This window comes from Acidobacteriota bacterium, assembly GCA_040752915.1.
GTDB lineage: Bacteria > Acidobacteriota > UBA4820 > UBA4820 > DSQY01 > JBFLVU01.
On sequence record JBFMHB010000017.1, the window covers coordinates 1 to 47,025 of the forward strand.

Genomic DNA, 47,025 nt, shown 5'->3' on the forward strand with positions numbered 1-47,025 from the left:
TCGGAGCGCCTCCCTCTTTCTTCCGCCGCCGTCCGGGACATGGGTCGCCCTTTTCGCGGGCGCCTTCGTTCTTCTCGCGCGGAAGGGCCGGTGGCGCCGGGCGGGATGGATCCTGCTGGTCTTCTCCGCCGTCGGAGCCCTGGTCCACCCTCAACTTCACCCGAAGGACCTCCCTCCGTCCATGGCCGTCCTCGACGTGGGCCAGGCCTCCTGCCAGGTCCTCCTGGACGGGGAGGACGCCCTGCTCATCGATGCGGGGACCTCTTCCTCCCGGGGCCCCACGAGCGCCCGCTCGGTGATCGAGCCGTTCCTCGCCGCCTCGGGGTTGCGGCGGGTCCGCGGGATGCTCTTGACCCATTGGGATGCGGACCACGCCGGAGCCGCGCCGGAACTGCTTCTGGATCTTCCCGTCGGCTTTCTTGGGTATCCGGCAACGGATCCGCCCCGCGAAAACCTCCCGCGTCGGATCGCGGATCGGGCCCAATCGGCGGGCGTCCCCCTTGTGCCTCTGGCTTCCCCGGACGAGTTAGGGATCGGACGCTGGAGGATCCGCGTGGCCAATCCAGGCCGGACCTCCGCGGAGGAAAAGGAGGAGAACGATCGGTCTCTCGTGCTGATCGTCCAGGGGCCCCTGCGCTCCATCCTCTTCACGGGTGACATCGGCCGCCGGACCGAAGCACGCCTCCTGAGGACCGGGGCGCTCCCGCGCGCGGAGGTGCTCGTGGCCCCCCACCACGGAGCTTCCTCCGCCAATTCCCCCGAATGGGTCGAGGCCCTCCGTCCCCGGGCCGCCGTCTTCAGCGTGGGGCGCTCCAACCGGTTTGGACATCCCGCTGACTCGGTGCTTCAGGCCTACGGAAGGGCGGGTTCCAGGATCTTGAGGACGGACCGGGACGGGGCGATCCTTCTGACGGCCCCCCAGGGCCGCACCCTCTTCCACCGGCACAGGGACGGAGACTGGCTGACCCACCTGACCCGCGCCGGCCAGGGGGCGGGACCGGAACCTCCCTGAGGCGGGAGGGCCCCCTACCCCTTCGGCAGGTAGGTCTGGAGCAGGGTCCGGAGGGATTCGTCCAGGTAATGCTGACGATAGCGGATCACCCCTTCGGGGTCCACGAGAATCACGGTGGGAATTCCCGCCACGCCGTACACCTCGGATACCCGGTTCTCCTCGTCCCAGAGAACCGGATACGGAAGCTCATAGTCCTTCTTGAAGCGGACCACGTCCTCCTTGCTCTCCCGGAAGGCGACGGCCACGGCGAGGAGGTTCAGACCCTTGGGTCCGAATTCCCGGTGGAGGGCCTTGAGGTCGGGGATTTCCTTTCGGCACGGGGGACACCACGTGGCCCAGAAGACTACGAGGGTGGGCTTCCCCTTGAGGTCGGCCAGACGCACGGATTGGCCTCCCTCGACGGAGGTGAGCGTGAACCCCTCGGCGGGCTGGCCCACCTGGGTGCCGGCCCCAGCCGGCGAGGCCAGGACGAGGCCGAGGGCCGCCGCGAGCAACCATCGCCCCAGAATTCGGGAAGGATGCGCCATGGAGCCATCTCCTGTGCAAGGGTTCAGTTTACTGGACCGCGTCCGGCTTCACAAGCCTCAGCTTGAAGCGCAGGCGAGGGCAGACCAGACGGCCCGGGTGGTCCATGCACTCCATGCACACCCGGATGCTGCCTCGGAGTTCTTCCGGGGCGGACCGGTTTTCGAGGACCCCGGTGGAAACCGACTCCCGGAGGGAACGCCGACCCTTGAGGGTATTGTGGCAAAGGAGACAGGAAGCCTCGTGGGACTGGAACTCCTGCCTCGGACCCTCGTCCAAGTGCCCGGCCAGGTACCGGGGAATCAGCGATCGGAAAGTTCGGCAGTCCAAGTGGCCCTCCCCCGGTCCGGAGAGCCCTGGAGGGCGCCCCGGAACATCAGAGGAGTAACTCCCGGCACGCCGAAATATTTCTGCCGGTCAGGCTCCCGCCTGAGCCATTCGCTCGGAGACGGAGGGCGCGGCCCAACTGTGGTCCGCGGCGTGGACCGCGAGCTGTTTCTGCATGAGCTTCCGGGCCCGGTGGATCCTGGACATGATGGTGCCGATGGGGCAGCCCATCATCTCGGCGATCTCCTTGTAGGACAAATCCCCGATGAGCGAGAGGGCCAACGCTTCCCGGTATCCCTTGGGCAGACTCAGGAAGGCCTGCCGCACGTCGTCCCGCAAGACGGAGTTGAGGAGCGTTTCCTCGGGGTCCGGAATCTTCATCCCCTGGGGCTCCAGCTCCCGCTCGTGGATCTCCTCGATGGCGTCAAAGTCCACCTCGTTGGGACGGCGATGGACTTTCCGGTAGTGGTTGATGAAGGTGTTCTTCAGGATGCGGTAGAGCCACGCCTTGCAGTTGGTTCCCGGCTCGTACTTGTCGAAGAAGCGGTACGCCCGGAGGAAGGTTTCCTGGACGAGGTCCTGGGCGTCGTCCTCGTTCCTCGTGATCTTCAGAGCCAGGTTGTAGAGGAAATCCAGGTGAACGAGGGCGGTCTGCTCAAAATAGGTGCGAGAAACCATGGAGTATCCCCTTATGTGTGAGGTCAATGGCTAGGAGGTGGATTCGGATTCGACTTGGGAAACGGCCGCCGCCGCGTTGCCGACGGGGAGAGGAGTGTGGTATAGCCAGGTGGACCTGGAATGGATGGGCCATGGACATTCGGTATCTCTACAGCGCGCTCAACCGCGTCCACTCGGTATCCACATCGTCCAAGGCCAGTCTTCTCGACCATCCCGATCTCCTCCTCCGGATGCGGTCCGGCGGTTCCGTTCCGGAGGTCCACCCAAGTCTTAGCAAAGCAGTTGCCAATCTAAATTGGGAGGCCGCCCTTGAGGAGGATAAAGACCTCGAATCAAAGGGGATTCGCATCTTGTCCTGGGCCGATGAAGAGTACCCGGAGCGCCTTCGGAGCCTCCCCGATCCACCACCGGCCCTGTACGTGAGGGGGCGTCTTGAAACCCTGAAACCTCCGGCCATCGCCGTGGTGGGTTCGCGGCTCTCGACGGTGTACGGTCTCGGGGTGGCCCGCTCGCTGGCGGGAGACCTGGTCCGCGCCGGCCTCTGCGTGGTGAGCGGCCTGGCCCGTGGCATCGACACGGCCGCCCACGAGGGGTCCCTCTCCGTCCCAGGACGGGCCCTGGCCGTCCTGGGAACGGGACCCGACAGGGTCTATCCACGGGAGAACGAGGGGCTTCACCGGCGGATTCTGGAATCGGGTGGCGCGGTGCTGACGGAATTCCCTCCCGGCACACCTCCCCACCCCCGGAATTTCCCCCAGCGCAACCGGGTTATTGCGGGCCTGGCCTGGGGTGTCTTGGTGGTGGAAGCCACCGAGCGTTCGGGATCTCTCATCACGGCACGTTTCGCGGCTGAAACGGGTCGAGAAGTGTTCGCGATCCCCCACAACCTGACCTCGCGAACCGGAATCGGACCCAACTCGCTCATCCAACGGGGCGCCAAACTCGTGCTCCAGGTCTCGGATGTCGTGGAGGAGTTGCCCGAAGGGATCCGGGCGGCCCTGAAACCTGAAACATCGGAGTCGGATCGCGCCTCCACGCCTGCGGACCTCTCCGAGGAGGGCCGCAAGGTCCTGGCCCACCTGTCCCCGGACTCCGCCCGCTCGGTGGACACCCTTTGCGCCGCCACCGGCCTGCCGGCCGCCGAGGTCCTGGCGCGGCTCTTCGAGTTGCAAATGGGGGGGTACTGTGTAGAATTGCCGGGAATGCGCTACGCCCTCAAGCGCGCGCTCCGGGAGCCCACCTGATGCCGGAAACCCTGCTCATCGTCGAATCCCCCGCCAAGGCCCGCGCCATCCAGAAGTACCTCGGACGCGGATTCACCGTGAAGGCCTCCATGGGCCATGTTCGGGACCTGCCCTCGAACAAGATCTCCGTGGACGTGGAGAAGGACTTCCGACCGACCTTCGTCGTCCTTCCCAAGAAGAAGGCCGTGGTCAAGGAGATCCGCGACGCCGCCCGGAAGGTCAAGGAGATCCTCCTGGCGGCGGACCCCGACCGGGAAGGGGAGGCCATCTGCTACCACCTCGCCGAGATTCTCAAAGAGGACGGAAAGCCGATCCGACGGGTCCTTTTCCACGAAATCACTCGCGACGCCGTCCAGCAGGCCGTGGGCGCGCCCACCGAGGTGGATCCCCGCAAGGTGAACGCCCAGATCGCCCGCCGGGTCCTCGACCGCCTTGTGGGCTACCGCATTTCTCCCCTTCTCTGGGACAAGGTCAAGAAGGGCCTGTCCGCCGGGCGGGTCCAGACGGTGGCCCTCCGCATGGTCTGCGAGCGCGAGGAGGCCATCGAAGCCTTCCGCCCCGAGGAGTACTGGACCTTGACGGCCCGGCTCGAGGGGACGGCCCGAAAGCCCTTCGAAGCGCGGCTTACCCAGTGGAAGGGCCGAAAGGCCGACATCCGAAACGCCGAGCAGAGTGAGGAGGTGCTGCGGTCCTTAGAGGGAAGGCCCTGGTCCGTCGCGCAGGTGGAGAAGAAGGTCCAGAAGCGCTCGCCGCCGCCTCCGTTCATCACCAGCAAGCTGCAGCAGGAAGCCGCCCGCCTCCTGAAGTTCACCGTGAAGAAAACCATGAGCGTCGCCCAGCGCCTTTACGAAGGCGTGGACCTTCAGGGCGGCGAGACGGTGGGCCTCATCACCTACATGAGGACCGACTCGACGCGCGTCGCCCCGGCGGCCGTGGAGGCGGCCAGGCAGCATGTCCTGGAGGTGTACGGCGCCGAGTACCTTCCGCCCAAGCCCCGCTTCTACTCCCCCGCCAAGGCGGCTCAGGACGCCCACGAGGCCATCCGGCCGACGGACCCGGCCCGCACCCCCGAGTCGGTCAAGGCCTCCCTGGGAAAGGACGAGTACTCCCTCTACCGCCTCATCTGGAGGCGCTTCGTGGCCAGCCAGATGGCCGAAGCCCTCTTCGACGCCACCAAGGTCCAGGTCGTCTGCGGCGACGGGACCTTCTCGGCCTCCGGGTCCGTCTGCCGCTTCCAGGGATTCCTGGCCGCCTACGAGGTGGAGGAGGACGAGGAGAAGGGGAGCCTTCCCCCCTTGAGCCAGGGCGAGGCCCTGACCCTGCTCGGCCTGAAGCCGGAACAGAAATTCACCGAGCCCCCGGCCCGGTATTCCGAGGCCTCCCTGGTGAAGGCCCTGGAGGAGAACGGGATCGGCCGGCCGTCCACCTACGCCGCCATCATCTCCACGATCCAGGACCGGGAGTACGTCCAGAAGGAGAAGGGGCTCCTTCACCCGACGGACCTGGGACGCCTCGTGAGCCGAATCCTCGTCCAGCACTTCCCCGCTCTTTTCGACGTGGGCTACACCGCCCGTCTCGAGGAGGACCTGGACGGGGTGGAACAGGGTTCCGAGGACCGGCTCACCCTGCTCTCCCGCTTCTGGGCGTCCTTTCACAAGGAGCTCGCGAAGGCCGAAGCGGAAATGGTGGACCTGCGGCGGGAAGGACAGCCCACCGAGGAAGTCTGCGACAAGTGCGGAAAGCCCATGGTCCTGAAAATGGGCCGATTCGGCCGGTTCCTGGCCTGCACCGGGTATCCCGACTGCAAGGGCACCCGGCCCCTTCCCGACGAGACGCCGGTGGAGGTCCCCGCGGAGGCCTCCACCTGCCCTACCTGCGGGAGCCCCATGACCGTCCGCACGGGCCGGTTCGGACCGTTCCTGGCCTGCGCCGAGTACCCCAAGTGCAAGACCACGATCAAACTCCGGCGGGACCGTTCGGGCGCCGTCGTGGTGGCCAAGGACGAGCTCCTCGAGGAAAAGTGCCCCCAATGCGCCTCGCCGCTGGTGAAAAAGCAGGGGCGGTACGGTCCCTTTGTGGCCTGCTCCAACTACCCCACCTGCAAGTACATCCAGCGCGAATCGTCGGAGGTCCCGTGCCCCAAGTGCGGAAAGCCCCTGGCCAAGCGATTCACGAGGGGCCGCAAAGCTTTCTTCGGGTGCACGGGCTACCCGGAGTGCGACTTCGTCTCCTGGGACCGCCCCCTGCCCGGCCCCTGTCCCGCGTGCGGCAACCCGTATCTCGTGGAGCGCCGCAAGGCGGACTCCTCTTTCAAGGCCTGCCCGAAAAAGGAGTGCGGCTGGACCGAGTGACACCTCCTTCCGGCAGCGCCGCTTCCCGCCCCGGAACCTTCCCCGGGGACGCGGGACCTGTCCAGAGTCCCCTTTCCGCCCGTCGGCGCCGAATCCCTCGTTCCGGGCGAAGGGGGCCGGCCTGAACCGCAAGCCGCCCGGCGCGCCGTTTCAGGGGACGATTTGGGGTGGGGAAAAAAAGGAGGGCCGAACGGCCCTCGATGGTTGGAGGAAGGAAGTTGAGTAAGGAGGCTAGGCGAGTGGGGGCGAGAGCCCCAGGACGGCGGCGTCCTCCGGTCCGGACTCGATGGCGTGCATGCCCCGAGAGATGTGGAGCAGTTTGGCCATTTCCGCGTGCAACCGGTGTCCGCCCTTGTGAACCATGACGTGGCCCTTGACGTGGAATCCGCAGAGGGAGAGGTCCCCCAGGACGTCGAGGACCTTGTGCCGGACGAATTCGTTGAGGAAGCGGAGGTCGGGGTTGAGCGCCCGGCTCTCTCCCAAGACGACCGCGTTGTCCACCGACCCCCCAAGAGCCAATCCCTTGACCCGAAGGGCCTCCACGTCTTTCATGAAGCCGAAGGTGCGGGCCGGGGCGATCTGGTCTTCGAAGGTGGACGGGTGGATGGGAAGGGTAAGGGTCTGCTGGTGAATCAGCGGGTGTCGGAAATCGATGGTGTACGAGACCCTTAGATCTTCGGACGGTACGATCCGGATCCAGCGGTCCGCCTCCTGCACCTCCATGGGGCGGGACACCTTGTAGTACCGCCGCGCCCGCGCCTGGTTGACGGCTCCCGCTTCGCGGATCAGATAGATGAAGGGGGCCGCCGACCCGTCCATGATGGGGATCTCCGAGGCGTTGATCTCCACCAGGGCGTTGTCGATTCCCATTCCGTAAAAGGCCCCGAGAAGGTGCTCCACGGTCTTGATCTGGACGCCGCCGGCGCCCAGGGTGGTGGCGAAGTCCACTTTCTGCAGGTACGAGATGTGCGCGGGAATTTCGAATCCGTCCTGATCCACGCGGCGGAACACGATTCCCGTATCTTCGGGAGCCGGTAGCAGGCGCAGGGTGACCTTCTTGCCGGAATGCAGGCCGATTCCGCTGCATCCGAGCGCCTGTTTCAGCGTCCGCTGGTAGTACACGCACACCTCCCGGGCGCTTTTAGCAAGAGAGGTGCCAGCGGGACGGCACGGCATTGCAACGACTTGGTCGTTCCATTGTGTCCTCTGTGACACACCCCTGTGGCCTTCTCTTCCATTAAACGCTTCCGGCCCTAGAATGGTCTCCATGTCGGAGCGACGGATGGCGGAGGACCGCGAGCCATGGCTGGAATCTCTCAAGAACGGCGACGAAGGGGCCTTTCGGGAACTCGTGAAGGGCTTCGCCGGGCCGCTAAAGCGGTACCTATCGGGACTTCTGAGGGATCCGGCGGAAGCGGAGGACCTCACCCAAGAGACGTTTCTCCGATTTGCCCAGAGCCTTTCCGACTTCCGGGGGGACTGCTCCGTCCGGAGCTATCTGTACCGGATCGCCCACAATTTGGCCCTCAACCATCTTGCCTCCGCCTCCGCCCGACGGGAGGAGGTGGGGGATCCGCCGGACGGGGCTTCGCCCTCCTTGTCGCCCCAGGCCCAAGCCCTTCAAAAACAACGGGCCGAATCCCTCCGGCGCGCCCTGCTTTCCCTCCCTCCCCAGCAGAGGGCCGTCGTGATCCTGAAGACCTGGGAGGACCTCACCTTTCGGGAAATCGCGGGGGTTCTTTCCGTGGCCGAGGGAACGGCCAAGGCCCACTATTTCTTCGCCCTGAGGAACCTGCGAGGGCGCTTGGAGGCCTCCCATGAGCCATGAGGAATTTCTGACGAAGGCCTTGGCCGGGGAGACCGGTCCCTGGACCGAGCACCTCTCCTCCTGCGAAACCTGCCGAGAAGAGCTCGAGGGCCTCCGGCGCCTGGAGGAGGACCTGGTCGAGGCGGCCCCCGCCGCCCCGCAGAACGAGATCTGGGAGGCCCGGATCGCGGCCCTGGCCCGGCCGATTCCTGGACGGTCGGGCCGGCACCCCAAGGCCTCCGCGCGCTGGAGTTCCCTGGCGGCATCCTTCCTTCTCTGCGCCGCGCTCGCCGCCGGCCTGCGCCTTCTTCCGGCCCGGGAAGGGGAATCACTTCCGCAATCGGTGCCCCCGATCTCCTCCATGGCGGCCCTCGGATGGGACCTTTCGATGGAGAACGCCACCCTTGCCCTGTTGCAGGAAGCCGAGGCCGTTGCGGAAGAGGCCCTGGAAGACGAAGATGGGAGCGGAGATGGGCTCGAGGCTTCGCTCTTCGGAGGGGAGAATGGCTAGACGTTGGTTTCTCGCGGGTTCGATCCTTCTGGCGGGGAGCCTTTCCCTGGCGGCCCAGACCCTGCCCCCGCCTCCCGACCCGCCGGACGCCTCCGTGGGCCGGCAGCGCCGGGAAGTGGGTCGTCTCTACGTCGTCCAGCGCATGCGCGAAACCCTGGGCCTCTCGGATGCCCAGACCCTCAAGGTGATGGATTCCCTGAAGGCGATGGAGGACCTCCGCTCCGCCCATCAGACGGCCCTTCGAACCATGGGGAGGACCTTTGAGGCGCATGTCCAGGACCCCGGCACGCCCGAAAAGGACCTTCGCGAAGACGTGGCCCAATTCCGCTCCGAGCAGGAGCGCTTCGAAGCGGCCCTGAAGGCCGAGGAGGGGAGGCTGATGGAGGCCCTTACCCCCCGGCAGCAGGTTCAGTTCCTCCTCCTCCGCCGCCAGCTCCTCGAACGACTGGCGGACCGCGGCCCCGCCGCCCCGAGAAGGGGGCGCGGGGGCGGCCCGGAGCCGCTTCCGTAAGCGTGGGAGGATAATCCGTGTGGTCCTGGCTGCTTCGGGTCCTGGGGCTCCCGTGGGCCCGGTCTCGCGACCGCACGGCCCGGGAGGGAGAGCGTCTGGCCGGCCGCTACCTCGAATCCCACGGGTACCGGATCTTGGCGAGGAACTTCCGGATCCGGGGCGGAGAGGCCGATCTCCTCGTGGAGAAGGAGGGCTGGCTGGTCGTCGTGGAGGTCAAGACGCGGCGCTCGAGCCGTTTCGGTTCCGCCCTCGAGGCCGTCACCTCCGAAAAGGCCCGTCGAGTCCTGCGCGCCGGACGCGCCTTCGCCCGACGCAAGGGGTTCTCTCTGGCCCGGCTGCGTGCCGATGTGGTGGCGCTGGACTACCCCGAAGGCGGAGGAGCGCCCCGCCTGACCCACATCCAGGACGCCCTCCCCTTCGACCGGGGGAGATGACCCGGACCGAGGGAGCCCCCGGACCCTCCCCAAGCCGTATCGCGGACAGAACAACTCGTTCTGACGACGATCCATCCCGTCTACCGGACGCGGATTGCTCTTCTCGCTCCTTCAATGACTTGGCCCGCGCCTCCCCGGGCACGCCTCTTGCTATGATGGGGGCCGAGGGGGGAGACCGTGGCGCCCGAGAGATATCTGGCCACCCGGAAGCGCGTGCAGGCCATAGACGGAATGCTCCGGGCCGGCGGAAAGAACACCCTCGAGTCCATGGCCCATCGACTTTCGGTCACCGTTCGAACCCTCTGCCGCGACCTCCGGTACATGAAGGATGACCTCAAACTCCCCGTCGCGCACGACCGGCTCCACGGATACCACTACGCCCACCCCGTGCCGCTCCTGGACCTCTTCGAAGAGGCCCGAGAACCCCTCCGCATGGCCGCAGGCCTCCTGCCTCCGCGGGAGGGTTTGAAGCAGGACATGGAGGTGCTCCATGAGGCGCTCTATGGCGGGAAGGCGGTGACCCTCAGCCTTGGCGAAGAAGGCGAGTCCTTTCCGTTTCACCCCTACTTTCTCTCCCGGTTTGGGGGCGAATGGGTCCTGTTCGGGTTCCGACCCGATACCGACAGCCTCGCGAACTTGCCCCTGGCGTCCCTCGCCCAGATCCGCTCCAGGGAGGAGACCTTTCCTCCCCCCGCCCCGGGCGAGCGTCTTATCCGTCAGGCTGGAGGCTGGATCCGAAAGGGGCAGGGCTTTCGCGTAAGTCTGCGGTTCAGCGCCGGAAAGCCCTGGGCCAGGGGGTTGTTGCTCACCGAAGACCAGGAGGTTCGAGAATCCGGCGGGGAAACCCGCATCCGCTTCACCACGGACAGCATGGAAGACGTCCGCCGCTTCCTCCACCTGGCGGGTGACGGGGTTTCCGCGGAGGAGCCCTCCCTCCTGCGCTCCCTCCTGAGGGACCATCTCCTGCACCGGGTCTGGGGTCAGAGGCCGCTTCCCCAGGAGTTCAGGGATCCCTCGGGCCTGGAAAGGCCCAGGAGGTAGCCGACGAGGTAGAGGCTCCCCGCCGCCACGACAACGCCCTCCCGCCCCGACCATTCCGCGGCGGCCTTCAAGGCCGCCGCGGGGTCGGGCATCTCCTCCAGTTCCCCCGGCCAGGCGGCCCGCACGCCGGCCGGGTCCAGGCACCGACCCATGGGAACCGACGTGGCCCACACCTTTCCGAAAAGGGGGAAGAGCCGGCTCGCCATGTCGGCCACGGGCTTGTCGCGCATGACGGCGAAGACGAGGGCCTTTCTCGGATGGGGGAGTTCGGCCACGAACCGCGCCAACACCTCGCATCCGTCGAGGTTGTGGGCCCCGTCCAGGTACACGTCCGGCTCCCGCCCCACGAGTTCCAGGCGCCCGGGCCACCTTGCCTCCAGAATCCCCCGGCGGATGGCCTGGTCCGGGATGGCGAATCCGCACTCGTCCAGTTCCCACGCGCACCGGACGGCCAGGGCCGCGTTCCCCAACTGGTGCTCCCCCGGCAGAGCCGGATAGGGCAGGTCCAGGTGCCGGGTCCCGGCAGCCATGTGCCACCCGTCCCCGTGCTTTTCCACGCTCCAGTCCGGGAGGCCGAGCCGGGTCCCCCGCCGCCGCGCTTCCTGACGCAGGATCCTCAGGGCCCACGTGCCCCTTGCCCCGGTGAGGGCCGGCACGCCCGGCCGGAAGATCCCCGCCTTTTCCCGCGCGATGCTCAGGAGTCCCGGCCCCAGGTGCTCCTCGTGGTCCATGCCCACGTTCGTTACAGCGCAAAGGATCGCGGGCGCCACGTTCGTGCAGTCCAGGCGCCCTCCAAGCCCCACCTCCAGCACCGCGGCATCCACCCCCTGGCCTCGAAAATGAAGGAACGCGGTGAGGGTCAGGGCCTCGAAGTACGTGGGATCCGTTTCCACTTCGCGGTCCTTCAGGGCATTCTCGGCCGCTTCCCGGACCTCCGACAGGACCCGTGCGAATCCGTCCGGGGAGATCGCGGCCCCGTCCACCCGGATCCTCTCCCGGACGTCCACGAGGTGGGGCGATGTGTAGAGGCCGGTCCGCCGCCCGGAGGCCCGGAGGATGGCTTCCAGGAAGGCCGCCGTGGAACCCTTCCCGTTGGTTCCCGCCACGAGCACGCTGGGGAAGGCCCGTTCGGGGTGACCGAGGCGGCGGCAGAGGGTTCTTGTATGGTCCAATCCCGCCTTGATCCCGAACCACGTCAGCCGTTCGAGGTAGGCGAGGCTTTCGGCGTGGTTCATGGGGCCGGTGAGGTCCCCGTCAGGAGCGCGATGAGACGAACGAGGGTCTCCCGAAGCTGGTTGCGGTGGATCACCAGGTCGAGAAAGCCCTTTTCAAGGAGGAATTCGGAGCGTTGGAACCCTTCGGGCAGCTTCTGGCGGATGGTCTGCTCGATCACCCGTGGGCCCGCAAAGCCGATGAGGGCCTTGGGTTCCGCCACGTTCACGTCTCCAAGCATGGCGAAGGAAGCCGTGACCCCGCCCGTCGTCGGATCGGTCATGACGGAGAGGTAAGGCAGCCCCTCCTCGTGAAGGCGGGCGAGGGCCGCCGACACCTTGGCCATCTGCATGAGAGAGAGGACCGACTCCTGCATCCGGGCCCCGCCCGAGCAGGAGACGACCACGAGGGCGGCCCGCTCGGCGGCGGCCCGCTCGGCGGCGCGCGTGATCTTCTCGCCCACGACGCTGCCCATGGATCCGCCCATGAAGGCGTACTCCATGCAGGAGAAGATGACGGGGAGCCCACCCATCTTTCCCCGGGCGTTGAGGACGGCGTCCTTCATGCCCACGGACTTCTGGTACTGGGCGAGGCGGTCCGAGTACTTCTTCAGGTCCTTGAATCCGAGGACGTCCTTGGGGCCGACCTCCGAATCCAGCTCCTCGAATTCGCCCCCGTCGCAGAGCATCTGGAGGCGCTGCCGGGCGGAGATGCGGAAGTGGTAGTCGCACTTCGGGCAGACGTTGTTGTTTTCCTCGACGGTCTGGGAGAAGAGGACCTGCCCGCAGTTCTCACACTTGCTCCACAGACCGGCCGGTACCTTGACGGAGCGCTCCTCCCCATCCTGCACTTCCGGCTTTTTCTTCTGCCGAAACCACATCCCCTTGACTCCCCGGGGAGTATATCCAACGGGGTATGGCCGCGTAAACCCCTCGTGGGTCGGCAGCGAAGGGAGGCCCGAGGGCAGTGCCCGGCGTGAACCCCGGCGCGGTCCCCTGCCTCCCCGTACCCCCCGACTCTTCTCCGGGTCCCTGTGGTACACTGCCCGGGCCTGGAGGCGGCCTTGCGTCTGGTGAAGTTCTTCGTTTACGCCGGCCTGTTCGGACTGGGCGTCCTGGCGGGGGTGGCTCTGCTGATCCGCGTGTCCCTTTTCGGGAGCGGAACCAGCGTCCCGCACGTCTCGGGCCTGACACGCGAGCAGGCGGAGTGGGAGACCCAGCGGGCCAAACTCGCCTTCCGGGTTCAGGAGGAGCGGTACGACCTCCGGATGGAGAAGGGCCGCGTCATCTCTCAGTCCCCCGCCCCGGGCATGTCCGTGCGGAAGGGGATGACACTTTCGGTGGTCGTAAGCCGGGGCATCGACCGCCTGGAGGTCCCGGACCTGAGAGGCCTTCGGCTGGAAGCCGCCCAGATTCAGGCCCAGCAGACGGGATTGACTCCCGCCTCCGCCAGCTACGTCCACTCCGCCGCGCCCGCTTCGACCGTCGTGGCCCAGACCCTTGCGCCGGGCGCGGCCGTTCCGCGTGACCAGGAAATCGGACTGCTCGTGAGCCTCGGCCCGTCGTCCCCCACCTTCGTCATGCCCGACTTGCGGGGCATGGACCTGGACCAGGCAACCGCCGGGCTCCAGGAGTACGGGATCCTGGTGGCCAGCGCCCGCACGGTGGCCCTTCCGGGAGTGGGAAGGAACACCATCGTGGACCAGGAGCCCCGCCCGGGGTTCCCGCTGGACCGCCGCAACGTCGTCCACCTCTCGGTGAGCCGGCCATGAGGACCCCACCCAGCCGATGCCTCGCTCCGAGCATCTTGTCGGCCGATTTCGCCGCCTTGGGGGAAGCCGTCCGCCGGATCGAACCCCACGCGGGCCTCCTCCACGTGGACGTGATGGACGGCCATTTCGTTCCGAACATCACCCTGGGCCCTCCGGTGGTGGAGCGCCTCCGGTCCGCAACCGAACTGCCCATCGACTGCCACCTCATGATCGACGAGCCGGACCGGTACCTCGGGGCCTTCGCCTCGGCGGGGACGGACCTCCTCTCCGTCCATCAAGAGGCTTGCCCCCACCTGCACCGGACGGTCCAGGCGATCCGCGAGCTGGGGATGAGTCCCGGGGTCGCCCTCAACCCCTCCACTCCCGTCGAGACCCTCTCGGTGGTCCTGCCCGACCTGGACTTCGTCCTCATCATGAGCGTCAATCCCGGATTCGGCGGACAGAAGTTCATCCACTCGGCGCTGGAGAAGGTCCGGCGACTGGCCTCCCTCCGCCGGGAGCGGGCCCTCACCTTCGCCATCGAAGTGGACGGCGGCGTGGGACCCACCACCCTCCCGCCCCTGCTGGAGGCGGGCGCCGACTGGCTCGTGGCGGGTTCGGCCGTTTTCGGGGTCGCGGACCCCGCCGAATCGGCGCGCGCGCTGACGGAGACGATCCTTGGGGCGCCATAGGACCACGCTCCGCGTGAGGTACGCGGAGACCGACCAGATGGGCGTGGTCCATCACGCCGCCTACTTCGCCTGGCTGGAAGTAGGCCGCACGGAGTATTTGCGGGCCCGGGGAATCCCCTACGCGGCCCTCGAGGAGGCGGGCATCCGGATGCCCGTCCTTCGCGCCTCGGCCGAGTACCTCCTTCCGGCGAGGTACGACGACGAGGTGGAGATCGAGGCGGAACTGGCCGGCGCCACTCCGGTCCGCTTCGCGTTCGACTACTCGCTTCGAAGGGTCGCCGACGGCGCCCTCCTCTGCCGTGGCCGCACCGAACACGTGGCCACGGACCTTTCGGGGAGGCCCCGGCGCGTGCCGAAAGACCTGTTCGCCCTCATAGGAGAAGGCCTTGAGAACCCTTAGCGCTTTGGCCGCCGTGGCCCTCACCGCAGCGTTTCTTTCGACGTCCTGTGGCCACCGCCGGCCCAAGGACGTCCCGGACCAGGAGGTGGTGCCGGTCTCGGTCCTGTACGAGAAGGGCCAGGCCGCCATCAAGAAGAAGAAGCCCGGCACGGCCCGGAGGTACTTCGATCAGATCACGCTGCGGGAGGACGCGGGGGAGTACAAGGACAAGGCCGCCATCGCGACGGCCGACGCCTACATGATCGACCACACGATGGAATCTTACGCCGAGGCCATCAGCCGCTATCAGTCCTTCCTGGCCTTTCACCCGACCCACCCCGACGCGCCCTACTGCCAGTTCCGCATCGGGGAGGCCTATCTGGAGTCCGTGGAAACTCCCGACCGGGACATGACCCCCGCCCGCAGCGCCCGGGACTCCTTCCAGGCCGTGGTGGACAACTACCCCAAGAGCGCCCAGGCCGAACCGGCCCGACAGAAGCTCGCGGCCATCAACGATCTTCTCGCCGCCCACGAGATCAAGGTGGGCGACTTCTACCTCAAGAACGAACACCCCAAGGGGGCCATCGCACGCTACCGAGGGGTCATCGAGAAGTACCCCAAGTACTGGAACCTCCCAGTCGTTTACTACCGCCTGGGGGACGCCCTGGCCATGGACGGACAGACGCAAGAGGCCACCCTCTACTACCAGAGGATCATCGAGACCGTGCCGGGCACGGTCCTCGCCAAGGACGCCCAGAAGCGCCTGAGCCAAGTGCAGAGGAAGGAGGAGCGGTCCCTCCGGAAGCAGAGGAAGGACGTCTTCGAGGAGCCCCTCCTGCCCAAGAAGAAGACGCGCCATTGGTGGCAGTTCTGGAAGTGATCGCCCGGAGCGTTCCCGTGGTCCGCCTCTGAAGGCCGAACCCGCTCCCTTGCCCCCAAGCCGGAACTCCCCCTTGGGATAGGAGGTCCCCGTGAAGGAGCCGAACGAGGTCCAGCCTTCGCGCCAGCCGGTCGTCGCCGCGGACCAGCATCTGCCCGAAATCACCTTCAAGGCCATCGTTTTGGGGGTGATCCTCGCCGTCGTCCTGGCGGCCGCCAATGCCTACCTGGGCCTCTTCGCGGGAATGACCGTGTCGGCCTCCATCCCCGCGGCGGTCATCTCCATGACCCTCTTCTCCTTTTTCCGGCGGAGCAACATCCTCGAGAACAACATCGTCCAGACGGCCGCCTCGGCGGGAGAAGCGGTGGCGGCCGCCGCCGTCTTCACGATCCCCGGCCTGGTCATACTCGGGTTTTGGAAGGATTACGACTACGTCCAGACGCTCCTCATCTGCGCCCTGGGCGGAACCATCGGCGTCCTCTTCTCCGTCCCCCTCCGCCGGGCGTTGGTCGTGCAGAGCGAAAAGGAAATCAAGTTCCCCGAGGGAATCGCCACCGGTGAGGTGCTCAAGGCCGGCCAGCGCGGCGAAAAGGGAAACCTCTCCGTCATCGTGGCCGCGGGTCTAACGGGAGGAATCCTCAAGCTCTGTCAGGAAGCCGGCCTCAAGCTGTGGAGTTCGGCCCTTGAACTGGGCGGGCGCGTGGGCGGCTCCGTGGCCTACCTGGGCATGGACCTCTCCCCCGCCCTGCTCGGCGTGGGATTCATCGTGGGACTGAGGATCGCCGTCCTCGTGTTCCTCGGAGGGGCCCTCTCCTGGTGGATCGCCATTCCGCTGTATGCGGCCCTGCACGGTCTACCCGATGGGGGCACGGCGGTGGCCTCGGCCACGTCCCTCTGGCGTGACCAGATCCGCTTCCTCGGCGTGGGGGCCATGTGCGTCGGCGGGTTCTGGGCCCTGATCCAGATGCGGCACCAGCTTCTGACGGGGGTGCGGAGCGGTCTCCAGGCGTTCCGCGACGAGAAGGCCGGCTCCGCCGTGGATCGGACCGATCGGGACATCCCCATGGTCTGGGTCCTGGTCTTCTCGGCCCTCTCGGTGATTCCGCTCTTCTTTGTCTACCGGCTTGTGGTGGAGAGCACCGCCGTCAGCCTCGTAATGGCCGTCATCATGCTCGTGGCGGGGTTCCTTTTCTCCGCGGTGGCGGGCTACATGGCGGGTCTCGTGGGCTCCTCGAACAACCCCATTTCGGGGGTGACGATTTCCACCATCCTCTTCGCCTCCCTCGTCCTCCTGCTGTTCATGGGGCACGGAAACCCCTCGGGGCCGGCGGCGGCCATTCTCATCGGCGCCGTGGTCTGCTGCGCCGCCTCCATCTCGGGCGACAACCTCCAAGACCTGAAGGCCGGCTACATCGTGGGCGCGACGCCGTGGAAGCAGGAGTTCATGCTGATCGTGGGGGTCCTCTCCTCCGCCTTCGTGATCGCCCCTATCCTCCAACTCCTGAACCTCAAGTACGGGGTCGGGGTCCCCATGGACGCGGACGCCGCCTGGATGGCGGCGCACCCCACACCGCTCCCGGCGCCCCAGGCCACCCTCATGGCCTCCGTTTCGAAGGGCGTGTTCATGGGCGGCCTGCCCTGGACCATGGTGGCCATCGGCGCCTGCATCGCCGTGGCCATCATCTCCCTGGATCTGTACCTGAAGGCTCGCGGAAGCGCCTTCCGAACCCCCGTTCTGGCCGTGGCGGTGGGAATCTACCTGCCGTTCCGGCTCTCCACGACGATTCTCGTGGGGGGCCTGGTGGCCTACGCCGTTTCGAGGGCCGCGGAGGCCCTGGGAAAGAGCGGCCTGGAGGACGCGACCCGCAAGACGGCCGAAGCGGCGGGCGAGAAAAGGGGGCTCCTCTTCGCCTCGGGCCTCATCACGGGCGAAGCGCTCATGGGGATCCTGCTGGCCGTTCCGATCACCCTGGCGAGCTTCTATCCCTCCCTGGGGGGCGACTTCCTGGCCCTCTTTCGGGAGCCGCCCTTGGGGGCGTGGCCCGGCGTGATCGCCCAGGCCTGCGTCATCGCGGCCCTGTACTCGGTGGTGGCCCTCGCCCTCCGCAGGGCGTCCCGCGAGCGCTGAGGCGGAGGGTCAGCTCAGCTTCTTGAGCAGCGCCTCGGCCTGGGACCGGATGGCGGGATGCTCGGCTTTCCACCTGGGGTCCGGCGTCATGGCCAGGATGGTGCGAAGTTGCTCGCGGGCCTTCTCGTCCATGTCCTCGGCGCGGTACGTCTCGGCCAGGTACAGGCGGCTCAGGGCGTTCAGAGGCTCCCCCTGGACGGCCCTCTCCAAGTGCTCGATGGACTTCCGGTTGTCTCCGCCCTTGAAGCCGGGGAGCTTGTAGTAGAGTCGCCCCAGGAGCCGGTCGGGGCCGTATCCTTCCACCGCCCGGTCGATCTTCAGGCACTCGGCCATTTCGCTCTGGATGCCCGGAACCATGGCCAGCGATTTGAAGATGCCCTTGGTCTCTCCGTAAACGCCGTAGAGCACGCCGAGCCAGAAATGGCCCTCTGCCCCTTTCGGATTCAAGGCCACGGCCGCCTTGGCCCGCTCGATCCCGTCTTGAAAGAGGGCGAGCTTCTCTTCATCTTCCATCTCCGGCCTCGCCCACGTACCCAGGAAATAGCAGGCTCTCGCGCCCTCCCACCGCGCCTCGTAGGAGGCCGGATCGGCGGCGGCGGCCCGGCCGAACAGGTCCACGGCTTTCTGGGCCTGAGCCGCGGCGCCCCTCTGCTGGTAGGCCGCGCGGGCCTGTTCCAGAAGCGGTGCGTCTGTGGGGGATTGGGCGATCGTTGCCGTTCCCAGGGCAACCCCCAGGAAGATGGCCAGCCACGGGCGGGGCATGGTGTGCATGGGCGCCTCCTTCGAGACGAGTGTACCACCGGGCCGGCCGTGTTTCGCTCCCGAAAAACGTGCGAGAAGGGCCAGCAACGCCGCGCCGCCAGACTCGGCCTCTGACCAGCGGTTCGGCTCTCGAGAGATTCGTTCGGGACGGAAGGAGAAAGGAGGAACCATGAGGAAAGCTTGGTTGGCAGCCGCATGCGCCCTTGGGCTCGCGGCGGGGTGGACGGTCCGGGCCCAGGAGATGGACCCGCTTCTGAAAATCCTGGTGGAAAACAAGGTCATCACCGAATCCCAGGCACGGGCCGTGCAGGAGGAATACGTCAAGCGCCAGGCGGCCACGGAAACCACGATGAAGGAGTCCATCGAAGGGGGTCTCGACGCCAAGATCAAGAAGAGCGCCCCCCAGATTCCCTCGGCCCTCAAGGACCTGAAGATCGGCGGCCTCTGGTATCTGTCCTACCAGAACGGGAACAAGTACGACGGCACGCCGGACGAGACCAGCGTCTACAGCAAGTTCACCGTCAAGCGCGGCTACCTCAACGTGGAGAAGAAGATCACGCCCTGGTTCTCCGTGCGGTTCACGCCCGACGTGACCCAGGACTCCACCGGCGATCTCAAGGTCCGCATGAAGTACGTGTACGCCAAGTTCAGCGGCAAGGGGAACAACTTCTTCGGCAAGCCCTACACAGAGATCGGTATGGTCCACATGCCCTGGCTCGACTTCGAGGAGCACATCAACCGGTACCGCATGCAGGACACCATGTTCATGGAGCGCAACGGCCTCTTCAATTCCGCCGACTTCGGCATCATGGCCGGGTCCAACTTCGGGCCCGAGCTCGACGAGGCCTTCAAGAAGGACGTGAACGACCACTACGCCGGAAAATACGGCTCCTGGCAGCTGGGCGTCTTCAACGGCGGCGGGTACCACGCTTCGGAGAAGAACCACAACAAGGTCATCGAGGGCCGCGTGACCCTGCGCCCCCTGCCCGAGGTGATCCCCGGCCTCCAGGCCAGCTACTTCTTCATCAACGGCAAAGGCAACGTGGCCGAGCCCCAGCCCCCCAAGGAACTGCCCGACTACAAGGTCAACGCCTTCATGCTGAGCTACGAGCACAAGTACGTCGCGCTCACGGGCCAGTACTACACGGGCAAGGGCAACGCCAAGGGCGACGCGGTCTACGCCTCGGACGGCCCGGGCTGGAAGGCCGGCGACGCGCGCAAGATGAAGGGCTACTCCTACTTCGCCGAGGTCCGCTTCCCCGAGTCCGCCAAGTGGAGCGTCATCGGCCGTTACGACAACTTCGACAAGGACAAGGAAGACCCCGACAGCGACCGCCAGAAGAGGACTCTCTTCGGAGTGGCCTACCAGTTCCACAAGGGCAATTACGTCCTGCTGGACTACGAAAGCCTGGACCACAGAGACAAGAACATCCCCAACGAGAACCGCTTCCAGGTGACCATGCAGGTGAAATTCTAGGTTGCGCCCACCAATCCTCTCTTAAACGGGCGCCCTTCGGGGCGCCCTTCTTCTTTCTAGAAGAGGACCTGGTATTGGACGCGGAATTCGTGGCCCCGGGAGTCCTTTCGTTCGTCGCGGATGCGTCTCCAATCGGCCTGGAGCTTGCTGCTGAATCCGGCAAAGTAGAAGTTGGTCCCGAGGCCCCACTCCACCTTACGATCCCCCAGGGCGTTCCCCGCCGGATCGAGGACCCACCGCCCGGCGAAGATCTCCCAACGACTCGGCACGACCAGGAATCCGATCTGCGCGTTCAGGCCGTCCGACTTCACGACCTCGCCCGTCGCGTGCCGGGAGTGGCGGTCGAAGTACTCTCCGTAGGCCGTCCAGCGGCCGTACTTGAACAGGAGGTCGTAGCCTCGGGTTTCGTGTTTCGCTCCGGATGCGTAAAGGCCCTGGCTGTCCTTCAGGCGGCGGTCGTTTTCCTCGTAAGCGGCGCCGAGGGAGAGGCGGGCGGAGGGGACGGGCTCGGGGCTAGCCTCGTCGTAGCCCGCCGAACCCCAGGGGCTCACCACGAGCCGGAGGTTTTTCTGGTAGTTCCCGTCCAGGTTCTCGTACTGGCTCCTTCCCTCTCCGTTGAAAAGCCCCACCGCGTATTCCACCAGGTCCGGCACGGCCTTCGGCCCCGTCTTGCCGTGGACCATGAGGCCCACATCCCGGATGGAACAGAACGCGTAGGTGACGAAGGAGCGGTCGGCGAACATGTCGGTCCGGGTGGAGGCGAGGCTCTGGCGGCCGAAGGGCGTCTTGAATTGGCCCGCCTTGATCTGGAAGCGCCCCCGCCCTTGGGTGAAGTCGTAGTTGACCGCGGCGTCGTCGAGGATGCCCAGGCTCGTGTTGGAGTTGGCCCAATCGACCTGGAGGAGGAACGTCAGGTCGGGGGTGTAGGCCCAGCCTTGTATCTGGGTCTTGAACCGGCGGACCTTGAAGGCCCCGGTGTCTTCCTCGGCGGGGTCCGAGGAGTCTGTCCAGGTCCCTCGGAACTGGAGCCGGTTGGTCAGGCGCAGCTCCGCGAGAGGAAAGCTAAGTCGAGTCGTCCCGGCCTTCCACTCGGCCCGCGGGGGGACATCCTTGGAGGGCTTTGCGGCCGGTCCGCCCGCGGGGGGAGCAGGGGGATCCGCCGCCCGCGCTTCCAGGTCGGCCACACGACGTTGAAGTCCCTCCACGATGGCCTGCTGGGCCTTCAAGGATTCCTGGGCGGCGCGCAATTCGGCCTGGAGGGATTCCAGTTCACCCACAGGCGTCTGCGCCCTCAGAGAAAGGCAAGAGACAGTCGCGGTCATCAGCACCCACGCGGTCCAACGCTTCATGGCCCCCCTCCTGAAACCGGCGGTCCACCCCGGCTGACCCCAGGATAGGCCCGCCCCTCGACTGCGCCAGATAGAAACAGAGAAGAAGCCGGCCAGGGGGTGAAATGCCCCCCCCGCATCCGGTCATCCAGGCCCCCGTCCTCGGGCGTGGGGAGGACTTGCCCCACCGGAGCATTGTCCTAGAATGATGGAAAAGGCCCGTTCGAGACGAGTCGGATCCGGGACATGGGGAGAGGAGGCGGAGGACATGGGCAAGGAGTTCGAGAAACTCTGGAAGACCGAAGATTGGTGGTCCGTCTGGATGGGCCTGGGGATTGTCCTGATGGCCTTGGCGGCCTTCTGGGGGGGAGGATCCATCAAGGGTTGGGCGGTCATTCCGTCCAAGTGGTCCTCCTTCGCCGGCCTTCTCGCGGACACGGCCAAGAACGGCTGGGGGTACCTGGTCATCTTCGTCCTGTTCGCCGCGGCTTTCACCCTTTCCATGGCCATCATGGGGCGGTCCGTCCGGACCTTCCTTCCGGGCTTTCTCCTGCTCTTCCTGGGCGCCCTCCTCATTTTCGTGGCCGCCGGGTGGAAGGTCATGGAGGAATTCAACGTGGAGGCGCCCCTTCTGGCCCTCATCGTGGGTCTCCTCGTCTCCAATGCCGTCCCCCTTCCCGCCTGGTTCCGAGAGTGTCTTCTGACGGAGTACTACATCAAGACGGGCATCGTGCTCCTCGGCGCCACCCTGCCTCTCACCCTCATCTTCTCGGCGGGTCCCGTGGCCTTTCTGCAGGCCACCCTCGTCAGCGTGACCACCTGGCTGACCATCTACCTGGCCGGCACGCGGCTCTTCCAGCTCGAGCCCAAGTTCGGCGCCGTACTCGGCGCCGCCGGGGCGGTCTGCGGCGTGTCCGCCTCCATCGCCGTGGGGGGCGCCGTTCGGGCCAAGAAGGACCACATCTCCATCTCCATCGCGGTGGTCACGGTGTGGGCCATCGTGATGATCTTCGCCTTGACGATACTCCTCAAGTTCCTTGTTCCGGGCACCATTTCTCCCGGAGAGGCGGGGGCGTGGGTGGGGAACTCGGAGTTCGCCGACGCGGCGGGGTTCGCCGTGGTGGCCGAGCTGGCCACCCGCTTCGGGGACGCGCCCATCAACGCCTTCACCTTGATGAAGGTCATCGGCCGGGACATCTGGATCGGCATCTGGTGCCTGATCCTCTCGGTGGTCTCGGTGCTGTTTTGGGAAAAGGGCGAAAGCGGGCGCCTCGGTCCGGGAATCGTCTGGGAGCGGTTCCCCAAGTTCGTTCTGGGATTCTTCGCCGCCTGCGTCCTGTTGAGCTTTGTCTCGGCCAGACCCCCTGAAGGCCACGTGGGCACCGCCTCCTGGTCCGGCAAGTACAAGGACGTCGGGTACGCGGCGGACTTTTCCACCTACGCCGTGCCCGAGGCCTACCGGGAACGGCTCACGGTGGATGTCGAGACGAAGTCCCTCTCCTACCGGGGAACCCTGTCCCGAGAGGATCTCAAGGTCCTCGGGGCGGGCGCGACGCCCGACCAGGTCTGGGCTTTGAACCAGCTCCAGGTCTCTTCCAACTGGTTCGAGGGCGTCCTCACCCCCAAGGTCATCTCCCCCATCAAGAAGCTCCGCTCCTGGGCCTTCGTCCTGTGCTTCCTGTGCATCGGCCTCTCGACGCGGTTCAAGGAACTCTCCACCTTCGGGCTCAAGCCCTTCTGGGCCTTCAGCCTGGGGGTGGTGGTCAACGTGCCCCTGGGCTACTTCCTCTCGACCGTCGTGTTCGCCCGTTTCTGGGAGAGGTTCTAGGCGGGGCCGGCCAGGAGCGCGGACGAAAAAGGGCGGGCCGACGGCCCGCCCTTTTTCGTCGAACCGGGATCGGGGTTTTATTTCAGTTCGCGCCACCAGTTGGGTTCGGGGTTGGATGTTCCCTGGCTCGGGTTGACGCCCGGCACCGTGCTGATGGTGGCCTTCTTGCCCTTGCCCACGCCCGATCGCGCCACGATGACGCGGTTGCCCGCGATGGCGAATCCCGAGCTGGCCCCCGAGCCCGCCTCATAGGTCGTGCTGGAGTCCAGGCTCGGAGCGCCCTCGGTGATGTCGAAGGTGATCCGCACGATGTAGGAGGTGCCCGCGCAGTCCGCCGTGTCGGGGTCGTACACCGAAAAGAGGGCCAGGGGCTTCACGTCGCTGTTGACGGGAACGAAGAGCATGGCCGTGGCGGTGAGCTGGGTCCTCCGGCCGAGGGTCTCCGTGTCGCTCCCGGGCTTGAGGAGGCTCTTGATGGGAATGCGGAGGATCTGATCGGACGTCGCGGCGGCGGCCGTCTGCTCCTTGGCCACGACATAAAGGGACGGTTCGAAGTACCCCGTGGTGCCCACGTTGGGCCCGGTCACCGCGGCGGACTTCTCGTAGAAGGTCCCGCTTCCGAAGGCGTAGAGGTCGTAGCCCGTGGAGCCCTTGTAGTAGCCGCTGGCGGCGGGCGAATAGTAGAGGGGCTGGCTCTGGCCGGCCACGGCGGAGGCGTCGATGCCCACCACGGGGGTGAAGGTGCTGTACGGCAGGAACCAGATGCGCCCGTTGAGGTCCGCCTGGAGGGCCAGGTCCACGAGGCTGTCGGGGTAGTAGGCTTCGGCCGTCATGGCGTACATGACTCCCGGAGCGAAGGCCTGGTTCCCCACGAGGGCGGGCGTCGTCACGCCCAGGACCTTGGTGGAAAAGGTCCCCGTCGCCGGATCGAAGATGAAGGCGCTCGGGGTCACCTGGGAGGCCGCGGTGGAGCTGGGATCGCGCCCCGATCCCACGATTCCCTTGGCCGTCCCCAGGCCGGTGTATCCGAACGCGGGGATGCTCCAGGTCTCCTTGAGGCCGGTCATGGCGAGGCTCGATGGGTACTGACCGGTCCGGGTCCAGAGAACCTTCAGGGGGATGTGGTTGTCGTCCGTGGATACGGGGGAGGTCACGTCCAGAGCGGCCAGGAGGTCGCCACCGGGACCCTCGGTGAGGAGCATGACGGTCCTCCACTCATCCAGATTGCTGAAGTACACGTCCCCGTACCGGGGAGATCGGGCCACCGTGTAGACGTGGTCCGAGGGCATCTTGGGCTGGCCCACCGGGTTGGCCGTGGGATCCGCCTGGAAGGTGTTGTACAGGAGAACCTGTTTGGCCAGGAGGTTGGGCGGCAGGAGGGCCACCACCTCGGACCCGTCGGCCACCTTGAACGCGTGGAGCATTCCGTCGTTGGATCCGATCCAGACGAGGGCCGTCCGGTCTTTCTGCCCTGCTTCGAAGGTCGTGTGGTCGGCCACCTTCCCTTGTTTGTAGGCGTCCGGTGCCTGCACGATGGCCGGAGCCGAATTGATGATGGGGCCGAGTTTCCAGGGCCGGGCCGTGCCGGAGCCGTTGTTCCCCCTCACGAAATCCACGACCTCCGCCGTCAGCTGGCTGGTGTCGAAGGCGGGGGTGAATTCCGCCGCGATGGTCCGGAGCGACGCGAGGTTGGTGGCCTTGACCTCCACGAGCTGGTTGCTCGAATTCCAGGTGTAGATGGACCTCCCGCTGGCGCTCGTCGCGGCGAGCACTTCTCCGGCGTCCCACTTGATGGTGGAGAGGTTGTTGATGTCGTAGCAGTAGAGGTGGCCCTTCCACGTGGGGAATTCGGCCGAGGCGAGCATGGCCACGTTGCCGTCGGAAATGGTGGAGCTGGCCACCGGCGCCGAGGTCGTGTAGTCCCCCGTCGCCACCGCGGCCACGATGGAGGCGAAGGCGTTCTTGAGGGCCCCCGAGGTGCTGGCGAAGTAGGCGTAGTTCGTGTGGGTGGAGTCGATCACGTAGTTGCTCTCGTCTCCCGTGGACGCGGGGAGGTAGGGATCGTTCTCGAAGTCGAAGCCGGCGTCGCCGTTGGGGCTGTCCGCGTCCGTGTGGCCCATGTAGGCGGTGAAATTGAGCTCGCACCGGCTCACGGCGTTGGAGACCCCGATGACCCAGGTGCGGACCTTGATGGGCTCGCTGCCGTTCTCGCTCAGATCGAGGTTCCAGATCTCCTCCGAGATCCCCGGCGGGAAGGCGTCGTAGTTCCGGTCCTTCCCGTTTCTCTCGTCGCAGTCGTAGCCCGAGGAACCGGCATCGCACGCGTAGGGGGGGGACCCGCAGGGGTCGATCCAGTTCTTGCCCGAGGGGTTGCAGTTGTTCGAGAGGCCGTCCGTCACGAGAATCGCCGCGTAGGTCCGGCCGCAGTTGTACTTCGGGTCGGCGTCATAGGTGGCCTGGAGTTCGGTCTTGGCGAAGGTCAGGGCGCCGCGGGTGGGCGTCGAGCCCCCAGCCCCGAGGCCGCCGGCGCTGTTGAGCCGCATGCGTTCCTCGATGCCGGTCACCACTCCGGTGTCGTTGGAGTCGATGGCCACCTGCCGGGTGTGGGTGGAGCAGTTGCTCCCCGAGTAAGTGATCAGTCCCCAGTTCACCACATCGGCGCTGTCGCCGATGAGGTCCAGGGGGGCCTGGGAGACGCCGCCCGTGCCCACCGTCGGCTTGCCCGCCGAATCGTAGGCGACGAACGGAACGCCTGGATCCGACTTGCGGGCGGAATAAGACACTTTCCACGTATACGTGTGGGAGCTGCCTGAATGGCTGATGGTCGGCCCGGTGATGGTCCCGGTCTGCCAGTCCGGGTCGGTGATGTACGCGTAGGATTCGTCCGCCTCCCACTCGGGAGGCTCGATCCATGGCGTGACGATGGTGACGCTGTTCCCCAGCGCGTTCTTCACCGTGGTCATGCGGCTGGGGAAGGTCTGGGTCACCGTCAATCTGTAGGTGAAGGATTTGCACTTTCCCCTCGAACAATCACTCGAGGAGGTGAGGCTCCAGGAGGCCGTGGGAAGGGTGCCCCGCTCGTCCACCCCCACGTCGCTTCCGTAGAGGTCCCAGGCCATGGACCCGCTCACGTCCATGACGATGTAGATGTTGGGGCGGGCGAACTGGTGGGTGATCTGGAGCATGGGGTCGTACCCTTCGTCCGCCCGGGCCGTCGTCCCGGCGGCAAAGGCGGCCAGAAGGGCCACGCCCAGCAGGGTCAGAAAGGGGTTCTTCTCAGCGCGCATGGCCGATCTCCTCGCTCAAGGCTTCTTCAGGCCGGCGGAGGACGTGCCGCCGGTGTTTCCAAGGTCCTGAGGGCCGCCCATTCCGCCGGCCCCGCCGCAGAACATCTGCTCTTCCAGAATTTTCTCCGCGAGGACCCGGCCCGAACGGTCCACCACCTGGCCCACGGAAATGATGTTCACCTTCAGGTCGCCGTCCACCGTCTCCTGTCGCGAGACGTCCTCCCGGTTGTTGCGGACGTACAGGGAGTACACCACGCGGTCCGTCACGCCGGAGGCCACGGGGACGGCCACCTGGTGATACTCGACACCGGTCACCGGGTCGGCCAGGATGACCGCGTCCCAGCCGCCGCCCGGCGGCGTGAGGTCGGGGACGGTGGAGCTCGTGTAGGTGAAGAACTGGTTCAGCGTGGACGGATCGTTCAGGACCGCGTCGAAGACCACGTTCTCGCCCACCCTCAGGCCCGCGTCGGCGCCGTAGAGGCCCGATTGCTGCATCTTGTCGTTGGTGGAGATCTTGTCCTCCACGGTCATGAAGAGGACTCCCGCGATCCCCACCATGGTGAGGACGAAGACCACGAGGATGATGGTGATGAGGGCGCTCCCTCTCTCTCTCGATCGCATGGCTAGCTCCCCAGGATGCGGTTGCGCAGCATGACGGTGGTGGTCAGCCGGTAATGGAAGCGGCGGTCCGCCGCCCCGGCGGCCCGGTCCTCGGCGGCGGGGCGGTTGTAGCGGGCCTGCTTGAGCAGGGTGGCGGGGAGTTCGTCGGACCGGGCCGTCACGGTCACGCGCAGACCGGAGACGTTGACCGCGTCCCGAACGTCCACGGCCGGGTTGTCCTGAGGCGGGATCGCGTTGGGGGTCGTCAGAACTTGGGTGGCCGTATTCCAAATGGTCCCGTCGTTGTACACGTAAGCAATCTGAAGGTCCTCCACGTCGTCGAGGAGCGGGACGTACCCCGCGTCGGGGTTGTTCAGATCGAAGAGTCCCTGTCGCTGTTGCAGCTGGCCGTTCTTCACCCGGAAGCTGATGTAGGAGATGGAGGCCAGTTTGGGATTGACCAAGTTGGGCTGACCCGCCGGCGGGTTGATCCCATCGGACTGGCCCGGGTTATTGGTCACGTGGATCTCGGGGCCCGTGGAGCCCTCCCACCCCGAGCCCGTGTGGGGCTCGCAGTTGTCGATGTTTCCCGATTCCAGGTAGTTCGTGATCTGGTAGTAGGCCCACTGGCCGGTGTCGTCCACCAGGGTGAGGAGGCCGCTCGCCGACGGGTTGGACCCTGGGATGTAGCCCGTCATCTCCTTGAAGAGCTCCATGTTCAGGTCGCTGTCCGGACAGCCCAGGTCGAAGGAGAAGCGCACGTTGGCGGCGTGCTGAAAGCCCGGCCAGTCGATGATGGGGATCAGGAGGGTGCCCGTGGGCTTGGCCATGTTGATGAGGTCCGTGCCCACGTCGGCGTAGGCCGCGTTCGTGACGTTGTTGAAGGTCGTCTGTTGGGGGATAAAGTTGGAGCCCGACTTGACCGAATAGTACATGCTCAGGGCGTTGGGGTTGCCCGCCCGGACGTTCATGTCCGTGGCGCCCCGCACGTAGTAGGAGACGTAGTCCATCGCGCGCCGGGCCGTCTGGCGCGGGGAGGCGAAGAGCTCCTGGCGCTGGGCGAAGGCCCGCATGGAGAAGAGAAAAGTGAGGGACAGGACGAGCACCACCACGAGGAGCGTCATGGAGATGGTGGCCTCGATGAGCGTAAAACCGCGTTCGGACTCACGCCTCCATCCCCCGTTGAAAGAAGGGCTGTGCCCCCCCATGCGGCTGGTTTCGTCGTTTCGCCCCGAAGGCATTTCGTCGAACGAGGGATGGAGGGCCATCGAGCCGAAGGCGAAGAGGGCGTCCAAGGGTGGGGGTCCCTCCGTCTGGCTACGCCAGCGGAGGGGGAGGGAATGGCCCTCCCTCTTCAGGAGAAAGCGTGTCTCAGCCCGTCCTGGCACAACCACAGCCGGAGGCACGTGAGGTTCCGCCGCGCCGCTTGGGTTACTTGGGAATCTGCGCCACATAGTCCACCCTCTTCCTGCGAATCCCAATTCCCTGGTACCGCTGGACTCCCGCATCCAGCGAGGGGGTTGCGGTGACGGTGACGATCCAGTGCTCGGCGACGCCGGCCGTGTCCCCGTCGTCCACCTGGATGGCCAGGCGGTAGGGCGCCTTGCCCCGGTCCACCACGTTGGCCTGGGCCGGCCCCCAATAGGAACCCGACAGCTCCGTGTCCTCGTAGGGCAGGTTGTAGGTGCCCGCCGCGAAGGTGAATCCCGTGCCCGAGGGCAGGGGGGTCCCTTCCGCCTGGAGGTAGCGGAAGAAGCGGATGTTTTCCATGACCTGCTCGCACTTGAAGGTCATCTCGGTTCGCGCCGCCGAACCGAGGTTCACGAGGTAGGCCATGGCGAACATCTGCAGGACACCGATCATGAGGAAGAAGAGGATCATGAGGGCGATGAGCACCTCGATGAGGCTGCTTCCCCTCTCCCTCGCCGGGGCCACGCCGGGCGGAAGCCGTTTCTCCTTTTCCATCTCAGTACCTCGTCTTCGTGGTGGTGGGCCTCCACAGAGGCGTCACCCCGAGGGTGAAGTTGAACCTCGGCTTGAGCGTTCCCGATCCGGTCATTTCCACGTGGGTGAGCGTCACCTGGGCTTCGGATTGGATCTGCCGGTTGGTCGTCGGGTCCACGGCCCGTCCCATGGTGTCGCACAGGAGGGTGAGGGCGCCGCCCACCGTGGGCCACTGGTTCGCCGCCACCGCCGAATTGGAGAGAACGATGTCGGCCGTGATGGTTTCGGTGCCGAGGACCGTATCCGTGCTCTCGGGCGTTCCGTTGGAGTTCGTGTCCTCGACCAGGCTTACGGTTCGGGTGCCGTTGGCCTGGACGGCGCCGATCTGCACGAACACTCCCAGCCCGGTCTGGGAGGTTTCCACGTAGGCTCGGTCCACGAAGCTCTTGAGCTGTTGGGCGGCGGTCTCCAGCCGCTGGCGCTTCAAGGTCTTGCTGACGGCCACCGTGAGGATGACGGCGATGAGGCCCAAGATCGCCATCACGATGAGCATTTCGATGAGCGAGAAGCCTCTCTGCCCGCTCCCGAACCCCCGGGATCCCCGCATCTTCACCTCCGGAAGAGAGTTGGCAAGCACCGTGCCAGAGATCCTATCTCGGCGCGGAGGCCATTTCAACATGGGTCACCCATCAATTGTCGCATATTCGTTACTCTTGGTAACATACCCGGCTCCCTTTGGCCGGCGTTGACACCGTCGATTCCTCCCTCATAATGTACTGGATCGCGAGGAGAGGGGAATGATCCCGCTGGAAGCCTTGGGCATGATCGAAACGCGCGGGTTCGTGGCGGCCGTGGAGGCCGCCGACGCCATGGTGAAGGCCGCCCGGGTTCTCCTCGTGGGCAAGGAGTACGTGGGCAGCGGCTTCGTCACGGTGATGATCCGGGGCGACGTGGGAGCCGTCAAGGCCGCCGTGGACGCCGGCTCCGCCGCGGCGAGGCGGGTGGGGGAGATCGTCTCCGTCCACGTCATTCCCATGCCCTACGGACAGGTGGAATCCATCCTCCCCCAGCCCTCGTCGGCGAAGGGCCCGACGCCCGCGGCGAAGGCGGGGGGCCGCCGGAAATCCTGATTCCATAGGGGTCCTCGATGGCCCGACAAGACGTGGATCGGGTTGTGGGCTCCGTCCGAAGGGCCCAGGCCCTCTTCTCGGAGTTCTCCCAGGACCAGGTGGACAAGGTCCTGGACGCCATGCACGCATCCAGCCTCCCCCTCCTCGAGAAGTGGGCCCGGCTGGCCCACGAGGAGACGGGCTACGGAACGGTGGCCGACAAGACGGTGAAAAACCGCTTCGCCGCCGAGGACGTCTATCGCTACATCCGCCCCATGCGCACCGTTGGGTTTCTGTCCGCGGACCCGGCCCAGGGCCTGTACGAGGTGGCCTCTCCGGTGGGCGTCGTGGCGGCGGTGGTCCCTTCCACCAACCCCACTTCCACGGCCCTGTACAAGATCCTCATCTCCCTCAAGGCCCGCAACGGCATCGTGCTCTCCCCCCACCCGACGGCCAAGGCCTGCATCCAGGCCGTGGCCGACGCCCTCCACGACGCCGCCGTGTCGGCGGGGGCTCCCCGGGGCATCGTCGGGGTGCTCCCGAACCCTTCCATCGAGGACACCCAGGCCCTCATGCGCCACCCCGGAGTGAACGTCATCCTGGCCACCGGCGGGATGGGCCTCGTGATGGCCGCCTACTCCTCCGGGAAGCCCGCCTACGGGGTCGGACCGGGCAACGTGCCGGCCTTCATCGAGAGGACCGCCGTCTTGAAGAAGGCCGTGCGGGACGTGGTGGCCGGCAAGGCCTTCGACTGGGGGACCATCTGCGCCAGCGAGCAGTCGGTCATCGTGGACGCCCCCCTCGCCGAAAAGGCCCGGGAGGAGTTCGCCGCCGCGGGCGGGTATTTCGTGGACGACCGCGAGAAGGCCCTTCTCGAGGCCTTGGTGGTGGACAAGGATGGACGCCTGAACCCCAAAGTGGTGGGCCGGTCCCCCCAGGCCATCGCATCGATGGCGGGCTTCGACCTGCCGGCCGGGGTGAGGGCCCTCCTGGTCCCCGAGGCCGGGGTGGGGCGAGACTTCCCCCTGACTCTGGAAAAGCTCTCCCCCATCCTTTCTTATTTCGAGGCCGACGGGTGGGAGGCGGGATGCCAGCGGTGCATCGAGGTCCTCCAGTACGGAGGGTTGGGCCACACCCTGTGCCTCCATACGCAGGATCCCGAAGTGATCCGGCAGTTCGCCCTGCGCAAGCCCGTCTTCCGCATCGTGGTGAACAGCCCGGGAACCCACGGGGCCATCGGCTACACGACCAACTTGCCGCCCGCCCTGACCCTGGGGTGCGGCGCCCTCGGCAACAACATCACGAGCGACAACATCACGCCCCTCCACCTCATGGACCGAAAGCGCGTCGCGCTGGAGGTTCGGCCCCTCGAGGAACCGACGGCCGTCCCCTTGCCGCCTCTCGTGAAGGTGCCGGACGGTCTCGAGGACGCGGCGCGCAGGTTCCTGGCCCAGAAGCTCGGACCGGCCGGCCGTGGGGGGCAGGCCCCGTCGGCCCCCGCGCGGGAGCCCGAGCGCCCGTCCGATTTCGTGTGCGAGGCCGACGTTCGATCCGCCCTTCGGGACGGCCGGAGGATCCGGATTCATGCCCGGACCCTCCTGACCCCCTCGGCCCGGGAGCTGGGCGAACAGCACCGGGTCTTCGACCGGGACTGAGGCGCGGGGGACAACGAACCGTCGGGCCTCCCTTCCGGTGCGGCCGGATCGTGTCCCGCGCGTGATCGAACCCCAGCGATGGGGCTTGTCAGGAATGGGGTGGCCGATGGGCGAAGGCTGGGATTTCGTCGTCGTGGGATCGGGCTTCGGCGGCTCGGTGGCGGCCCTTCGCCTGGCCCAGAAGGGGTACTCCGTCCTGGTGGTCGAGCAGGGCCGGAGGTGGCGGCCCCAAGACTTCCCCTCCACCAACTGGAAGGTCTGGGACTCTTTCTGGTTCCCGAAGATCCTCTGCACGGGAATCCAGCAGCTTACGCTTCTGAGGGACTCTCTCGTCCTGCACGGAGCGGGCGTGGGGGGAGGCAGCCTGGTGTACGCCAACGTCCTCATGACCCCCACGGAGGAGGCCTTTCAGGACCCGAAGTGGCGAGACTTGAGGGATTGGAAAAGGGTCCTCGAACCCCACTACGCGGAAGCGCGGCGCATGCTGGGAGTGGTCACCAACCCACGGCTCACGCGGGCCGACGAGGTCCTGCGGCAGGTGGCGGAGGAAATGGGCCGGGAGGGGACCTTCGAACCCACCCAGGTGGCGGTCTTTTTCGGAGAGCCGGACCGCACCGTGCCGGACCCCTACTTCGGAGGAGAGGGCCCCGACCGGACGGGATGCACCTTCTGCGCGGGATGCATGGTGGGGTGCCGCGTGGGGGCCAAGAACACCCTCGACCGGAACTACCTTTACCTGGCCGAAAAGCAGGGGGCCCGCATCCTGTCCGAGACGCGCGTCACGCTCGTGGCGGCCCTGCCGGACGGCGGGTACCGCCTCGAGACGGAGCGCGCCACGCGGCCCCTGTTCAAGGGCCGGAGCGAGATCCGCGCGCGAAACGTGGTGGTGGCGGCGGGGGTCCTGGGGTCCGTCCCACTGCTCCTGGAGTCCAAGCGACGGGGCGCCCTGCCCCATCTGTCCGACCGCCTGGGCGACTATGCCCGGACCAACAGCGAGGCGCTCCTCGGGATCACCGGGGGGCGCAGGAGCCCCGACCTGTGCGAGGGCGTCGCCATCACTTCCCACGTCTTCCTGGACGACGTGACGCGGTTCGAGCCCGTCCGCTATCCCCGGGGCTCGGACGTCATGTGCCTTCTCGGCACCCCTCTCACCGACGGCGGGACCCGGCTCACGCGGCCCCTGAAGTGGATCGGCAACTGCTTGAAGAACCCCGTCGGATTCCTCCGGACCCTCTGGCCCCTCGGGCGCGCGCGGAAGACCGTGATTCTCCTGGTCATGCAAACTCTGGACAACCGCATGCGGCTCCTCCTGAAGCGAAGATGGTACTGGCCCTTCGGTAGGGCCCTCACCTCGGAGGACCCTCCGGGCCATCCCCGGGTTCCGGCCTACATTCCCCTGGCCAACGAGGCGGCGCGGAAGGTGGCCGAGCGCCTGGGGGCCACCCCGCAGAGTTCGCTCAACGAAGTTCTCCTCAACATTCCCACGACGGCCCACATCCTGGGCGGCTGCGCCATGGGGAAGGGCCCCGAGGACGGCGTGGTGGACGCGGAGTGCCGGGCCTTCGGCCACGAAGGCCTCTACATCTGCGACGGCTCGGTCATCGGCGCAAACCTGGGGGTGAACCCGAGCCTCACCATCGCGGCACTGACCGAATACGCCATGAGCCGGATCCCTGCCCGGGGCGACTCCCCCCGCGCGGGGTGAGCCCGTGACCGAACACGCCCGCCACCTGTGGCGCACGGCCTTCATGGCGGCCTTCGTCGCCGGGGCCGCATGGGTGTTCACCTATCAGTGGCTCCGCCTGGATCCCAGGGCGGTCTTCGCGGCCCTGAAAACCCTTCCCCCCGGCCACATTGCCGCCGCGTTTCTCGCGGCGGCTCTCGGCCACCTCGCCATCACGGGGTACGACGCCGTGGCCTGTCGGGCGGCGGCCGTGCGCCTGCCCTATCCCAAGGTCGCCGCCGCCGCGTTCATCGGCTCCGCCTTCGGGATGAACGCCGGCTACCCCCTCCTCACGGGAACGCCGTTCCGCCTTCGGGTGTACGCCCTCTGGGGGCTTCCCGTCCCGGACATTCTCCGCGTGGTGGCCGGGAGCGCCCTCGCCTACTGGACCGGAAGCCTGGCCATGGCGGGGGCGGCCCTCGCCTTCGTTCCCGCGGGAGGGCTCCTCCTGCGAACGGGCCTGGATCCCCGCTGGATCGGGACCCTTCTCCTGGGGGGCTGGCTGGTCTTTTTCCTGTGGACCCTCTTCCGTCGGACCCCCGTTCGGCTTCGCGGCTGGACCCTCCCTCCGCCCTCCGGGTCAAGGACCTTGGCCGCCTTGGCCGTATCGGCCCTGGACTGGTCGCTGGCCGCCGCCACGCTCCACCTGCTCCTCCCTCCAGACCCGGGCCTTCGCTTTTGGACGATCTTCGGCATCTACGTCCCGGCGGCCCTGGGCGTGTGGCTCCTTCAGATTCCGGCCGGCATCGGCGTCCTGGACACGGCGGTCCTCGTCCTTCTCCCGCCCCAGGCGCCCGAGGCCTCCGTCCTGGGCGGACTCCTCCTCTTCCGCGGCGTTTATTACCTCTTTCCCCTGGCGGTGGCGGCCCTGCTCTACTTCGCCCTCGAGGGAAGGGGTCACCTCCGCCGCCGCAGGAAGTACCTGCGCGCGCTCCTCGACCGGGCGCGCCACCGGGTTTAACCTTCGGGCTACTCTTGCGAATCTGTGCATCCCGAAGGGCGGCGCAACGGCTCGTAGGCCCGCACGGATTCTCCAGAAGAGACAACTTTCGCGTGCCGACGCGCCTTCCTCCGGAGGCGATTTGCTTTAAAATGGCGCCCGGAGGGGAGAGGTGGCGCGAACCAAGATCGTCTGCACCCTGGGCCCGGCGGCCCAGACCGAGGCGTGCATCGAGGCCCTGGCCCTCCAGGGCATGGACGTGGGCCGGCTGAACTTTTCGCACGGCACGTACGCGGACCACGCCCGACGCTACGAGGCCCTTCGCAAGGTGTCGCGGAAGATCGGGCGGCCTCTGGCGGCTCTCCAGGACCTCCAGGGGCCCAAGATCCGCCTGGGTTCGTTCCGCGATCCCGTCGTCCATTTGGAGGAAGGAGCCCCCTTCACCCTTACCATCAAGCCTTGCGAGGGCAGTACGTCCCGGGCCCACACCACCTACGCGCGCCTTCCGAAGGACGTCAAAAAGGGGGACCGGATCTACCTCGCCGACGGCACGATCGAGCTCCATGTCGAGCGTCTCGCCGGGAGCGAGGTTCTTACCCAGGTGGCCCGCGGAGGCCCCCTCCGCTCCCACCAGGGGATCAACCTGCCCGGGGTTCAGCTGAGCACTCCGTCCCTCACCGCCAAGGACAAGCGGGACCTCGCCTTCGGCCTCGAACTCGGCGTGGATTTCGTGGCCCTCTCCTTCGTCCGGCGTCCGGGAGACCTCCGAGCCCTGAAAGCCCTCCTCGGCAAGTCCCCCCACCCGCCGTGGATCGTGGCCAAGATCGAAAAGCCCGAGGCCCTCGACCACCTGGACGGGATCCTTTCGGAGGTCCATGGGGTCATGGTGGCCCGGGGCGACCTCGGCGTCGAACTGGGGTTGGAGAAGGTGCCCCATGCCCAGAAGACGATCATCTCCGAGGCCAACCGGAGGGGGAAGTTCGTCATCACGGCCACCCAGATGCTCGAGTCCATGGTGGACCATCCGACCCCCACCCGGGCGGAGGTGTCGGACGTGGCCAACGCCATCTTCGACGGCACCGACGCCGTCATGCTGTCGGGGGAGTCCGCCGCGGGGAAATACCCCGTGGAGGCCGTCTCCTTCCTCCACCGCATCGCCGAGGAGGCCGAGCGGAGCCCCTTCTACCACCCGGAGCGTCAGCCTTTCACGGGCGTGGCCGACTTTCATCACGCCGCCAGCCACGCGGCCGCCAGCGCCGCGCGGGACCTCGGGGCCGCGGCCGTGCTCTCCATCACGCCCACGGGCCGGATGCCCCGGCTCCTCTCCAAGTTCCACATGGCCTGTCCGGTCATCGCCTGTTCGGCCCACGAGGAGGTTCTGAGGCGGCTGGCCGTGGTGTGGGGCGTCGTGCCCCTGCGGGTGGAGCCCGCCTTCGACGCGGAGAAGGCCGTCACGGGAGCCCTCGAGGCCGCCAGCCGGGCGGGCCACATCCACGCCGGACAGACGGTCCTCGTCACCCTCTCCATGCTGGCGGGCGAATCGGAGATCACCAACGTGCTGAAATTGCACCGGGTCTGATACGGGTTTCCCCTCGCGCCCCAGGCACCAGCGGGGCCGTTGCGGGAGTAAGATGAAGGGCCCGGCGCCGGGATGTGGGAGGAAGACATGGATTCTCTCGTGCAGAACGTCCGCGAACTCGTCGAGAAAGTGGTGGAGAACAACCGCTGGCGCCAGAGGCGCTGCGTGAACCTGATCCCCTCCGAGAACACGCCGTCCCTCCTCGTCAAGCTCTGCGAGATCGGAGATCCCTCGGGGCGGTACGCCGAGCACAAGACGGCCCTCAAGAAGGAAGTGGAGTCCCTCCAGGGCTCGGGGGCCCTCAAGGGAGACCAGGTCTACTACTACCAGGGCACGGACTTCATCTACGAAGTGGAGCAGCGGCTCAAGGCCGAATTCGGCGCTTACATCGGCGGCGAGGAGGTGGAGACGCGGCCCGTCTCGGGGCAGATGGCCAACGAGATCGTCTTCAAGGCGGTCCTGAAGTTCCTCTCGGCCAAGCCCGACGGCTTCGCGCCGTTGAGCGCCTCGGGGCGCATCCCGGCGGTGATGAACAACGGCCTGAACGCCGGAGGCCACCTCTCGGCCCAGCCCTTCGGGGCCCTCTTCAACTTCGTGGACGGCGACGTCGTCAACTTTCCGCTGGAGCCGGGAAATCCGTACAAGATCGACGTGGAGAAGATGCTCGCCCTCGTGGACCGGCACCGCCCGCCCCTGGTGATCTTCGGGAAGAGCCTCTTCCTTCATCCCGAGCCCGTGACCGCCCTGAGGTCCCACGTGCAGTCCCTGGGCGGGTACCGCCCAATCGTCATGTTCGACGGGGCCCACGTGCTCGGAATCCTCGGCCCGCACTTCCAGGATCCGCTTTCGGAAGGGGCCGACGTGGTCACCGGCTCGACCCACAAGACCTTTTTCGGTCCCCAGCGGGGCATCGTGGCGGGCCGCTTCCCCAAAGAGAGCCCCTTGAGAAAACTGTGGACGGAGATCCAGGGACGCGCCTTCCCCGGCTCCACCAGCAACCACCACCTCGGGACCCAGCTCGCCATGCTGGCCGCCACCCTCGAGATGAACGCCTTCCGGGAGGAGTACCAGCGGCAGGTGCTTTCCAACGCCCGGGCCTTCGCCGCCGCGCTCTCCCGCGAGGGAATCCCCGTGGAGGGCGGGGAGGCCGAGGGCTTCACGCACACCCACCAGGTCGTGGTGCGCGTCTCCCCCTTCGGCGACGGCAAGGAGATCGCCCACCGCCTGGAGCGAAACCACATCGTCGTCAACTTCCAGGCCCTTCCCGACGACGAGACCTTCTACCACCCGAGCGGCCTGAGAACGGGCGTCCAGGAGATGACTCGCTTCGGCATGAAGGAAGGCGACTTCTCGGATCTGGCCCGGATTTTCGCCGACGTGGTGATCCGGAAGAAGGACGCGGCGGAGGAAGTGGCGGGCTTCCGCGCCAAGTTCACCACCATGGGATACTGCCTCGGCCCGGAGGAGACCCTCTCCGTGGCGCCGGCCCTCTTCGAGAGCCTCTTTCCCGCTCATCCCTTTTTCGAGCGCTTCGCCCAGGCTCTGAGGGCCGCCACGCCCTAGCCCGTTTTCGCCCCGAAGGCGGGAGGGGGGAGGCCCGAAGGCCTCCCCCCTTTTCATGGACCGCGGAGCGATCTCTCGATCACCGCACCTTCATCCCAAGGGTCCGGACGAGAAAGGCGAATCGGTCCGCGGCCTCCTCGATGCGCTTGGCCGTGGGCTTTCCCTGCCCGTGCCCCGCCTTGGTTTCGACGCGAAGGAGGAAGGGCCCTCCCTTGCCCTCGGCCTGCAGGAGAGCCGCCATCTTGCGCGCGTGGAGCGGGTCCACCCGGCTGTCGCTGGCCCCCGTCATGAGGAGGGTGGGGGGGTAGGTCACATCGCCCCGGACGTTGTGGTAGGGCGAGTAGGCGCGGAGGTACTTGAACTGCTCCGGGTCCTCCGAAGAGCCGTACTCGGGGATCCAATAGCGGGCGATGGAGAAGCGGTGGTAGCGGAGCATGTCGAGGAGAGGCACCTCGATGACCACGGCGCCGAAGAGGTCCGGTCGCTGGGTCAGCGCGGCTCCCGTGAGCAGGCCTCCGTTCGATCCGCCCTCCGCCGCGAGGCGTTCCTTCGAGGTGTATCCGTTGGCGACGAGGAATTCGGCCGCCGCGTAGAAGTCGTCGAAGACGTTCTGCTTCTTCTCGCGCATCCCGGCCCGGTGCCAGGCTTCGCCGTACTCTCCTCCGCCCCGCAGGTTGGGCAGGGCGAAGACGCCTCCCTGTTCGAGCCACCACAGGACGACGGGGGAGAAGAAGGGCGTCTCGGAGATCGTGAACCCGCCGTAGCCGGTGAGGTAGCAGGGGGCGGTCCCGTCCCTGCGCAAGTCCTTCTTGTGGGCCACGAACATGGACACCTTCGTTCCGTCCCGGCTCGTCACCCACACCTGCTCGGTGGCGAAGTCGTCGGTGCGGAAGGGGACCCTCGGCGCGAAGAAGGTGGCGAGGCTTCCCTCCCCCACGTCGTACCTCAGGACGGTTTTCGGCAGGGTAAAGCCCGAGACCGTCAGGAAGACCCGGCGGCTGTCCCACCGGCCCGAGGTGCCTGAAACCGAGACCATGGGCGGGAGGGGGACGCTGCCCAGGTCCTTTCCGTCGAGCCCCCGGATGTCCACCCGGCAGGTGGCGTTGTGGAGCGACTCCACGAAGAGTCGTCCGCCGTAGATCGCGATGCTGTCCAGGGAGTCCTTCCCCTCGGGGATGATCTCCGTCCACTTCTCGCGACGCGGATCCACAAGGTCCACGGCGAAGACGCGCCCGTTGGGCGCGCCCTCCGTCGTGAGGCAGTAGAAGACCCCGTTGTAGATTTCGCCCTCGTACTGGTCGTGGAAGCCCCGCGTGATCTGGACGAGGGCGCCCGACCGGAGGTCCTTCACCCAGATTTCCGTGCTGCGGTCCGAGCCCTCGTAGGCGGAGATGAGCAGGTGGTTCGCGTCGTTGGAGAGGGCCACGCCGAAGCCGATCTCCTTCTTGGCCGGGCAGGCGAGAACCAGCGTGTCCGCCTCCGGATCGTCGCCCAGCCTGTGGAAGAGGACCTTCCGGTTGTAGTTCCTCTCGTTCTCCGGGACCGTTCCCGGCTTGGGAAAACGGGTGTAGTAGAACCCCGTCTCGTCGGGAAGCCACGCCACCGAGGAGAACCGGCACCCGTCGATGACGTCGGAAAGGTCCCGGCCCGTGGCCGTCTCCCGGATCCGCAGGACGCTCTGCTCCGTGCCGTTCGGGGACGTGCCGTAGGCCACGTACTTCCCCTTTTCGCTCACGTACCACCAGTCCATGGCCACCGTGCCGTCGGCGGACAGGGTGTTCGGGTCGATGAGGACACGGGACGCGCCTTCGGGCCCCTCCTGGACGTAAAGAGGAGACTGGTTCTGGAGGCCGTCGTTTTTCGTGTAGAAAAGCAGGCCACCGGCCTCGACCGGCGTGTCCATTTTCTCGTAGTTCCACAGCGCCTTGAGCCGCTTGGCGATGGCCGGCCGAGCCGGGACGGCGTCGAGGTAGCGCCGCGTGACGGCGTTTTGGGCCTCCGTCCAGGCGGCCACTTCGGGCGATTCACCGTTCTCCAGCCAGCGGTAGGGATCCGAAATCGCCGTGCCGAAGTAGTCGTCGGTCACCTTTTCGGCGCGGGTGGCCGGGTACGAGATCCCCGCCCCGGGACTTTCCGCCCCCCCAGCCAGACAGACGGCCAGGGCCAGCGCTCCGAGGACCGTTTCCTTCGTGAATGTGCGCATGGGGCTTTACTCCTTCCGATCGGACTTGGTCATGGATCAGTGAACCTTCGGTGAATCCGCTGGAGAATCGGCGTCTCCCGACGGCGTGAGCGGAACATCGGCATAGGCGCGATGGAGGTCGAGAATCTCCCCTTCGTGGCCGAGGAAGCAGGCGAGCACCTCCGGGTCGAAGTGGCCCGGGCGGACGCGCGCGTCCCCGGCGGCGAGGATCCGGAGGGCCTCCGCGTGGCCCAGCGGCGGCTTGTAGGGACGCGCGCTGCGGAGGGCGTCGTACACGTCCACCACCTTCACGATGCGCGCCGAGAGGGGGATGGCCTCCCCGGAAAGACCGTCGGGATAGCCGGTCCCGTCCCAGTTCTCGTGGTGGCACAGGGCGATCTCCCTGGCCATGCCCAGCCGGGGCGAATCTCCCAGGATCACGGCGCCGTAGCGCGGATGGCGCCGCACCCAGGACCACTCCTCCTGGGTCAAGGCACCCGGCTTCCTCAGGACGGCGGGAGGGAGGCTGAGCTTTCCCACGTCGTGCATCTGCGCGCTGTGGCCGATCCACTTGAGGAAATCGCCGCCGCATCCCAGGCGGCCGGCGAGCAGGACGGAGGCGGCGTTGACCCGCAGGATGTGGTTCCCCGTGTCCTGGTCGTTCAGCTCGGCGGCGCGGGCCAGGGCGGTCATCATGTAGACGAAGGAGGCCTCGGTCTCCCGGACCTGCTCCGAAAGGCGCTCCAGAAAGCCCCGCTCGAGGGCCAGGGTCCTCAGCACCTGGGCGTCGTGGATGTTCACCTCCTGGGAGTAGCCGGCGGCGAGGACCCAATGGTCCCCGTGGGAGAGGCCGGCGAGGCCCGCCAGGGTCCCAGGGGGGCCGAAAAGGGGCTCCAGGTCCGAGGGGAGCCTCCCGCCCAGCCAGAAGAGTCCCCCTTCCCGCCCCGCCGGCTCCAGGCCCCTTTCCAGGCAGGCGAGGGGGATGCGCGCCGGAGTGGACTCCAGGCGTCCCTCCACCAGGCGGAAGGCCGTTCCGGCCAGCGTTCCAGCCTGTTCGCTCCCCGCCCAGAGGCGGGACGGGCGGAGGGAGTCCGCGCCGCCTTCCCGCAGGAGGGCCGCGACGACGGCCTCTCCGAGCCGGTCCAGGGGCTCCCGGCTGAGGAACAGCCCTTCGGCGATGGCCCCCAGGTCCCCGATCTGCCGGTAGGCGTTGAGGAGCTGGTCGTTCATCCGCTTGAACCGGAGGAGGGAGCGCACCCGGGCGCGGAGCTCCAGGGGATCCACGGGTTTGAGGAGAAAATCGTCGGCCCCCAGTTCCAGGCTACGGATCCGCGACTCCCGGTCTTCCAGGCCCGTGATCACGACGATGGGGATGAAGCGGGTGCTCTCCTCCTCCTTGAGGGCCTTCAGGACGGAGAAGCCGTCCCCGCCCGGGAGTTCCAGGTCGAGCACGATGAGGTCCGGCGGCGAGAGGTTCACGTGGGCCAGGACCTCGGCGCCGGCGACGGCCTCCGAGAGGTCGTATCCCTCGGGCTCCAGGACCCCCGAAAGGATGGCCCTCACCAGGGCGTCATCGTCGGCCACCAGGATCCGGTGCGTCATCGCCCCCCCTTCGCCCTCGCAAACCAGTTTATACGAAGCCAGGAGCGCCGCGGTTTCGCCCGCCGCTCGTTGACCGCCCGCCGGCCGCGCGGCTATCCTGGCGCCGGAGGTTCCCATGGCCCACGTGGTGGTTCCCGAGGCGGAGGCCCTGCTCGACCGGGAATTCCCGGTTCTCGACAAGGGCTTCGTCCGCCTCGTCGATTACCTCGGCTCCGACGAACGCATCGTCCAGGCGGCGCGCGTCTCCTACGGTCGGGGCACGAAGACCGTCCGGGAAGACGCGGCCCTCATCGACTACCTCATGCGCAACCAGCACACCTCGCCCTTCGAGCAGGTGGTCCTGACCCTCCACGTGAAGCTTCCCATTTTCGTGGCGAGGCAGTGGGTGCGCCACCGCACGGCGCGCCTCAACGAGATCTCGGGACGCTACTCGGTCATGAAGGACGAGTTCTACGTCCCCACGGCTCAGACCTTGAGAACCCAATCGGAGGTGAACAAGCAGGGCCGCTCCGAGGAGAGCCTCTCGGAGGACGACGCCAGGGCCGTCGTGGAAGGGCTCGCGGCCGGCCAGGCGGAAGCCTACGCCCGCTACGAAGCCATGCTGGAAAAGAACCTGGCCCGCGAGGTGGCCCGCATCGGCCTTCCCCTGAGCCTGTACACCGAGTGGTACTGGCAGATGGACCTCAACAACCTTTTCCGCTTCCTCAAACTGCGGCTCGACGCCCACGCCCAGTGGGAGATCCGCCAGTACGCGCGAGTCATCGCGGACCTCACGCGCGCCGTGGCGCCCCTGGCCTACGCCGCCTTCGAGCGCCACGTCCTCTACGCCGTGACCCTCTCCTCCGAGTCCGCCCGCTGGCTCAAGTCCCGCCTCGAGGGGCAGGGGGACCTTCCCAAGGAAGTTCGGGAGAAACTGGGCACGGAGTAGGCGACCCGAGGGCAGAGGGCGCCTACTTGAGATCGCTCCAGCGCTTTCCCACGCTCGTCCCGGCCACGAGGGGGACCTTCAGCGGAAGGGCGGCCTCCATGGAGTCCTTCAAGATCTTCGCCACCTGAGGCGCCAGGGCCTCCGGGGCCTCCACGATGAGTTCGTCGTGGACCTGGAGCACCAGGCGCGCGCCCTGGGGCAGGCGGGGCTCCACCTCCACCATGGCCTTCTTGATGAGGTCCGCGGCGCTGCCCTGGACGGTGGTGTTCACGGCCTGGCGGATCAGGGCCTGCTGGAGGGGCTTGGCGGCGCGGGCGATGCCCGGGAAGAGCCGGCGGCGCCCGAGGATCGTCGTCACCTCCTCGGCCGCGAGGACCGACTCCACGACCCCGTCCACGTAGGCCCTCACCCGAGGGAATCGCGCGAAGTACCGTTCGATGAAGGCCTTGGCCTCCTTTTGCGAAACCCCAAGCTCCCGGGCCAGGCCGAAGGGCCCCATGCCGTAGAGGACGCCGAAGTTCACCGCCTTGGCCTGGCGGCGCATGTCGGGCGTGACGAAGGGCGGGGCCACGCCGAAGACCTCCGAGGCCGTGGCCGTGTGGATGTCCCGGCCCTCCGTGAAGATCCTCGCCAGGGCCTCGTCCCCCGAGAGGTGGGCGAGCATGCGCAGTTCGATCTGGCTGTAGTCGGCCCCCGCCAGGAGGTGCCCCTCGGCGGCGAGGAAGCCGCGGCGGATGCGCGGCCCCCACTCGCCCCGCGCGGGGATGTTCTGGAGGTTGGGGTCCGAGGAGGAGAGGCGCCCCGTGGCCGCCACGGTCTGGTGGAAGGCCGCGTGGATGCGCCCCGTGGCCGGGTCCACCTGCTGGGGCAGGGTGTCCACGTAGGTGCCCTTGAGCTTGGCCAGCATCCGGTGGTCCAGGATCAGGCCCACCACGGGGTGGGCCTCCCGGAGGGCCTCGAGGACCTCGCTGTCGGTGGAGTAGCTCTTGGTCTTCGAGGTGCGCTTCTGGACGGGCAGGTTCAACTTCTCGAAGAGGACCTCCCCCACCTGGCGGGGGCTCGCCACGTTGAACGACAGGCCCGCCGCCGCGTGGATCCGCCCCTCCAGATCCCTGAGGGCCCCGCCCATCTCCTCGCCCAGCCTCTGGAAATAGGCCGAATCCACCGCGACGCCGGCCGCCTCCATGCGAGCCAGAACGGGGATGAGCGGCCCTTCGATCTCCTCGTAGAGGCGTCCCATGCCCAGGCGCACCAGCTCGGCCCGCAGGGCCGGCGCCAGGCGGGCCAGGAGGAGGGCCTGGAGGGCGGGGGGGCCGCCTTCCGTCCGGAGGGAGAGGAACCGCTCCGAAAGGTCCGCCACCGAAGGCACCCGGGCCGAGGGGTCCAGGAGATACCCCACCACCGCCGCGTCCAGCGCCCCCGGTCCCGGAAGGAATTCGGAGGGCCCCATCCGCCGCAGGAGGCTCTTCAGCCCGTGAACGCACAGGGGCAGGCGGGCGAGGCGAGGCGCATCCGGGGCTTGGGAGGAAAGGACCCACACGCCGGAGCCGTCCGAGAGGAAGATCTCCTCCTCGGTCCAGGCCATCCCGACATCGCCCGCGCGGGAGAGGGCCTCCCACCCGGGGCCGTCCAGCGGTCGCGCGGAGGGGGCCTCCGCGCCGGGCGGAGGGGCCTGGCCCGGATCGGGCACCACGAGAGAAGAGAATTCGTACTCCCGAAAGAGGGCCTGGAGGCGCTCCCGATCGGGGGCGGCCAGCCGCAGGTCTTCCAGCGGAATGTCCACGGGCGCGTCCGTGCGGATGGTGGCGAGGTCCCGGGAGAGGCGGGCCTGGTCCGCGAACTGCAAGAGCCCCTCCCGGTAAGCCTTGCGGGTCACCTCGGCGGCGTGGCCCAGGACCGCCTCCAGATCCCCGTACTGGCGCACGAGTTCCTTGGCGCCCTTCTCGCCGATCCCCGGAACGCCGGGGATGTTGTCCGTGGGATCGCCCCAGAGGGCCAGCACGTCCACCACGCGCTCGGGCGGCACGCCGAAGACCTCCTCCACTCCCTTCTCGTCGAGGAGGGCGTCCTCCTTCTTCGTGTGCAGGACGCGCACCCCCGGCCGGACCAGCTGGAAGAGGTCCTTGTCGGCGGTGACGATGACCGCCTCCATTCCCGCCTCCACGGCGCGCCGGGCCAGCGTCCCGATGAGGTCGTCGGCCTCGTACCCCGGCGTTTCGAGGAGGGGAAGGCCCATGGCCCTCAGGATCTCCTTCGCCGGCTCGATCTGCCTCGCCATGTCGTCGGGCATGTCGGGGCGGTTGGCCTTGTAGGCCTCGAAGGCCTCGTGGCGGAAGGTGGGCGCGGGCGTGTCGAAAACAAAGGCCACGCGCTCCGGGCGGTGGTCCTTCAGAAGCTTCTCCGCGATCTTGAGGGTGCCGTAGATGGCGTTCGTGGGCCGGCCGTCGCGCGTGGAGAGGCTCCGGATGGCGTAAAAGGCCCGGAACAGGATCGACGAGGCGTCCACGAGGTACAAGGTCTGAGCCATTCCGGTCTCCCGCAGGGTCTCCATTGTAGCGCCAATCCAGGCCCTCCGGGCGGCCCCCCTTGGCCGCTCTCCTCGAAGTCCTCCACGGAAGCGGCCTTTCTGACCTGCATGGGCCGGCATCTCGGCCGATGCAACCATCGGCCTATACCAAGGCCAGTTCGCGCCCCTTGACGCTCCCCGTGGATCACCGGTGGGCGGATTCCCCTGTGCTTTCAAGGGGACCGCTCAACGTGTCCTTTAAAACCTAGACCACCGCGAGCGAAGGCTGTTACTAATCCGAGAGGGAAGGGGTTGGCCCCTTCCCTCTCGGCGCTCGGCTGGGTAAAGCCCACCGCGGTGGGCAGGTTTCGCAAACAGGCCCGCGGCTTCGGCCTCGCTGCTCTCCCATTCCCGCTTCGAAGGAGCCCCTTGCAAAGAGCCAACCTTGTTCATGTCGGAGTGGCAAGGGGAAATGTGTCAATACAAGACCTGACCCCTTTTGCTTTTGTCTTCTTCGCTTGTACCCTTGATCTGCCTAAAATGAACTATTGAAAGTGCCAGGAAATAGCTGCCTAGAATCGCGGCGAGCAGAATACCTGTAATGTCTTTATGATGGAACAATAACGCCGATGAAATGGCGAGGCCAATCACCAAATTCAATAACGCTCCAACGTGATGACTGTATTTGGTTGAGCTTAGGCGCTTTGCTTTGTAGAAAGATGCGTAGGCCATAGGGCACAGCAGTACGAGAAGGACAACAACGGCCAGTATTGTCCAACCAACATTCATACCTGTTGAGACTTCGGTACCGACATTTAGGAGGACCATTTCTCTAACACTCCTTCACCGGCGTAACGTTGCGGTTGACCCGCCCGTGAAGGCGGGCGAAGCCCGCCGGAACGGGTCGGGTCGAGCCGCGGGTTAGGCGTCATTCTGGCCAATTCTCACTAAGACCAAGTACTTCGCGAAAGGTCTCTCCGGCGTTGTGCTGAATTCGATCGTTCACGACTTTGGCATTGGGCATCCGTAGAAAGGAGTCAGGTAGCTGAAGGTTTGCCCAGGGGTTCACATAGAGCGTATGCCTTCTGCGCGCAAGTGTGTATGGGGAGAGATTGCTGAATAGCCACGCGCCACTACACCGAGTTCCGCGTGGGCCGGAAGGCCCTCGCCATGCGCCATTCGGGGCGCGCTCAAAGCGCGGTTCATCCTGCTCTGCGCCGACGGTGAAAATGAACTGCTCCTGGCCGAATAGAGCCTGCGCTTCGTCGATTGGATCAAGGTTGAAGGTATCCACATTGACCGCCACAACCAATGGCAAGTCAAGCACACCGTACCATCGTGCCTTAGACAGTACCGCTTCGCGAATCGGGGTCCAGGTGTCAATAAAGCCGGCGCCGAAGTTACGCATCCCAATCAGGCGCCGCGGTAACCTCCGAGCTTCAGGCTTCACAGGGATGGCGCGTACCCGGACTCGCCAGTCCTCGTGCTGCCACTGGAATTCGGGCAAGGCTGCGTAGTTATCGGCCGACTCGGCAATGACGAGGTCTGGGTCGAGCGTGTCAAGCCACCGAACAACCTCAGTCGCTAGGCGCCTGCCGCTAGGTTGTGTTGCGGGGTCGCCTGTGGAATCAACGGCCACCATGAAGGAATGGTGATAGGCGGAATCAAGCACCTGCAAAGCGACGGCCTTCCGGGCTTCCGACGGTACGTCCCGACCATCATCGTCCGACGCGCAGACTGCCTCTAGGTAGAGCTGACTGCCGTCGGGGCAGGTAATGCAAAAATCGGGTCGGGTTGACGATCCATTCGGCAGCTCGGGGTGAGGTGTCAGCGCGAATCCCAATCGTCGCAGGTACTCGTGTATGAACAGTTCGAACGTCCCGGAGGCGAAGTGGCGAGGGTCACCTGAGCGGAGACGCGCGATTAGTTCTGACTGTTCCGCAGTGGGGTAATTCTCCAAACAGACCTCCAGTAACGACCGAACCCTATCGGCGGCAGGCCAAGCGCATCGGTCTAAGAAAGCGAACTCAGTTTCTGTCGCGCGCTTAGGATTGTGATCGGTGCGAGCGGTTGTGCTGAATAGCATTTGTGACGGCTAACTACCAATAGACGGCCGTGATAGCCCGCTGACATGGCGGGCTATCACTGGCTTGCCGCCTATCAGAACATAGGCTGATACTGGCAACTGTATGTGAGTCATGTAGATAGCCCCCCTTCTGTCAGCCTCCCAGGATAAGCCCGCCAGGTTAGGCTGCCCTTTTCAAGGCCTAGACCCTTCACGCGGCCGGCCGACCCGTTGGCCTCTCTCCGTTGTTTTCCCCTGCCGGTGGCTTCGATTCTGCCCCGTTCGATTCGGCGTTTCAAGCCTCCTCCGTACTTACCGTCGCGGGGATTGTCTTCGTAGCGGCCGATGCTCGCATCGGCCGAAGGGCCGGCCCTTGGCGAGCAAGGGCCGCTACGGTGGAGGCCTTCGTGGGGGGAGGGCGCGGGGGCCCTCCCCTACGAAGAAGGGAGGCCTTTGGAGAGAACA

At 66.7% G+C, this 47,025-nt stretch carries 40 protein-coding genes; 22 read left to right on the top strand and 18 right to left on the bottom strand.

All coding sequences use genetic code 11. The features are described 5' to 3' along the window. Window positions 1–1,012 (top strand): MBL fold metallo-hydrolase (locus AB1824_04885; GenBank protein MEW5764292.1); only part of this gene is annotated, 1,012 nt, incomplete at its 5' end. 14 nt (window positions 1,013–1,026) lie between these two features. Here the strand turns inward: AB1824_04885 and AB1824_04890 are convergent. The 3 genes from AB1824_04890 to AB1824_04900 all read right to left on the bottom strand — a co-directional run bounded on the left by AB1824_04890 (window position 1,027) and on the right by AB1824_04900 (window position 2,542). Then, window positions 1,027–1,539, bottom strand: a complete 513-nt coding sequence (locus AB1824_04890) for a TlpA disulfide reductase family protein (protein MEW5764293.1) — start codon at window positions 1,537–1,539, stop codon at window positions 1,027–1,029. 28 nt (window positions 1,540–1,567) lie between these two features. Next, on the bottom strand, window positions 1,568–1,867 hold the full coding sequence (locus AB1824_04895) for a zf-HC2 domain-containing protein (protein MEW5764294.1): 300 nt from the start codon (window positions 1,865–1,867) through the stop codon (window positions 1,568–1,570). An 87-nt stretch (window positions 1,868–1,954) separates the two neighbouring features. Further along, window positions 1,955–2,542: a sigma-70 family RNA polymerase sigma factor gene (locus tag AB1824_04900; protein MEW5764295.1), complete on the bottom strand. Its 588-nt coding sequence runs from the start codon at window positions 2,540–2,542 to the stop codon at window positions 1,955–1,957. Window positions 2,543–2,673: 131 nt separating this feature from the next. Here AB1824_04900 and dprA point away from each other — a divergent pair, with 131 nt between their 5' ends. Next, complete coding sequence (dprA, locus tag AB1824_04905; protein ID MEW5764296.1) at window positions 2,674–3,786, top strand: DNA-processing protein DprA; 1,113 nt, start codon at window positions 2,674–2,676, stop codon at window positions 3,784–3,786. After that, entirely contained in the window at window positions 3,786–6,137 is a 2,352-nt protein-coding gene (topA, locus tag AB1824_04910; GenBank protein ID MEW5764297.1) for a type I DNA topoisomerase, read from the top strand. Before dprA ends, topA begins: the two co-directional genes overlap by 1 nt. Window positions 6,138–6,368: 231 nt before the next feature. On the opposite strand, the gene lpxC is transcribed toward topA, so the two are convergent. After that, window positions 6,369–7,259: a UDP-3-O-acyl-N-acetylglucosamine deacetylase gene (gene lpxC / locus AB1824_04915; GenBank protein ID MEW5764298.1), complete on the bottom strand. Its 891-nt coding sequence runs from the start codon at window positions 7,257–7,259 to the stop codon at window positions 6,369–6,371. Between the two features lie 145 nt (window positions 7,260–7,404). Between lpxC and AB1824_04920 the strand changes: the two genes are divergently transcribed. The 5 genes from AB1824_04920 to AB1824_04940 all read left to right on the top strand — a co-directional run bounded on the left by AB1824_04920 (window position 7,405) and on the right by AB1824_04940 (window position 10,441). Beyond that, window positions 7,405–7,965: a sigma-70 family RNA polymerase sigma factor gene (locus AB1824_04920; GenBank protein ID MEW5764299.1), complete on the top strand. Its 561-nt coding sequence runs from the start codon at window positions 7,405–7,407 to the stop codon at window positions 7,963–7,965. Then, window positions 7,955–8,455: a hypothetical protein gene (locus tag AB1824_04925; protein ID MEW5764300.1), complete on the top strand. Its 501-nt coding sequence runs from the start codon at window positions 7,955–7,957 to the stop codon at window positions 8,453–8,455. The genes AB1824_04920 and AB1824_04925 overlap by 11 nt, the downstream gene beginning before the upstream one ends. Beyond that, a complete protein-coding gene (locus tag AB1824_04930; GenBank protein ID MEW5764301.1) occupies window positions 8,448–8,966 on the top strand; it encodes a hypothetical protein in 519 nt (172 codons plus the stop codon). Before AB1824_04925 ends, AB1824_04930 begins: the two co-directional genes overlap by 8 nt. Before the next feature lie 17 nt (window positions 8,967–8,983). Next, window positions 8,984–9,400: a YraN family protein gene (locus AB1824_04935; GenBank protein MEW5764302.1), complete on the top strand. Its 417-nt coding sequence runs from the start codon at window positions 8,984–8,986 to the stop codon at window positions 9,398–9,400. A 177-nt stretch (window positions 9,401–9,577) separates the two neighbouring features. Further along, complete coding sequence (locus tag AB1824_04940) at window positions 9,578–10,441, top strand: WYL domain-containing protein (protein ID MEW5764303.1); 864 nt, start codon at window positions 9,578–9,580, stop codon at window positions 10,439–10,441. Here the strand turns inward: AB1824_04940 and AB1824_04945 are convergent. Further along, a complete protein-coding gene (locus AB1824_04945; protein ID MEW5764304.1) occupies window positions 10,381–11,676 on the bottom strand; it encodes a folylpolyglutamate synthase/dihydrofolate synthase family protein in 1,296 nt (431 codons plus the stop codon). The two genes, AB1824_04940 and AB1824_04945, sit on opposite strands and share 61 nt — an antisense overlap. Further along, window positions 11,673–12,533, bottom strand: a complete 861-nt coding sequence (gene accD / locus AB1824_04950; GenBank protein ID MEW5764305.1) for an acetyl-CoA carboxylase, carboxyltransferase subunit beta — start codon at window positions 12,531–12,533, stop codon at window positions 11,673–11,675. Before accD ends, AB1824_04945 begins: the two co-directional genes overlap by 4 nt. A 192-nt stretch (window positions 12,534–12,725) precedes the next feature. On the opposite strand from accD, the gene AB1824_04955 reads away from it, so the two are divergent. The 5 genes from AB1824_04955 (at window position 12,726) to AB1824_04975 (ending at window position 17,482) form a co-directional block, all read left to right on the top strand. Beyond that, entirely contained in the window at window positions 12,726–13,424 is a 699-nt protein-coding gene (locus AB1824_04955) for a PASTA domain-containing protein (GenBank protein ID MEW5764306.1), read from the top strand. Beyond that, window positions 13,421–14,095, top strand: a complete 675-nt coding sequence (rpe, locus tag AB1824_04960) for a ribulose-phosphate 3-epimerase (protein MEW5764307.1) — start codon at window positions 13,421–13,423, stop codon at window positions 14,093–14,095. The genes AB1824_04955 and rpe overlap by 4 nt, the downstream gene beginning before the upstream one ends. Beyond that, window positions 14,082–14,495 carry a thioesterase family protein gene (locus tag AB1824_04965; protein ID MEW5764308.1) on the top strand — a complete coding sequence of 138 codons (414 nt, stop codon included), beginning with the start codon at window positions 14,082–14,084 and terminating at the stop codon, window positions 14,493–14,495. Before rpe ends, AB1824_04965 begins: the two co-directional genes overlap by 14 nt. Continuing rightward, window positions 14,482–15,354 carry an outer membrane protein assembly factor BamD gene (bamD, locus tag AB1824_04970; GenBank protein MEW5764309.1) on the top strand — a complete coding sequence of 291 codons (873 nt, stop codon included), beginning with the start codon at window positions 14,482–14,484 and terminating at the stop codon, window positions 15,352–15,354. The genes AB1824_04965 and bamD overlap by 14 nt, the downstream gene beginning before the upstream one ends. A gap of 91 nt (window positions 15,355–15,445) precedes the next feature. Continuing rightward, window positions 15,446–17,482: an oligopeptide transporter, OPT family gene (locus AB1824_04975; GenBank protein MEW5764310.1), complete on the top strand. Its 2,037-nt coding sequence runs from the start codon at window positions 15,446–15,448 to the stop codon at window positions 17,480–17,482. Between the two features lie 9 nt (window positions 17,483–17,491). Here AB1824_04975 and AB1824_04980 read toward each other — a convergent pair whose 3' ends face one another. After that, window positions 17,492–18,253 carry a tetratricopeptide repeat protein gene (locus tag AB1824_04980; GenBank protein MEW5764311.1) on the bottom strand — a complete coding sequence of 254 codons (762 nt, stop codon included), beginning with the start codon at window positions 18,251–18,253 and terminating at the stop codon, window positions 17,492–17,494. A gap of 160 nt (window positions 18,254–18,413) precedes the next feature. Here AB1824_04980 and AB1824_04985 point away from each other — a divergent pair, with 160 nt between their 5' ends. Beyond that, window positions 18,414–19,721 (top strand): hypothetical protein, encoded by a 1,308-nt coding sequence (locus AB1824_04985; GenBank protein MEW5764312.1) that lies wholly within the window; start codon window positions 18,414–18,416, stop codon window positions 19,719–19,721. A 56-nt stretch (window positions 19,722–19,777) separates the two neighbouring features. On the opposite strand, the gene AB1824_04990 is transcribed toward AB1824_04985, so the two are convergent. Next, window positions 19,778–21,070: a porin gene (locus tag AB1824_04990; GenBank protein MEW5764313.1), complete on the bottom strand. Its 1,293-nt coding sequence runs from the start codon at window positions 21,068–21,070 to the stop codon at window positions 19,778–19,780. Between the two features lie 247 nt (window positions 21,071–21,317). Between AB1824_04990 and AB1824_04995 the strand changes: the two genes are divergently transcribed. Next, window positions 21,318–22,877: a putative sulfate exporter family transporter gene (locus tag AB1824_04995; protein ID MEW5764314.1), complete on the top strand. Its 1,560-nt coding sequence runs from the start codon at window positions 21,318–21,320 to the stop codon at window positions 22,875–22,877. Window positions 22,878–22,954: 77 nt separating this feature from the next. Here the strand turns inward: AB1824_04995 and AB1824_05000 are convergent, their stop codons facing one another. The 5 genes from AB1824_05000 to AB1824_05020 form a co-directional block, all read right to left on the bottom strand. Further along, window positions 22,955–26,164: a PilC/PilY family type IV pilus protein gene (locus AB1824_05000; protein MEW5764315.1), complete on the bottom strand. Its 3,210-nt coding sequence runs from the start codon at window positions 26,162–26,164 to the stop codon at window positions 22,955–22,957. A gap of 15 nt (window positions 26,165–26,179) precedes the next feature. Continuing rightward, the gene (locus tag AB1824_05005) at window positions 26,180–26,785 is read right to left on the bottom strand and encodes a PilX N-terminal domain-containing pilus assembly protein (GenBank protein MEW5764316.1); all 606 of its coding nucleotides are present in this window, start codon (window positions 26,783–26,785) and stop codon (window positions 26,180–26,182) included. 2 nt (window positions 26,786–26,787) lie between these two features. Then, entirely contained in the window at window positions 26,788–28,059 is a 1,272-nt protein-coding gene (locus tag AB1824_05010; GenBank protein MEW5764317.1) for a prepilin-type N-terminal cleavage/methylation domain-containing protein, read from the bottom strand. A gap of 136 nt (window positions 28,060–28,195) precedes the next feature. Next, window positions 28,196–28,729 carry a prepilin-type N-terminal cleavage/methylation domain-containing protein gene (locus AB1824_05015; protein ID MEW5764318.1) on the bottom strand — a complete coding sequence of 178 codons (534 nt, stop codon included), beginning with the start codon at window positions 28,727–28,729 and terminating at the stop codon, window positions 28,196–28,198. A gap of 1 nt (window position 28,730) precedes the next feature. Beyond that, window positions 28,731–29,315, bottom strand: a complete 585-nt coding sequence (locus AB1824_05020) for a prepilin-type N-terminal cleavage/methylation domain-containing protein (protein MEW5764319.1) — start codon at window positions 29,313–29,315, stop codon at window positions 28,731–28,733. Window positions 29,316–29,505: 190 nt separating this feature from the next. Between AB1824_05020 and AB1824_05025 the strand changes: the two genes are divergently transcribed. The 6 genes from AB1824_05025 (at window position 29,506) to AB1824_05050 (ending at window position 37,277) form a co-directional block, all read left to right on the top strand. Further along, window positions 29,506–29,838 (top strand): BMC domain-containing protein, encoded by a 333-nt coding sequence (locus tag AB1824_05025; GenBank protein MEW5764320.1) that lies wholly within the window; start codon window positions 29,506–29,508, stop codon window positions 29,836–29,838. A 17-nt stretch (window positions 29,839–29,855) separates the two neighbouring features. Beyond that, window positions 29,856–31,472, top strand: a complete 1,617-nt coding sequence (locus tag AB1824_05030; protein ID MEW5764321.1) for an aldehyde dehydrogenase family protein — start codon at window positions 29,856–29,858, stop codon at window positions 31,470–31,472. A 106-nt stretch (window positions 31,473–31,578) separates the two neighbouring features. Further along, window positions 31,579–33,177, top strand: a complete 1,599-nt coding sequence (locus AB1824_05035; protein ID MEW5764322.1) for a GMC family oxidoreductase — start codon at window positions 31,579–31,581, stop codon at window positions 33,175–33,177. A gap of 4 nt (window positions 33,178–33,181) precedes the next feature. After that, window positions 33,182–34,156, top strand: coding sequence for a YbhN family protein (locus AB1824_05040; protein ID MEW5764323.1), 975 nt, complete (start codon window positions 33,182–33,184; stop codon window positions 34,154–34,156). A gap of 151 nt (window positions 34,157–34,307) precedes the next feature. Then, window positions 34,308–35,714, top strand: coding sequence for a pyruvate kinase (pyk, locus tag AB1824_05045; protein ID MEW5764324.1), 1,407 nt, complete (start codon window positions 34,308–34,310; stop codon window positions 35,712–35,714). A gap of 87 nt (window positions 35,715–35,801) precedes the next feature. Continuing rightward, window positions 35,802–37,277, top strand: a complete 1,476-nt coding sequence (locus AB1824_05050; protein MEW5764325.1) for a hypothetical protein — start codon at window positions 35,802–35,804, stop codon at window positions 37,275–37,277. 79 nt (window positions 37,278–37,356) lie between these two features. Here the strand turns inward: AB1824_05050 and AB1824_05055 are convergent, their stop codons facing one another. Beyond that, window positions 37,357–39,480: a prolyl oligopeptidase family serine peptidase gene (locus AB1824_05055; GenBank protein MEW5764326.1), complete on the bottom strand. Its 2,124-nt coding sequence runs from the start codon at window positions 39,478–39,480 to the stop codon at window positions 37,357–37,359. A gap of 36 nt (window positions 39,481–39,516) precedes the next feature. Beyond that, window positions 39,517–41,061: an HD domain-containing phosphohydrolase gene (locus AB1824_05060; GenBank protein MEW5764327.1), complete on the bottom strand. Its 1,545-nt coding sequence runs from the start codon at window positions 41,059–41,061 to the stop codon at window positions 39,517–39,519. Window positions 41,062–41,176: 115 nt separating this feature from the next. Here AB1824_05060 and thyX point away from each other — a divergent pair, with 115 nt between their 5' ends. After that, window positions 41,177–41,989, top strand: a complete 813-nt coding sequence (gene thyX / locus AB1824_05065) for an FAD-dependent thymidylate synthase (GenBank protein ID MEW5764328.1) — start codon at window positions 41,177–41,179, stop codon at window positions 41,987–41,989. Window positions 41,990–42,011: 22 nt separating this feature from the next. Here the strand turns inward: thyX and AB1824_05070 are convergent, their stop codons facing one another. The 3 genes from AB1824_05070 to AB1824_05080 all read right to left on the bottom strand — a co-directional run bounded on the left by AB1824_05070 (window position 42,012) and on the right by AB1824_05080 (window position 46,455). Continuing rightward, window positions 42,012–44,516 (bottom strand): DNA polymerase I, encoded by a 2,505-nt coding sequence (locus tag AB1824_05070; GenBank protein MEW5764329.1) that lies wholly within the window; start codon window positions 44,514–44,516, stop codon window positions 42,012–42,014. Between the two features lie 456 nt (window positions 44,517–44,972). Next, a complete protein-coding gene (locus AB1824_05075; protein ID MEW5764330.1) occupies window positions 44,973–45,323 on the bottom strand; it encodes a hypothetical protein in 351 nt (116 codons plus the stop codon). Window positions 45,324–45,423: 100 nt separating this feature from the next. After that, window positions 45,424–46,455, bottom strand: coding sequence for a hypothetical protein (locus tag AB1824_05080; GenBank protein ID MEW5764331.1), 1,032 nt, complete (start codon window positions 46,453–46,455; stop codon window positions 45,424–45,426). Window positions 46,456–47,025 lie beyond the last annotated feature (570 nt).

Bases quoted from the DNA above. Each gene is read 5' to 3' on its own strand.
- AB1824_04890 (MEW5764293.1), bottom strand. From the start codon at position 1,539: ATGGCGCATCCTTCCCGAATTCTGGGGCGATGGTTGCTCGCGGCGGCC.
- AB1824_04900 (MEW5764295.1), bottom strand. From the start codon at position 2,542: ATGGTTTCTCGCACCTATTTTGAGCAGACCGCCCTCGTTCACCTGGAT.
- dprA (MEW5764296.1), top strand. From the start codon at position 2,674: ATGGACATTCGGTATCTCTACAGCGCGCTCAACCGCGTCCACTCGGTA.
- topA (MEW5764297.1), top strand. From the start codon at position 3,786: ATGCCGGAAACCCTGCTCATCGTCGAATCCCCCGCCAAGGCCCGCGCC.
- AB1824_04920 (MEW5764299.1), top strand. From the start codon at position 7,405: ATGTCGGAGCGACGGATGGCGGAGGACCGCGAGCCATGGCTGGAATCT.
- AB1824_04925 (MEW5764300.1), top strand. From the start codon at position 7,955: ATGAGCCATGAGGAATTTCTGACGAAGGCCTTGGCCGGGGAGACCGGT.
- AB1824_04930 (MEW5764301.1), top strand. From the start codon at position 8,448: ATGGCTAGACGTTGGTTTCTCGCGGGTTCGATCCTTCTGGCGGGGAGC.
- AB1824_04945 (MEW5764304.1), bottom strand. From the start codon at position 11,676: ATGAACCACGCCGAAAGCCTCGCCTACCTCGAACGGCTGACGTGGTTC.
- accD (MEW5764305.1), bottom strand. From the start codon at position 12,533: ATGTGGTTTCGGCAGAAGAAAAAGCCGGAAGTGCAGGATGGGGAGGAG.
- rpe (MEW5764307.1), top strand. From the start codon at position 13,421: ATGAGGACCCCACCCAGCCGATGCCTCGCTCCGAGCATCTTGTCGGCC.
- AB1824_04980 (MEW5764311.1), bottom strand. From the start codon at position 18,253: ATGCACACCATGCCCCGCCCGTGGCTGGCCATCTTCCTGGGGGTTGCC.
- AB1824_04985 (MEW5764312.1), top strand. From the start codon at position 18,414: ATGAGGAAAGCTTGGTTGGCAGCCGCATGCGCCCTTGGGCTCGCGGCG.
- AB1824_04990 (MEW5764313.1), bottom strand. From the start codon at position 21,070: ATGAAGCGTTGGACCGCGTGGGTGCTGATGACCGCGACTGTCTCTTGC.
- AB1824_04995 (MEW5764314.1), top strand. From the start codon at position 21,318: ATGGGCAAGGAGTTCGAGAAACTCTGGAAGACCGAAGATTGGTGGTCC.
- AB1824_05000 (MEW5764315.1), bottom strand. From the start codon at position 26,164: ATGCGCGCTGAGAAGAACCCCTTTCTGACCCTGCTGGGCGTGGCCCTT.
- AB1824_05005 (MEW5764316.1), bottom strand. From the start codon at position 26,785: ATGCGATCGAGAGAGAGAGGGAGCGCCCTCATCACCATCATCCTCGTG.
- AB1824_05015 (MEW5764318.1), bottom strand. From the start codon at position 28,729: ATGGAAAAGGAGAAACGGCTTCCGCCCGGCGTGGCCCCGGCGAGGGAG.
- AB1824_05020 (MEW5764319.1), bottom strand. From the start codon at position 29,315: ATGCGGGGATCCCGGGGGTTCGGGAGCGGGCAGAGAGGCTTCTCGCTC.
- AB1824_05025 (MEW5764320.1), top strand. From the start codon at position 29,506: ATGATCCCGCTGGAAGCCTTGGGCATGATCGAAACGCGCGGGTTCGTG.
- AB1824_05030 (MEW5764321.1), top strand. From the start codon at position 29,856: ATGGCCCGACAAGACGTGGATCGGGTTGTGGGCTCCGTCCGAAGGGCC.
- AB1824_05035 (MEW5764322.1), top strand. From the start codon at position 31,579: ATGGGCGAAGGCTGGGATTTCGTCGTCGTGGGATCGGGCTTCGGCGGC.
- AB1824_05050 (MEW5764325.1), top strand. From the start codon at position 35,802: ATGGATTCTCTCGTGCAGAACGTCCGCGAACTCGTCGAGAAAGTGGTG.
- AB1824_05055 (MEW5764326.1), bottom strand. From the start codon at position 39,480: ATGCGCACATTCACGAAGGAAACGGTCCTCGGAGCGCTGGCCCTGGCC.
- AB1824_05060 (MEW5764327.1), bottom strand. From the start codon at position 41,061: ATGACGCACCGGATCCTGGTGGCCGACGATGACGCCCTGGTGAGGGCC.
- thyX (MEW5764328.1), top strand. From the start codon at position 41,177: ATGGCCCACGTGGTGGTTCCCGAGGCGGAGGCCCTGCTCGACCGGGAA.
- AB1824_05070 (MEW5764329.1), bottom strand. From the start codon at position 44,516: ATGGCTCAGACCTTGTACCTCGTGGACGCCTCGTCGATCCTGTTCCGG.
- AB1824_05075 (MEW5764330.1), bottom strand. From the start codon at position 45,323: ATGGTCCTCCTAAATGTCGGTACCGAAGTCTCAACAGGTATGAATGTT.